We start from the raw sequence: 45,874 nt of genomic DNA, 5'->3' as shown, positions 1-45,874 counted from the left end.
CCTCAAGCCGATTATCTGGATTATAAACAAGACGTGAAGCCATTGTATGAGGATCCGCAGAATCATTATTCCATCCGATAAAAGCCGTATCAAAAGCCCGTGCATTCACTTTTGAAAACAACTGTGTACCTGCTACACGTTCAATTTTAAGACGCACGCCCGCCTGTGCAGCACTATCTTGAAGTGACTGAGCAAGTAACAAAGTATAAGGAGCATTTGAGACAATAAAATTTGCTTCAAATCCGTTCGGATAACCGGCCTCTGCTAAAAGCTGTTTTGCTTTTTGAATATCAAGCTTAAAGGGTTGCCCCTCTTTTTCATCCAAAGCTCCAAGATTACCAAGAGGAATAAAACTGGCCCGTGGAACACCAATCCCTTTAAGAAGCTTCTTGCCAAGACCTTCATAATCTATAAGATAACGCATCGCCAAGCGTACTTTTTCCTTAGCAAAAATGGGATTTGTCATATTGAATCCCCAGTACATCATGGATGGTTCTAACACTTCCTTGATTTTAACATCTGTTGTTTTTTGCAGATCTGCAAGATCTTCAGGTGTCAAATTACGAGCAACATCAATATCATGTTTTTGCAACAACAAGCGTTGTGTTCCGGGCTCTGCAACATGGCGAATTAAAATCTGCTTCAGTTTAGGTGCTTGTCCCCAATAGTGAGAGCTTGCACGCAACAAAAGAGCTTCTCCAGGGCGCCAACTTTTTAACTGATAAGGACCAACACAAGCAGCATGACTCTTCAAATACTGATTTCCCAAATCACCATCTTTTTCGTGTTTCATAATCGTGTTACGATCAAGCAAAGCTGTTGCAGGACTTGCAACAATATTATTAAGAATAAGTTCTGCTGGATAAGGTTTATCAAATTTCATCACAACTGTTTTCTTATCAGGAGCTTGCAAAGCATCATCAACATTTTGTTCTGTAATTCCATATTCATTAAAAATTGCCGCATTACCCATCTTCAATTTGACAACCCGCTTCATACCCCAAACAAGATCATTGGCATTGGCTGATCTGCCATTATTAAACTTCAAACCATCACGCAAATGAAAAGTAATCATCGTACTGTGATCATCACCTGAAACATCCCAATGCGTTGCTAAAGCAGGAACCATTTTAGCAGGATCATCTGTCGCAGTACTCACCAAGTTATCACAAACATTGCGAACAATTTCACTTCCATAAACATCATTGAGCTGCGCAGGATCAAACGTACTGATTGCATCAAGATTCCAAGCCATCACAAGGGTATCAGCCGGTGTTTTTGCTAAAACCTGTTGTCCAACTACCCCCAGTGCAATAAAAGCAGAAACAAGAAAGCTGCTCCCTTTCAATATTTTTTTCTTCAAGTTCATAACTTTTCCTTTTAAATAAAGTTTATTATATAAATTTCCCACGCAACAAGAACATGCTTAATCATAAGGTTAGACGATCCATAGGCCCCTAAAACAAAGTATTAAAACTTTCAAACAGCACCACTTACCAACCTTTTCTCCTGTCCATACTTAACAAGCCCCCAATATGCATCGAAAAGCAATTTAATATATGATGAATGACATAACCCATCACAAATATATTGATAATATTACAACGTCTACCATTGAACGCGATAAGACAAAGACTTCTTCTCTCTTATCAGGCAAGCTTGTCACTTCTTTCTTCTAGCGTTTTTATGCCATCAAAGGGCTCTCTCCTGTTAACTCAAGCGCCTTAATAACGAAGAACCCTAATAATAATTTGATATTTTAACAAAACAGAAAAATTCACCCATCGGCTAACATGAATCACCTCTACCCCTTCTCAAGAGGAATTTTGAATTTTTCCATAATTCCCCACTAAATAACGGCTTCTAATTATATCTTATTTCCAAATAAAAGGAGCACGGGCACCACAAACCTCTGACATTCCCTCACGCGGACATACATAACAAAACTTTTTTCAACATCGTATTTTTAATATCTTTGCTCCTTTAACAACACTCAATTCATTGCTTATCATTGCTTACATTTTTTCAGAAAAAAAGATCTTTTCAATGCACCAAGGTTGAAATATCTAAATATAATACTTATATAAGCACACCCTTATTAGAATAGATAGTCTTTTTTTAAGTAAACTGTCTTGAAATATTATTTCTATACACGACAATAATAAGTTCGTTACAAAATCTTCAATATACTAGAACTCTCACTCTGATGTGAAATATCGAAACGTTATAAAATTTCTCTACAAATTCTCAGAAACGAAAGAATATCCCTTTATTTAATAAAAAAGGGCCATGAAAATATCGCAAAAAATGCAATAAAACATGTGTATATTTCAAAAACCAGCACCGTTAACCAGACTAAGGTGATAAACTCAAAAAGTAAGAAAAAATAAAAAAATGTTTTTCCTTTATGATAATAACATCGCTGTACCATGATAATACAATAAAAAACACGATCTTTGAAAGTATATTAAAATGAAGCGAAAAAAAAAATTATTAGATTCTTTTCATGCGTTTCTTGGAGAAAAATCAAGCCGCGTTAGTCTAAAATTGCTTATCCTTTCATTCTTCATTGGTATCGTAATGAATTTTTTGGGATGGACACCTCGAAACCTCATACAAAAAATAGTCGATTTTTTTCAATCACTATGGGAAGCAGGATTTATAACGCTTACAAATTTCTTCCATATAACTATGACAGGAGCTATTGTTGTTGTGCCTATTTTTCTTATCTTACGAATTTTTCATAAAAAATAAAAGCCTTAACATTTTCCTTGCGTTAATCTTTTCGAAAAATCAAACGACACAAAAATCCTGTAGTAATAGCAATAATCACTGCAACAATACCATATAAAAAATGATACTTGTGCGCTGCATAAAAAATTGTATAGGTGATATGTGCTTTAACAATTTCAAGAGTCGTTGTTGCACTATCAATAAACTGTCCATCACGAAAAAGATAAGCACGAACTTTATAATGTCCAACCGGGATATTTGCTGGCAAACGAAAATGCGCTGTGAAAAGTGTGTCAGAACCAAAACGAACCCCACCCACTTCCTCATAATAAAGGCTTTTAGCTTTTTGCAATTTTATAAGTTCATCGCGAAAGATTTGTATTTTTTTCTGATCTTGTTCATCCGTCTGCAATGGCAAATAGAGTAATCCTAACCCTAAGCGTTTATAATCTTCAATGCTCGTAATATCGTCAATTTCACGTGTTGTGACCATAGAGTAAAAAAGAGGAACCTTTTTAAAAATAAGAGAATCTGTATTGACCCATACACCGGCATTGCGTTTTTTTTCTCGCATCACCATTGTCCGATCTTGTCCCTCCAAGCTTACAACAATATCATAACGGTTCTGTCGAGAATATAACGGATCAATATTTTCCAAAACACCAGCAATATAAAGATCACGACCAGCAAAATTTGCATCCACAGTAATCGTATTCGTTGTTACAATAATTTGGACAGTTTCGTGGTCAACTTGATCAATGAATGTAGCTGGCGTCCCAACATGTGACCATGTAGAAAAAGAAATAAAACAAAAGCAACCTGTAATGATGTATAAAGAAAATAATCTACCCATTTTTATCTCATAAGAATATCCAGAGAGAAAAGATTATCAGGGCGTATAAATAATTGAAAAGCAAGACGCATACACACAATCAACACTAAAAATGCAAGTGCCATACGCAATTGTTCAGCCTTTAACTTCCGTCCAACCCGTGTTCCATATTGCGCACCAATACTTCCTCCAAGCATTAACAAAAAAGCCAAGACAATATCAACGGACTGATTAGTCATACTTTGCAAAACTGTCGTGAAAGAAGACACAAATGTAATCTGAAAAAGTGAAGTCCCAATCACCACACTGGTTGGAACACGCAGAAGATAAATCAATGCTGGTATCATAAAGAACCCCCCACCAATTCCCATAATAGAAGACAACAACCCCACAATGAGACCAATCCCTAAAACTGGAATAATGCTAACATATATCATAGATGTCCGAAAACGCATTTTTAAGGGTAAGCGATGAATCCAATTATGTCGACCAGCAAGACGAATATTGGCTTTTCCTGCCTTACGCTTGCGCATCATATCATACCAACTTTCAACGATCATCAAGCTTCCTACACTTCCAAGAAGAATCACATAAAGAAGCGAAATCATTAAGTCTAATTGACCTAACTTTTTCAAAACAGAGAAAACCTGAATCCCGATTAAAGAACCAATCCCTCCTCCAATCGCCAAAAGAATACCAAGTTTAATATCGAGCGTACGTCTTCTAAAATGTGTAATTGCTCCTGTTACAGATGACGCAATCATCTGGTTAGCACCTGTTCCAACAGCAATAGCAGGAGGAATATTATAAAAAATCAATAACGGCGTGATGAGAAACCCACCACCGATTCCAAAAAGTCCTGAAAAAAAACCAGCAACGACTCCCATACCAATCAAGATCAGCATATTGAGTGACATTTCAGCAATTGGTAAATAAATACTCACTTACAGAACCTTCAAGATAATTTGAGGTTTTTTTACAATTAGAGAATCCTTCTCCAATTATCCTCTTTTCCAATAATCTCTGTTGCGTGTTTAAAAGGATAATTTTAGTTGCTATAGCTTCCGCACAAATACGAATGCGCAATACATTTCACATCTATTAACATCAACATCATAAAAATTAAAAAAAACGAGCTCCTTTTAAAAAGCTATAAAAACATAACGTTATCGCTACCACAAATGCAACGGTTAAAAAACAAAGAACACCTTTTTTTAGCAAATAAGATAAAAACGACACATGTTCCCGAGACTGCGTCCTTAAAGAAGAAAAATCATTCTCAATACAATGATTAGATGCCTGAGCACCCATCATACCTTTTTCTTCTATCACAGCATGCTCCACTACCCCCTCAACCTTTTTAAAAGAAGATTTCAGAGCATCACTGGGCAAAGGGCTTCTATCTTCTTGCTGCACCGTATTTTCAACATTTGTCTGGAGTGAAATTATGCTGTTTTCTTTCGAAAAATTTTGCACCTTTTGAAGTAATAAGCGTTCTTGATTTCCCTCACATTCCATGTGAGCAAGTTTTTGTACAACAGAATCAGGTGATTTTGAACGAGACACCCGTCGTGTTACCGCTGCTTCTTCTAAGCTTTTTTTTTCACTCTGCAAACTTTGAACAATTGTTTTAATCTGCTCTAAAGACTGGAAAAGCTTTTTTTCTCTTTGACGACGTATATAATGTTCAGCCAAAATGGCCCGACTAATATCATCTAAGTAAGATTTAAAATGCTCTTCTACCGAACTCTGCTGCATTAAAGAACGAGGCGAATGCTTCATTTGCATTTGCGCATAAACGGTGCGTAATTTTTGAGCAATATCCGACATCGTTACTTCTACAGAAGTATCCATGCTCTCTTTCTGTTCAACAAAAGAAAAGACTTTATCGTTCCTAACCTGTTTGGTCGCCTGGCCGATCGTATGACCCTTCGTATTCACAAACGCCTACCCCTCATTAACCTTTTTGAAAAGAATCGCAACAAATGATGAGAAAGTGTGCTCTATTTTAGTAAATAGAGCTTTAAGAACTCCCAAAAACTTTTTTGTTAGAAATATTTTCCCCAATCTTTATCTAAAATATTTGAAAGAAAAATCTTTAATTTTTCTGTATTCAAGATTTGAAGAGAAAAATCATTCCCCCATTTTTATCTTTTTTACTTAATTTTTCATTGCATAAAGGACCTATTGCACCATCATAAACAAAGCATAAGAAACTAAAAAAATATTCTCACAAGACAAATTGATTTTTTTACTTTTTATTCAAGCAAATAGGGCAATTATGGCAATGCAAAAATATGAAGATTGAAAATGACGACGAGAAAGTACAAGTAAACGTAAAAAAAGCTTATATGAAAGAGAACACAAGTTATAAATTGAGACTTCATTCTAAACAATTTGGTTTCTTATGAGTATTGCTATAAACTTATGACATACAAACAAAGAGGATCATTATGAAGATAATTGTCGCTGTCAAACGTGTTGTTGATTATAACATCAAGATACGCGTCAAACCCGATAGTACAGGCGTTGATCTGTCTCACGTAAAAATGTCTATGAATCCTTTTGATGAGATAGCCGTGGAGGAGGCCATTCGCCAAAAAGAATCCGGTAAAATTTCAGAAGTTCTTCTTGTTTCAATTGGCCCAGAAGCAGCCAAAGAAACTCTACGAACAGGACTTGCAATGGGAGCTGATCGCGCACTTCTTGTCACAACGGATCAAACACTTGAACCCTTAGCAATTGCTAAGGTTCTCAAAACCATTGTTGATGAAGAAAAACCTAATATGGTCTTTTTAGGAAAACAAGCAATTGATGACGATAGCAACCAAACAGGACAAATGCTCGCTGCTCTTCTTGGGTGGGGACAAGCAACTTTTGCCTCACATCTTAACATAGAAAATGGGCATGCTACAGTTACTCGTGAAGTTGATAATGGAACACAAACCCTTTGTCTTCCCCTTCCCATGGTTATGACCGCCGATCTACGGCTCAATGAACCGCGTTACACCTCTCTCCCCAATATCATGAAAGCAAAAAAGAAAATCATTGAACAAAAATCTCTTACTGATCTTGGCGTCGATACGAAAGCACGCTTAACAATTTTAAGCGTTGAAGAGCCAAAAACCCGTCAATCCGGTATAAAAGTGGCAAATGTAGTAGAACTTGTCAGAGCCTTAAAACAGAAGAACTGCATTTAATATTCTCACCACTAGAGTAAAAGCAACACTCACATAAAAGGGCAAAAACTTATGGCAATTCTTTTATTGGCCGATCATAATACAGAAGAAACAGCAAAAGCACTCACCGCTGCACGCGTACTCAGTAATGATATCGATATTCTGGTTTGCGGAGAAAAAATTCAAACGATAGCGGAAAATAGTGCTAAACTTAATGGTGTGCGGCAAGTTCTTATTGCAAAAGCAGACTATTTAGCCCATCAACTTGCCGAGCCTATGGCAGATACAATTCTCACGTTAGCAAATGATTATGATGTGATCATGGCAGCATCCAGCAGTACTGGGAAAAATGTGATGCCGCGCGTAGCAGCTCTTCTTGATCTTATGCAAATTTCAGATATTACCGCCATTCTTTCACCCAATACCTTCAAACGACCAATTTATGCAGGCAATGCATTTGAAACTGTCCGCACCAATGATTATAAAAAGATTATAACAGTTCGCACCGCTTCTTTCACCCCAACGCCTTCCCAAAATAATTCTGCTCCCATTAAAACAATAACACCAGCTCCCAATCCAAATCTTTCTTCTTTCGTAAAAGCAGAGACAAACAAAAGTGATCGTCCTGAGCTCACCTCAGCACGTGTTATTATATCAGGCGGGCGTGGTCTTGGTTCTCAAGAGAAATTTATGGCCCTGCTTCTTCCTCTTGCAAACAAATTAAATGCTGCTTTAGGTGCCAGCCGCGCAGCAGTGGATGCAGGCTATGCTCCCAATGATTGGCAAATTGGACAAACAGGAAAAGTCGTTGCCCCTGAACTCTATATCGCCGTTGGCATTTCCGGTGCAATCCAGCATGTAGCCGGTATAATGGATGCACAAATTATTGTTGCCATTAATAAAGATGAAGAAGCTCCCATCATGCAAATTGCCGATTACACCCTTGTAGGTGATCTCCACCAAATTATTCCAGAATTGGAGAAAGCTTTATAAGCCATGAAAGCACCTCTGCATGACCAACGTGAAAGTATGGAGTTTGATATAGTCATTGTCGGAGCAGGACCTGCAGGGCTTTCTGCCGCAATTCGTTTTAAACAAATTAATCCTGAGCTTTCTGTCACAATTGTTGAAAAAGGGACCGAAGTTGGTGCACATATTCTCTCTGGCGCAGTTGTTGACCCCATTGGTATCGATACACTCTTACCAGAATGGCGAAATGATAACGACCATCCCTTCACAACCCCTGTCACACAAGACCAATTTTTTTTTCTAAAGCCTCAAAAGTCCACAGTATTTCCCAATATTTTGCACCCTAAAATCTTATCAAATAACGGATGTTATATCGTTTCGCTTGGGAGCGTCTGCCGCTGGCTAAGCAAAAAAGCTGAAGCGTTGGGTGTTGAAATCTATCCTGGTTTTGCAGCAACAGAACCCATCATCCAAAAAGATAACGGAGCTATTATTGGTGTTCTCACCGGAGATATGGGGCTTAACAAAGATGGAACCCCTGGAAAAAATTATATGCCTGGGATGGCTTTATTGGCAAAATATACTCTGATTGCGGAAGGAGCACGCGGCTCAATTGCAAAACAACTGATACAACATTTTAATCTTAGCAAAAATCGAGAACCACAAAAATTTGGTCTTGGTCTCAAGGAGCTCTGGGAAATTGCCCCCAACAAACACCAACGCGGTTTAGTACAACATTTCACTGGTTGGCCCTTAGACAATAATACCGGTGGCGGTGGCTTTATTTATCACCAAGAAAACAATATCATTTCTGTCGGTTTTGTTGTGCACTTAGATTACAAAAATCCTTACCTTTCTCCCTTTGAAGAATTTCAACGTTTTAAAACACATCCAAAACTCTATAAAATCTTTAAAGGCGCAAAACGTCTTTCCTATGGTGCACGTGTTATCAGCGAAGGAGGTTGGCAATCTGTACCAAAACTCACCTTTCCTGGTGGGGCGCTTATTGGCTGCTCTGCTGGATTTGTCAATGTTCCTCGTATCAAAGGATCACACAATGCCATCTTATCTGGCATATTAGCTGCCGATAAAATTGCTACCGCTCTTGCACAAGGGCGTGCCCATGATGAGGTTAAAGAAATCGAAGAACAATGGCGAAAAGGGCTCATTGGAAAAGATCTTTATAAAGTGCGAAATGCCAAACCGCTTTGGGAAAAATATGGGACAAAATATGGAATTAAACTTGCTGGTTTTGATATGTGGTGGCAACAACTGTTCGGATTTTCCTTATTTAAAACACTCTCCCATGGAAAGGAAGATTATGCATGCCTTGAACCAGCAGAAAAATTTCAACCCATTTCTTACCCAAAACCAGATGGCGTTGTAACCTTTGATCGCCTTTCAAGTGTTGCCCTTTCCAATACGCATCATGAAGAAAATCAACCTTGTCATTTAAAAATAGCCTCATTAAAAAAACAAAAAGACTCTGAATATGCGATCTATGGAGGACCCTCTACACGCTATTGTCCCGCCGCTGTCTACGAGTGGCTAGAGGATAATGATCATCTGACTTATATGATCAACGCTTCAAATTGCATACATTGTAAAACATGCGATATCAAAGATCCAAACCAAAATATCACTTGGATCTGTCCGCAAGGCAATGAGGGCCCCTTCTATCCCAATATGTAATTCCCCAATGTATAATCATTGTTCATTTTCCTAAAATTGTAATATATAAAACACATTGAATAAAAATATTTCCCAGATCAGAAATCTATCAATCACCTTCCTTCATACGTTCTTTCACAATGTAAAAAGAACTCTATTCTCATATAAAATACTCTCTTCACCACATGACTTTTTTCAATAGAAAAACATAACATATTTTTATCAAAATTTTTTATCTAAATGACAAAACAATAATGAATATCTTCTTGAAAATTCTGCAATAAAGGAAAAACCGCGGTTCTCGAAAATCTGAAAGAAAATAAGCCCGTTCTACTTTACCCCCTCTCCCACATGATCCAAAATGCTTTTAGCCCTCTCATAAGAAACATCAATCGTTTTAACTAGCCAAGAGCCCCCCTGAAGATGCGCTTCACATTTATTTTTTCTCCTACACTTGGCAAGTAATGCTCACTCAAGAAAACCACAAACAAATGTAGAAAAAACATTGCGAGATAAAGAGATAAAGAGCATGCTTGCTCAAGCCCTTTTTATGTTTCTAATGATAATGACACGAAAAAATCTTACATTAACCTTTTATTTTTGCATTAAAGATAATCGCCTTGCATCTAACCTTTACCAATATACTGCCCTTTACTAATATACTGCAATGAATGTGTACAAATACCGTAAGAATAAGCAGATACCAAGCCATGGAGACTATCGCTATTAGCAAAACATCTGATAAAAACCAAAATAGCTTTCATGACCACTCTATGACGCGTTTTATAGAGTTGTTTGTTTATAAAGCTTGTGCTTTCGCTGTTGCTTGTAAATCAACATCCAAATTGAACATAGTGGTATATTTAAAAGAAAGATTAAGATGAATGAAAGCTCTGCACGCCGTTCCAGATTTTGTAGCTAGAGCAAAAATATTGCATATTCTATTTGAGTAATCTCTGAAACGAAAATACAGTTTCATTTAGCAAGAATATGAAACCTGAAAGGAAAAAACCTGTTTTCCTCTTTACTATCATCTGTCCATTTGGTTTTAAAACTTTCAAAAGCATCACAATATCCTCTAAAAAGAAGAGATAACGTATTGTCCCCGCTTTTATTACTTACGTTTTTTATGGGAGCATATCCTTCAAAAAAATAAGGTATCCAAAATTAAAGCAGACTTGTGTTGTTCAATCATGGGCTTGTTTTTAAGAGATAGCTCTCATATCAAACAATTATTTCGCGACACTATCCGAAAAAGGTATAACACACTCCTGTGAACGAACAGTTCTATATTTACGAAATAAAAAGTACAAGCTAACAGCATCATTTTCTCTGCGATCCCCAATGATGCGATAATCTTTGCTTTGAGAGGGTTTCAAGATGCACGAAAATAATTTTGATTAATGACTATAAGAAGAGCTGAGATAATGTTACGATATTTAAAGCTCCTAATTAATAGGCAAAATAATAAATTTTCCATTACAAATCAAATCTTTAAGATAAAAATTAGCCTTAAACGTTTCTAAGGTACTCATTATACTGTTAAAGCTATAGAGAATATGAAAAAATAAAGTATTTTGCTGATAAGAGCTTATATTTAATCAATAACAATACAGTCAGCTGCCAGTTAACTGTTTGTGCTTCAAAAGAGGCTGTTTATATTTGCTCAGAAAAACAGTTTGGATATCAATAGAATATTTGAAAAATCGGCATTATGAAAATAATCTAAAAAGCTTAGCTTTTAAAAGAGCATAACCAAGCATGAGATGATAACATGGGTAAAATTGTTTTTTGGTTCTCGAAGGAAAAACTTTATAGAAAATCATGGGGCTGATAGAATATTGATTACATTTGGAATTTGTTTTACTGGAAAAAATAATGCGGACCAAAATAGATAATAATGTTAAATTAAGACGTTAAACATGAAATTATCTTATTGTAGTGTAATCGATTATTCGAGTAAGGTAAGCCTTTGTAATGATAAAAAATGTGCTGGTAAAAAATAAGCCAAAATGGCTTATGAGTATGGATAAAAATCTTGTGGTGAGGAGAATTTAATGAAAAGAAAAGAGCATGTGTGAAAAAGCATATTTTATAGGTGCGCATGCTTATTCTGCACCCGTTATAGAATCAGGGCTTTATCTTGTGGCAACACCTATCGGAAATCTTGCAGATATTACGCTTCGTGCTTTGCAAGTGCTTGCAGGAATTGATATTTTAGCGTGTGAGGATACGCGAGTAACACGTGTTTTGTTAGAACGTTACGGTATTCAAAAAAAAACTTTTCTCTATCATGAATATAATGCGCAAAAAGCGGGTCCAAAGCTCTTAGCGGCTTTAGCAGAAAACAAAACAGTAGCACTTGTTTCAGATGCCGGAACACCACTTATTTCTGATCCCGGATTTCGATTGGTGGAAGAGGCCCGTAAAGCTGGTCATAAAATCATTCCTATTCCTGGAGCATCCGCTCTTTTAGCCGCTCTTATACCGACAGGGCTTCCTACTGATAGCTTTTTTTTTGCAGGTTTTTTGAGTGCACGAAAGCTACAACGCCGAAAACGGTTGGAACAATTAAAAGAGATTCCAGCAACTTTGATTTTTTATGAATCACCGCATCGTCTTGTTGAAACTTTACAGGATATGGTCACACTTTTTTCGGCTGATCGACCTGCTGCCATTTGTCGTGAATTAACAAAAAAGTTTGAAACAGTAGATGTTTCCAATTTGGGGAACTTGTTGGAAAATTACAGAAAACAAGCACATATTCGTGGGGAAATTGTTGTAGTTGTAGGAGAATCATCTTCTTCTTTAAATGTGATAAGTGATCAAGAAATTGATGAAATGCTACTAGAACGCGCACGGACATATTCTGCTGCTCAAGCGGCAGCTTTTGTTGCAAAAAAAACCGGTTTAAAAAAGCAGGAACTTTTTCAGCGATTAATCTTTTTAAAAAATGCATAAAATGATGCAAAAAAAACGCAGACAAAAGTCTTTTTATCGAGGGGTACGTGCAGAAAAATTGGCAGCTTGGTGGCTACGTTGCAAAGGGTTTCACATTGCCGAAAGGCGTTTTAAAACAAAATGTGGGGAAATTGATTTAATTGCACGACGCGGAAATCTTGTGTTAATCGTTGAAGTTAAAGCACGTTCAACGTTGGCTGAAGCAATGGAAGCGGTTTCCCGAATGAATGAAAGGCGAATTGAAGCAGCTGCCGATATTTGGCTCGCACGGCAAAAAGATTATGCCCTTTTGTCTGTGCGCTTTGATTTGGTTGCAATTTTACCTTGGCGTTGGCCACAGCATATCCCTGCATTTTTTACATCTGATCAATAAAAGACACCCCCCGTTTTAACCATATTCAATAAAAAACATTTCGTTTTTATGTGCATATGCGTTAAAAAGTGTGTAATAATTGAGCGCTATAAGGAGCAAAATATGGATGATTATGAAAAGTTTGCAACAGGTTTACTCATTATTTTTGGAGCGCTCATTATTGGTGGTTTAATGGCAATGCATATTGTGCTTATGAATAAACCAGGTTTTTTATTTGCATTAGCCGCAGCTGTTGTTGGTTGGTTTTCTGCTTTTGCCGTTCTCTTTGACAAGCCTAAAATCTATTTGGGCTTGATTATTCTTGCTATGTTATGTGTTGCTTCTTCAATTAGCGTTTATGTTAGTTAAAACACCTGAAATGTTGATTGAGATTCCTTTAAAAATATAAAACTGAGAAATAGAAATGAAACTTGGCTTTTTAGGAACGGGTACAATCAGTGCTTCAATGGTGAATGGCTTAATGACAAGCACCTTTGATGTTTCTTCCATTATTGTTTCGCCTCGCAATGCACAAACAGCAGAGCGCCTTTCACGCACCTATGATACGGTTATGATTGCTGAAAATAACCAAGCGTTGCTCGATGTTAGTGATTGTGTTTTTCTTTGCTTGCCCAATCAAATTGCAGAAGACGTTTTGCGCTCTCTTTGTTTTCGTCCAGAACAGCTGGTTATTTCCGTACTTGCTATGGCAAAAGCAGCAGAAATAGAAGAGTGGATTAATCATAAAGTTTATCGTGCTGTTCCATTACCTTTTGTTGCAGAATGCAAAAATTTGACACCAATCTATCCCGATCATCCCTTTTTACGCACTTTATTTGATGCATTGGGGGGCACATTAGTGCTGGATAAGGAAGAGCAGTTTAATCTTTTTATGACAGCAGGTTCACTTATGGGAGTATATTTTAATTTTATAGAAACTGCCCATCAATGGTTTATAACACAAGGGTTAAAAAAACAGCAATCAGCAGAATTCCTTACTATGATGTTTGGAAATCTTACGGATGAAATGCGTAAAATTACAGCAACGGATCATTCTGCATTTCTCGATTTTGCACTGCTTGAAAAAGAGTTTTCAACAAAGGGTGGAACAAATGAATTTTTGTCAGATTACTTTTCTCATCAAGGGGGAAGGAATGCTTTAACAACCGCTCTTGAGGCTACTTTGCAAAAAATGAATACTTCTAAAAAGACTTGACCAATATTTTTATCATCTCAATAAGAAAAAACTAAATGTTGAAGATGTATATCAAGAAAACTCACATCGAAAAATGCTTTTTTACACCTGAAAAATACTATTTTATGAAAAAATTGATTATTAAAATATTTTTTACAACCTTTTACAATTTTTCTAAATTACTTTTATTTTCTGTCTTCTTTTAGCCTCAAGTCCAATATTTTTTTCTACCTCACGGCTCCAACTCTTCAATTTGTGTCCCCTTCAGGTTATCCAAACGCATGAATAATTTTTTATTTATTTAACCTAATATACTCCATTCTCGCATTAAAACTTCTCCTTACAAAGAAGAAACTATTTTTATGTCTTTCATGATTGTGTTTTAATAAACTCTCTTAAAAAAACATTCAAAAGAGTTGATTTTTTATTTGATCAACAATTTTACGATATAGTTTAGCATGCTCTTCACTAGGCTTAGCAACAAAAATAGGGACCCCCTCATCTGAAGAAAATCTTAAAGCCGCATCAAGCGGTATTTCCGCTAAGAAAGGGACTTCTCGACGTTCCGCTTCTGCCCGTGCACCACCATAGCCAAAAATATCATAGCGTTTTCCTGTATCAGGAGCGATAAAATAACTCATATTCTCAATGAGTCCTAAAATAGGAACATTGACTTTCATGAACATTTCTATTGCTTTACGCGCATCCACTAAAGCAAGATCTTGTGGCGTAGAGACAACCAACGCACCTGTTAATTGTACCTGTTGAGCAAGCGTTAATTGTGCATCCCCTGTACCGGGCGGCATATCAACGACTAAAATGTCCAGAGGGCCCCATACAACATCTCGTAACAATTGCGTTACAGCTGCCATAACCATAGGACCACGCCATACTACCGGCTTTTCTTCCTCAACCAAAAATCCCATCGACATCAATTTAAGTCCGAATTTTTCAAGAGGTTGAATCTTTTTTTCTCCAATAAGCTGTGGTTTTTGATTAACAAGTCCTGTCAAACGTGGCAACGAAGGACCATAAATATCAGCATCCATCACCCCCGTCTTGAAACCAGAATCTTGTAAAGCTAAGGCGATATTTACTGCCATCGTAGATTTTCCTACCCCTCCTTTTCCAGAAGCAACAGCAATCACATGCCGCACACCTTCTATGGGCATTTTGATCGGTAAGAGATTTGCTCTCCGTCTAGGTACTGCCTTTGTTGTTTTTTCTGCTGTAAGTGTGACAACAACAGATTTCACTCCTTCCAAGGCACATACCATCTTTTCAGCAGAACGACGCAATGATTCCCATTCTTGCACACCTCCATCAGGAACTGTAATAGAAAAGAAAACCTTACCATCAGCAATCAATATTTCTGAAAGAAGACCCAACGACACAATATCGCTTTCAAGATCTGGTCCTTTGATTGTACGTAATACGTTGCGGACAGCTTCACTTGTGATAGGATCCACGTTCTTTCCTCTCTATAAAAATACCAGCAAATACAAGCATAAGAACAAAAAATACTTACAGGCTTATCACCTGATAATTTTCTACTTTACTCAGCATTATAAAGTATACATTACTTATATCTTATTCTCTTTAAAAATATGAAACCATCCTTAAATAAAGAAGCTCAAACATAGAATCTGATATAAATCCTATTAATCATGTTTGTGCTACAACCACTTTAATGAATATTCTGATAAAAATTTTGTAAAAAAAACTCTTAATATTAAAGGATATTTTAAATTGAGCATACAGTAATCAGTCACACTTTCTTTAATTCTTTAACGCCCTAGCCATTTACGTTCTGTAGATTCAATTGTTATTTTCTAACACTCTTACAGTATTGTAAAAAAGTGTCACAGACAGTTATAAGGTGTTTTGTATTCTTTCAAGAGAGAGAAAAACAATCTAAGATTGACTTTTTTTATATTTTTCCTTATGGGTTAACAGCCGTATGATAGGATAAAATTATCCCTCTCGCGCATAACTGCTCGTAAAACGAAGATTAAGAAGGGCCGCACTCCGCGGTATTTAAATAAATGAAACGTACTTACCAACCCTCTAAACTTGTCCGTAAACGCCGCCATGGGTTTCGTGCACGCATGGCCACAGCTGGAGGACGTAAAGTTATTGCTGCAAGACGTGCTCGTGGACGTAAGCGGCTCTCTGCCTAACCATTTAAATTTTCACAACCGTTGAGGATTGCTCATCATTTCTTCGTTGTGAAACTTTCATTATGAACCTCTAATGCCTGCTTGCAGGCATTTAGTGAAATTGCGAAATGTTCTTTTATGAAGAAAAAACATCCCTGCCGTATTCGCAAAAGAGCAGATTTTTTGGCTGTCCGTACAGGAGAAAAACGACGTGGTCCTTTATTTTTGCTCGAAGTTAAATCTCGTGAACAAACAACAGAAAGAAAAGATTCTCTTTTTGCACGTGTAGGCTTCACTGTTACTCGTAAAAACGGTAATGCTGTGAAACGTAATCGTATTAAAAGGCGCTTGCGTGAAGCCGTGAGAGTTGGTGTAACAAACCACATGGAAGCAGGAACAGATTATGTCATTGTAGCGTACCGTGATGTGTTACATGCGCCTTTTACATCCTTGATTAGTGAATTAAATCGGCGAATAAAACCAAAAATAAAACATCAGCAACAACAACAAGGGTGTACGGATGGAATATAACCGTAATTTCTTTATCGCTATTGGCTTATCTTTCGTAGTGCTCATCGCATGGCAATTTCTTCATGTTGCTCCCAAACAAGCAAAGTTACAAAAACAACATGTCATCACACAGCAATTGTCAAAACAACAATCAGCCCTTTCTACTACCACGACGGATTTTTCTGACGATACCTCAACGCATCAAGCATCATCTATCATCGAACAGCCAATGACACCTGAAATCCGGAAAGCTGTATTGGCCAAAACAGAGCGTATTGCGATCCAAACCAATGAACTGGAAGGCTCTATTAATCTTGTTGGTGCGCAATTTGATGATCTTCACCTCAAAAAATATCGTTTAACAGTCGATAAAAAATCACCGGAAATCGATTTGCTAAACCCTAAAGGTTTCAAAACGACCTACCTTGCTGAATTTGGTTTTGCAAGTGCGTCTTTGCCAGCAAAAGCCTTGCCACAATCGGATACAAAATGGCAAGTAGAGGGAAACAATACAATCCTGACTCCTTCAACACCTATCACTTTAATTTATAATAATGGACAGGGACAAATCTTCCGACGGACCCTTTCTGTTGATGATCATTTCATGTTTACCATTGAGGATTCTATCAGCAATGAAAGTGATCAACCAATACATCTCTCGTCCTATGCCCGCGTTGCACGTGCTGCACCACCAGAACATACAAATGCAACCTATTTACTTCATGAAGGTATGATAGGTATTGCTGGAGATTCGCTCAAAACTGAAAAATATAAAACCTTAGCAGAGCTTGACCCAAATCCTGATAATGGGCAAAAGAGCGTGACTTTTTCCAAAGTAACAGGAGGTTGGATTGGTATTACCGATAAATATTGGGCTGTAGCAGTTATTCCCCCGCAAAATAAAGAATATACAAGCCGTTTTATTTATTTTGATCGTTTGCAAACACATTATCAGTCTGACTTGCTAGGGTCGCTTTTAACGATTGCCCCAAATGAAACAAAAACTGTTACAAATCGTCTTTTTGCTGGTGCAAAACAAGTTGAAATTATTAATAGTTATCAAAATGACCTAAAAATCAAAAAGTTTGCTCTTTTAATTGATTGGGGCTGGTTTGATTTCATCACCAAACCAATGTTTTCCCTCATTGATATTCTTTATAAACAAACAGGGAATTTTGGTATTGCCATCCTTCTTGTCACAGTGCTCTTAAAAACTCTTCTTTTCCCTCTAGCCAATAAATCTTATAAATCTATGGCACGCATGAAGCTTTTACAACCGCGGTTGCTAGAAATAAAAGAAAAGTATCCCGATGACCAAACCAAACAACAAAAGGCAATAATAGAACTATATAAAACCGAAAAAATAAATCCCCTTGCAGGCTGTTGGCCGATGTTGGTTCAATTCCCAATATTCTTTGCTCTTTATAAAGTTCTCTATATCACCATTGAAATGCGCCATGCCCCTTTCTTTGGCTGGATTAAAGATTTAGCGGCACCCGATCCAACTTCTCTTTTTAACTTGTTTGGTCTCTTGCCATATACAACGCCAACATTTCTTATGATTGGTGCATGGCCTTTGATTATGGGAATAACGATGTTTTTACAAATGCGTATGAATCCCGCTCCTCAAGACCAAACCCAAGCGATGATATTCACATGGATGCCTGTTGTCTTTACTTTTATGCTCGCCTCTTTCCCTGTTGGTCTCGTCATCTATTGGGCATGGAACAATATATTATCAATCATTCAGCAAGGTATCATGATGAAGCGCCAAGGAGTTAAAATTGAGCTTTTTGATAATTTAAAAGCCATCTGGAGAAGATCATCCAAAAAAGAAGTGCATGAATGACAAGAGATTCTTCCCTTTCTGGAATTTTTTCTCGCAATTGGATTTTTATTCGTGGTGTACCAGCAATACGCTTTCTCCCCCCCGAAGGACCACCAGAAATTGCATTTGCAGGACGTTCCAATGTTGGAAAATCATCTTTAATCAACGCACTCGTTCAACAAAAAAGCTTAGCACGTACCTCAAATACACCAGGACGGACTCAAGAGCTTAATTATTTTGTCCCCGATGGCTTCAGTGGGCAACTAGGAGACCTTCCCCCTCTAGCATTAGTAGATATGCCTGGTTATGGTTTTGCTGCTGCTCCTAAAAATCTTGTTGATGAGTGGAAAAATTTGATTTTTAGCTATTTACGGGGGCGCACAACGTTAAAACGTGTATATATCTTGATTGATTCACGGCACGGAATCAAAAATAATGATGAAGATGTTCTTGCTCTCCTTGATAAAGCAGCCGTTTCTTATCAAATTGTTTTGACAAAAAGCGATAAAATCAAATCAAATGCCTTGGAAAAATTAATTATGAGCACACAAACAAAGCTTCTTAAACGCCCAGCAGCTTATCCTGAGCTTCTTGTAACCTCTTCAGAAAAAGCTATCGGTTTAGAAGAATTACGTGCTGCCATTTTGCAAACCATCGCATAAGAGAACAATTCCTAGTCATTAACAATTTATTAATTATAATTACTAGCAGCTACTAATGATCTTGTACTTCTAGTCAAGCATCTTTATAAAAATGATTACTTGAAAGAATTCTCTTCAACTCTATTTGATAGTGTAAATTATGCTGACACTTTTTCACTCTCCCCTATCCGCTGCCTCGCGCTTCATACGCCTCATTCTTGGGGAATATGGTGTAACCACTCAACTGATTGAAGAATATGAATGGGCAAGAAGACACGAATTTCTAGCCCTCAATCCCGCTGGTCATGTTCCTGTTTTTCTCGATGAACACGAGGTTCCATTATCAGGTCCTCTTGTTATCTGCGAATATTTAGACGAAACACATGGAAGTTTACGACAAGGAAATAAGCTCTTTCCGGAAAATCCGTTAGATCGTGCGGAAGTACGCCGTCTCAATGACTGGTTCTTAAATAAATTCGAAAATGAAGCAACGCGCCATATCGTACGAGAACGAATCCATAAACGTGAAATGCCACTTGCCATTGGCGGTGGTGCTCCTAATTCACAAATTTTACGCAATGCACGTGCCAATATTTTACCACATATGAACTATCTCAATTGGCTCTGTGCCTCTCGCGATAGCTTAGTCGGTTCTGCCTTGTCCTATGCAGATCTAGCAGCAGCAGCTTCTATTTCTGTACTTGACTTTCTAGGGGAAATTGACTGGGAACAATCTCCTGCTGCCAAAGACTGGTATATGAGAATAAAATCACGCCCTTCTTTTCGTTCTCTTTTAACAGATCGCGTCCGCGGAATTGTTGCAAGTGCTCACTATGCAGATCTTGATTTCTAGCCTTCTCTCACAAACAAAAATAAAAGTGATATTTTATCTAAAGGATATTTATAGGTTTATGAATTTTTATGCATGCGTATAAACGATATAATGATTTATAATCGTATTCAACAGGGAATAAGACCCATTATAATTGAATCAAAAAAAATACTTTCTTATCGTGTCACAAAAAAAGATTAGCACAGGAATAAAAAATATTTAAGAAAGCATTTTAACGACTCTCTTTAAATACAAGAGCTGTAGCATCATTAGAAGCTAGGCAAATAAAATAACAATACTTAACGCATGTTATCCTCAAGTCTCCCCAATATATGAAAAAACGCATTGCATAACATATATACTATTTGCTCTATAATAAAAAAATCCTCATCATGCGTTTTTACAACATAACAATTTTTTAAACTGACTTTCCTAAAAGATGAAGAATCCGACCAACTCTCGTGTGAAAACAATCCAACTTCTTGTTAGCCCCTTGTTTTTATCCCCTTTTTACGTGATTTTATTTATGGGTAACATATTGATATACAATGATAAATAATCGTTTTTTTACTTTAATCATCAATTCCAAATACCTTTTTCTCATTACCTTCATCACATTTAAAACAATCAAAATCGCTTTCTTATGCGTCACAAATGGAATTGGTAAATGAAAGAATATTAAAGAAAAGAATGAAAATGCCTAAGTGCCAAGAATTATTAAAACATTAAAGGCTAACAAAACGTATGATAATGCTAATTTTCTCTATTTATGAAGCATAAAGATAGTGGCGCAGAATAGATGTTATATTATTCATGGATACTCTCTCGTGATACCACTCACGAGCACTATCATAAAATAAGTTTAGAAGAATTGATAAATATTTCTTTAAGAAAAGCTCATGAATTGACAACATAGGTGTATTTTGTTTTGGAGATCTTGTTTTGCATGAAGAACGCTCCCCCCTTAAAGAACGAAAGAAACAAAAGCGTAAAGTAATACACAATCTCCTTTAGGTGACATAAGCAAACCTTACTTAGGAATATTCATCACACACTCTAACGAAAAACATCTCTATTTAAATTTGCAGATCTTATATCACTTGCTCTAAACAACAGTATTTTACAGCACAACAAGATAAATTAAAGCAGGAAAAAAAATTTTCTATAAAGAAAAAGAACCATTGGAAAGAAGGCAAGAATTTGCCTATACTGCACAGTAAAGTATTATAAGGAGATAAAAATGCGCCTTACAGTTGTTGGTGCAAATGGAAGAATGGGACGTGAACTCATTACAGCAATCCAGCAGAGGAGAGATGTAGAACTTTGTGCTGTTCTTGTACGCAAAGGCTCACCGTTTGTAGGAAAAGATGCCAGTGCCTTAATTGGTTCAGATTCTCTTGGGATTGGTATCACTGACGATCCCGAAAATGCCTTTTCTAATACAGAAGGTATTTTAGATTTTTCACAACCAGAAGCCAGTATTCTTTATGCTAACTACGCTGCTCAAAAAAGCCTTGTCCATATTATTGGCACCACAGGATTTAGCAAAACAGAAGAAGAAAAAATTGCAGATTTTGCGAAATATACAACAATTGTCAAATCCGGAAATATGAGCCTTGGAATAAATCTTTTAGCCAACCTTGTAAAGAAAGCCGCTAAAGCATTAGAAGCCGATGATTTTGATATCGAAGTTTATGAAATGCATCACGCTGACAAAGTTGACGCCCCTTCTGGAACAGCCCTTCTTCTTGGCCAAGCAGCAGCTGAAGGGCGCAATGTTATGCTTAAAAATGTGCGTGTCAACGAACGCAATGGTCATATAGGTAAACGCAAAAAAGGCACCATTGGCTTTTCCTGTTCACGTGGTGGGACAGTTGTTGGAGAACACAGTGTCATTTTTGCCGGCTCCAATGAGCGCATTGTTCTTTCACATACAGCGCAAGAACGCTCTATCTTTGCCAATGGCGCATTAAAAGCAGCTTTATGGGCACAAAATCATGAAAGCGGTCTTTATTCAATGTTCGATGTTTTGGGATTGAACAATGAATTTTAAACAATCAATAGAATAGAGGCAATTCATAAATGGGACGCATACTTACACTAATTCGTCATGGACAAAGTGAATGGAATCTCAAAAACCTTTTTACCGGTTGGAAAGATCCTGATTTAACAGAAAAAGGTCATGCCGAAGCGATAGCAGCAGGAAAAAAACTGAAAGAATATGGTTTGAAGTTTGATATCGCTTATACATCAGCCTTACAGCGTGCTCAAAAAACCGCTCAGCACATTTTAGAGCAAATGGGACAATCAGATTTAGAAGTGATAAAAAATCCTGCCTTAAATGAACGTAATTATGGTGATCTTTCTGGTTTAAATAAAGATGAAGTACGCCAACAATGGGGGCAAGAGCAAGTGCAAATGTGGCGCCGCTCCTATACAATTGCACCCCCGAATGGAGAAAGCCTACGCGACACCGGTGCGCGCATCTGGCCTTATTATCTTTACCATATCCAGCCTCATATTTTGCGCTCCCAAACTGTTTTAATCGCAGCGCATGGAAATTCTCTTCGTGCTCTTATTATGGCGCTTGAAGGTCTCTCCGGTGAGGAAATTATATCTCAAGAATTAGCGACCGGTATTCCTATTATTTACACATTTAATCCGGATTCAACAATTTTATCAAAGAAAGTCCTCACACCTTAAACTTCTAAAATCATGATCTCCCCAAAAATTCAATTCAATCGTTTTAAGCTGAAAAAATAAATTCTATAATTTTATTGACAGAATTGCGTCATGCGCTTAGATGAATTTTATGAGCCCAGATGGCGGAATTGGTAGACGCGCAGGTTTCAGGTACCTGTGCCGTAAGGCGTGGAGGTTCGAGTCCTCTTTTGGGCACCACTTTTTGTATTTAAAATATTGAAATATATAGATTTTTTTCTTTAAATAGCCATTTTTAGACCACCTTCTACAGTTTATATAATTTTATCTAATTTGTTTTTATTTGCTCCTTATTTTTCTTTGGAGTGAAGGTTAAGATCTCTTTCTTTTCTCCACCTCACTGCTCTCCCTAGCTTATATGGCTCCGGGAAACACCCCCTTGAAGCACCCAATTGCGAATCGTTGTTGTGGATACACTAAAAAGCTGTACACACTCACGTGTCGTTACATAATAATTATATTCTTAAAATAATATAAGAACTCTATCTTATATTATTTTAAAATTCCCATCTATCTCCATCATCAAATATCATCTCATTACCTTTCTCTTTTTTATATTAATTAAATGGGTGGGGGTGCTTAGGAAAGAGGAGAAGGAGAGAGCACCCCCATAGGTTTAAGCGGCTTTTGTCAAAATCTTTTACATCTCTTGTTCTATTTCCCCTAAAAAGATTTCGACCGCTTTATTAATCTCTTCAATGTGTTTCTCATCACGGAGAATGCGTTCTATTTTCATTCTCAAACCAGTAGATTTGCCTACAAAGTTTGGATTATAGCTCATGAAATCACACCATTTGCGTCCAGTGCATGCCATTTGGAATTGCATTTGTGCGTGATATTCTGGTTTGATTTCGTCATACATAAAAAAACGCAAATGCGTGGTTGATTGTGGATATTTGACTTCGATTAAACCGTCCTCTCCAATCAACCCATCAGGACTAGCCCCCGCCATTTCCATTTTTGGGTGTGGGATAAACCCGCATCTTGTGACTTCTGCGTCATAAATGAATTCATATTCTCTTAAGGCATTCTCTTCATGTTCAATGCCCCATTGCATAGCAGGTGTTGTATAAGATTGACTTATTTCCTCTATTAAGCGTTCTGTCATGAGTTTCGTTTTGTAGTCTTCATATTTGCTTGTAGGCAAACCTTTTGCTGTCTTACTGAGTACGTTGTAGACATTAGATGCGGTGACTTTCCCTAACCTTGCTTGAAAACATTCTGCTGTTCTTTGTCCATCTCACACCGCCGTTTGTTGCTCTTATTGTGCTTGATTCATTTGCGAGCATTGCTTTTTTTTCAAAGAAAACAAAGCGATCTTGGCTTGTTTATAAGACATATCTGTTAGATTTTTTTGCTCCTATGAAGGCATCCTCTAATAAAATCTTTAGGTGTATTAAAATATTCACTTGCATCAAATTTAGTAATTTCCATGTTTTATTTTCTTTACTAATTGAAGAGCTTTTTCGATATCCTTTTGTTGTATAGATTTATCACCAACATTCAGTAATAAGATAATCTCTTTTCTTTATTTGAAAAAATAAACACGATAGCCTGGTTCGTGATTTAGTTTTAATTCTCCAATTTCACGAAAATATTTCATATCACCTAAAAGACCATATTCAAGGCGAAAAATACGTGCAGCAACCTTCTTTTGCGCTTGTCTGTCTTTTAATGAATCTAACCACTTTATAAAATATAGTGTTTTTTTGACAACAAACATCTGTAGTTTATATGCTACATAGATTTTAACAAGCTATCCTTTCGAATGGGAAAAATATCAATTTTTTAATCCAGCTCTGCTTTTTGCGGAGCTTTTTTTATGGAGAAGCATATGCGAAAAATATCATCAGAAGGGCTAGCACTTATCAAACAATGGGAAGGCTTGCGTTTAAACGCCTACAAAGATACCATTGGTGTGTGGACAATAGGTTATGGACATACAAACAATGCTGGAAAGCCTTTTATTTACGAAGGCATGACCATCACGGAAAAGCAAGCAGAAGAACTTCTTTGCCAAGACTTAAGACAATTTGAAAATGTCGTTGAACGCGCTGTTACAGTTTCATTAACAGATGAACAATTCGCGGCGTTAGTGTCCTTTTGCTATAATGTAGGAACAGGAGCCTTTTGTAACTCGACACTGTTAAAAAAGCTCAATCAAGGTGAATATGAAGCTGTCCCTGCAGAGCTACAGAAATGGACCAAAGCAGGCGGGAAGCGTCTTGAAGGTCTCGCTCACCGGCGTGCGGCAGAAACAGGCTTATGGGCGAAAGGGGCTTTTGTTTCCTCCAATTATCAAACAGTAGAAACGCAAGCATCAACGGGGGTTTTCAAAGCCGAAGCCCTTGCACCGATTATTGGTTCTTTTTCTGGGCTTGGAGGCTTATTAGCAGGAAATGGACCAATCCAATGGGCTTTGGCCACCATTATGATTTTAGCCGCATGTGCTGGTATTTTCTTTGTTGCTAAACGCTTTCAGGAGCACCGCCTATGATCTTATGGATGAAAAGAAATCTGATGCTAACAGGCGCGGCTTTAGCTGCTTTTTTTATGATTTTAGCAAGAGCTTTTATTCTTGGGAAAAAAGCAGAGCAACAAAAGCAAACAGAAAAAGCTTTAAAAGCAGCCACAACACGGCTGGAGGTGGAAAGTGAAGTTAATCAAAAAAGTGATGCTGATGTGCGTGCTGCTCTCTCTGACTGGTTGCGCGACAAATAAATATGTTTCTTCTTGTGTTGGCTGGTTGCCAATTTATTTAAGCCAGCAAGATCTGAACGCCTTCAGTTTAAACTTAGCCAGAGAGATCTTAAAGCACAATAATCTAGGTGAACGCTTGTGTAGTTGGAAACATGGTTAGAAAAAAAACACAAGACGATATAGAAATTACAGAAGCAGAAAAAAAATCCTTCAAGAAATCATCATGACCTACAAAAGTGTAAAAGTGATGTCACGTTATACAAAATGGATTGTATTCATCCTCTTTTTGCTTATCCTTGATTTTGCTCGTCTTATGGATGTGATAGACAATGTCTGTGCACGTTTAAAACAGTGACTAACCAAAAACTGAAAGCTTTACCCTTCCCCGCTTTTAACACAAGGAATGAGAGATTATATCGTAATCTATCCGCTAATCGCTTAAGTGTTTCTTAGACACCTGACTTGATAATAGACATATTATCAAGCCTCTCCTGATATAAAAGACGCCCATTGTTCTAAGGGGACACGGCGCTGTTCTAAAAAATCCGTCCGCATGTAAGCCTTTGTCACTGACTTCTCAACTGAATACGCAAGAACAGATTCTGCAATTTCAAATGATGTTGACGTTGTCTCTGCTATCCAGTCCCGCAGAATCGATCTGAAACCATGAAGTCTATAATCAAAACCTTTGTCTTTCATGAAGTTAGAAAGTGCTACATCCGATATAGGCTTTCCAGAACTCTCAGCAAATAAAAAAACATTCTTTTGCTTTTTCAATAACAGCAAGCGCTTCAGCTGTAAGCGGCACATGAAAGTCAGAAACCTTTCCAACAATTCTCTTCATATTTTCTTTTGGGATAATCCATATTGATCTATAAATCTCTTCTGACCGAATATGCCTGATTGGAATAGAACGCCCTCCCCCCGTCAAAATAAGAAGTGTTAAGGCTAGATTTGATACAAGCTCATCATTTTAAGATTGAAAAAACTTAGGCATTTTTTCCATGGCATTGCTGGATATTTTTGGTATTTTGAATAAACTTTTCTAATAAAGCTTTTGCTTTTAATTGCATATCCACATCTATACCAAGTGCCGCCGCATGTTTTATAGCTATATTCAAGTGGGATAGAGTTTTACTTGCTGTTTCGTTTTTTGTCTTCCAAATGGGAGAAATGCATCCTTTTATATCAATTTGCGTCAGTTCAGTAATTGGCGTATCATCAAATTTAGGAAAAACATGTTACTCAAGAGGTATTAGCCACCTTGCTGCTTTTCCTTCATTTTTCAATTCGTTTTTTTGCTTAAAACGCACTGGAGGCAATTTCTCGTAAAGAAATACCACCCCTGCCCGACGCAAATTTTCTTTTTGTTTTCGGCAAATTGGGTCAATTCCTTGATCCAAAAGATCACAACAAGCTGAAGTTTTGAACCATGCTTCTTTTAAAGGTATCTTGCTACAAGAGCCTAATCCCATTTCTCGTCGTCTTTTATTGAGGTAAAATCTAAAAAACTATCATCCTTGATCTGGTGTAGTTTTGATAAGCCATAAACCAGCTTTGTCAGCATATTTGCCTTTAGATAGATACAGATAAGACAGACAGTCTATCACGTGTTCTTGTTCTTCGAACCACCTTTTAAAAACCATCTTTTGAATCGCACTTAGAGCACTTTCATCTGGTACAAAGATTATATATAAAAGGCAATTTAATAAATAAAATAAAAACAATGAGTTATTAAATAGAACAAAGATAAACCGCGCTATCAGATGATATTGTAGAGAGTTCTAAGGGAAGAAAAAATTGGTGCACAAACGTGCACGCCGCCCGCATCGCTCTATGTGAATTTTCTTTATTTTCTCATTACTTAGATAGTAAAAACTCTCTTTAAATTTACTGTTTGCAACTCTATAACGATATTATAAAATGATAACTGTAATAATATGAAAGACGAATTAATCCTTCTTTGCTAACAAATATTTCAACCACACCTCGTGAACTAAAAATTTTTCATTCTTAACAATTAAGAATCTGAGTAACTCTTCCTTACCTCCTCATTCTCACTCAAAGTCAAAGCTCCCTTTTTTCACCATAAAATAGTATTTGCAATGCATAAAATTAAAAAATAAAGGCCCTATCAAAGAAATAGGACCTCTTAAATTTAAGCTCCTTTATCCTACAAAACTAGAATTTGTAAGCTATTCCTGCGCGAAAATCATTCGTCTTATACTTAACTTCAATCTCGTCTTTAAATTTCTTTTTACCAAAATCTGAGTAACGGTATTCCGCACGCACAACAAAATGGTCTGTCATTGCAAAATCAACACCACCACCGAGAGTATAACCCATCATCGTTTTTGTTACATCCGATGTCCTATTAAATGGCTCACTTCCCGTAATTACTGTCGACAAAATATCTTGAAACTGTCCATAAGCAACACCACCAGCAATATAAGGCATCACACGCCCTGCAGAAAACCCAACACGCACCCGTGTAGCACCTGTCCATTTTTGTTTTAACGTATGATTAAAAGTTAAACTGTCTTTCTCTTCTTTAGCCTCTGTAGCAGAACGAGAAAAGCCTCTACCCTGTCTCCTGACAAGTTTTGCCCTTTTTCGACTTTTTTTTTCTGTACTTGCATCAGTATCACTACCCGATTCTTTAGTACCCAATCCTTCAGTGTCCTTTCCATCAGTATCAGTCCCACCAGCACTCGATTCATCAGCCTGAAATTTTGTTTTTGTATCCTTTTTTTCCGTTAAAACGATATCCGTATCAACCCCCATAATAAAATTATTACCGAGATCAAAATTAACACCCGCATAAAAACCACCTATAAACCCAGAAAGATCGGGCAGATACTGTTTCTCGATGGGGATCCATGGTTTACTTTTACTCTCCTCATCAGGATGGAGAGGAATATCAACATGAGGCGTTATTGCAGAAATTTTACTTGAAAATCCCCCAACTTGCCCCCCAAAATAAAAACCTGCCCAAGAAAAAGGTGAAGAAGCAACAACTTCTGAGGCAACATGTACTGGCTCTTCGTGAGCTACCACATCTGCAGCCTGTACTATAGAAGGTGAAATTAACGAAAAAACAGATGCTGTTATAAATTTTGTATTCATAAAATTATACCCCATTGCTAAATTTAAATATAATCAAAAATCACATTTAGAAAAACAAAGTTTTATAAAATCTTATGCCGCAAAATCGCATGTACTCCTTTATAGTTACATTTAAATCTATCACTATACTAATATATCATTACATCAAAATTTAATATTATCAAATAAATTTTAAAATATTATAATAATCAATACTTCATATAATAAATATTTAATAAAAAAACCTATTATATTTTTAAAAGGAAAAAATATAAAACATTTTGTACCAATAATACTGCAAAAAAATCACAAAATAGTACATTTTATGCATTTTTTATGAGAAAAAATTCTAAAAATGATGTAATAATTTTTAGAAAATTGATATCCATTAAAAATATTATAAATACCTCAATAATCTTACATCAAAAATGCATAACTGTAGATTCTACATAGTATAAAAAATCACACCTATTTTATACTAAAATCATACCTTTTTTCTACCATTTTCTAAAGGATGAGATTATTAATTACGCACAATATCATTATCCTTCTAAATCTTGTCCCCAAACAAAAATTCTCAATTATTTTATTTAAAAATTGCTCTTCCCCTATTGATTTCTATATTATCATCTGCCTTTATTGCAAAATGGTCTTTATTAGGAAAAGTTATAAAACATCCCTTCATACAAATTGTAATTGTTTGATGAGTATTTAAAGAAATTTTTGAAGGTATACTTCCTTCAACAACAATGAGAGATTGTATCTTTAAATCAGTATTCTTCACTGTTGCAGCAAAAGCTGTTATGGTAAAAATACTTAACAGAATAACTGTAATCAAAACATAAGTATATTTCAGCATTCTAAGATTCCTTCCTCAGCAAAACGCTTATATAGGCTAAATCGAAGAGCGTTGGTTATATGAGAAGGTGAAGTAATATTAGGCACATAAATAGCTAAATTAAAGGAAAAACTCTTACGATCAAATGCCGTAAAACTCACCTGTGGGATAGGATTTTTTAAAACGCCTTCTGTCGAAGAAGCAATCTCTAACAAAATTTCAACAACATGCTCTGGAGTAACCTTAGATGATACAATAACTGGTATATCAATTCGTCCTACTTTATTGCGTCGTGTCCAATTACTAACATTATTATTAATAAGGCTTGAATTGGGAATAATAATCGTCTTACGCTGAATAGTCTCAAGTTCCGTTGCACGCACACTAATACGCTTAACAATACCAGCTACTGATCCAGATTCTATATAGTCTCCTATTTTAAATGGTCTTCCAACTAAAATAATAAGTCCAGAGACAAAGTTTTGGACAATATTCTGTAAACCAAAACCTATACCCAGTGAAAGTCCTCCAGCAATAAGAGCGAAATTTCTAAGATCCAAACCTGCCATTGATAATCCCGTCAAAGCAGATACAACAATGCCTCCATAACTTATCACTGTTTTGATAGAATTACGTATACCAGAATCGAACTCTCCATGAACCAACACCACACTATCTAACCAACCAATAAATCGGCGAATAAGAAACCAGCAAACACAAAAAGAAATCATTCCTGTTACAAGAGAAATCAAAGAAAGAGTAATATTTCCAATCTGAAAACCGGTCACCGATTGCCACAAAACTGCTTTTAAATCAGAATAGGAAAATCCAAACTGTACAGCAATTGGTATTGCACAAAATATAACAACAAATAAATTGAGAAAAACGCTCACAAAAACTCCCAATTGATTCATCGTTTTTTCTTCTAAATGAAACCTCTGCATCAAAAGATGACCAACCGTTGTTTTCATAAATTGGTCTTTAGTTCCAAGTGCTTGAGCGCTTTGTATTCCTAAATACATGAGAACTAAAAATGCTCCATCAATCATAATTTGCTGCATAATAAAACGCGCAAGACCAACATAACCTAAAAAATTCAATACAAAGAGCAGTAATCCCAAGCCAATAAGAGGAATGCGTATGTAAAATGGACAAAAGTATGGCTCTTTTTTTTCTCCTTGAAAAGGCCTACGTCTAAACCGCAAAGGTACAAATGATATTATAAACAGCAATATTGCTACAAGAAAAACAGCAATAAAACTTTTAGCAATTGTCAAAGATAGAGGCGCTGAAATGATTTCATAAATACTATCAAGAACAGCGTCAAATGCCAAAACACCCCCTAAAGAAGTGAGTAAAATCACTAATTGATAAGCAGATGATGGTGCAATACTGAGAAGACGCACATGGGGCATATTCGATGATAAAAGAACAATCGCTAAGCGATTGATTAAAAATACTAAAATAATTTGACAACCTATCATATCAAAAACTGTTGTAAGCTTACCTAGATCTAAGTTAAAACTACGAAACAAAAACAACACAAGATAAACGCAAAGAATACATACAAGTGAAGGTAAGAGAACTGAAATAAAGGCAATCAATAAGCGTTGTAAATAAGATATTTCCTCATTAGACTTCGTAAAGTGGCAATACACATGAACAAGAACTTTTTGAGAAAAATACGAAAGACCCAAAGTAATAAAAAGTGGAATTAAAAAGCAAAGAAATAGTTGTAAAAACTTGAAATAAAATATAAAATTCCACCAAGAATCTAACAACAAAAGAAAATCTGATGAAGCCTCTTTTGTTTTTTGGGCGAGATTTTTAACCATCGGAATCGAAAACTCAAGCCTATACGTAAGCGTGCGTTTAAAAAGCTCCCGAGATTGAGAAATAGAAAGTTCAGCTATTCTATTTGCTGCTAAGAAAATTGCTTCAAAACGAAGCATGATACTGTTAATTTTAGCTTTTTGCTCTATCAAGTAAGAATATTCCTTCACTGAGCTTTTCAGTTTTTTCACGTCACGATGGAGCTCCGTTAATTGATCAAGAAGTGTATTAATCTCATTAAGAGGAGGACGCAAAACAAATGCTGCCTCAATAGCACGTTCACTGATATCTTGTGCACGTAACCGCAATTCTTCTAAAGCACGCTCATCTTCTGGCTTTCTGTCAAAATCTCTTTTTAAAGTTTCAGTATTTTCTTCAAGAGTCTCAATAATCAACAGTTGTTGTTGAATAATTTCATCAACTGAATAAGAAGCTATCGTTTGTTCGACAATTGTACTTTGTGCCCCCCGATTCCCCCATGCACCAGAATTAAATACAAAGATAATCCCCAAAAGAAGGAAAAGTATGTGGATGTTTTTTCTACAAAATGAATACATATCTACCTTACAAGCACAAAAAGGATTTTATTCCTCTCTTTTAAATATGGTATAAAGCAGCTATTTTCAACTTTTATAGAATAATCTTATAAAAGCTTTCCCTTATCCTATAATACTGATAATAAGATAAAAGAATGATAAATAATATGAACTCAATAAGATTAACGAAGGCACTCTAGCATGTTTTTTTTGCACCTTTATTGCAAAAAAGAAGATTTTCTTCCTTTGACAACCTGGATTTTTCTATCCAGTTTAGGTGTATTCTTGACGAGTACCTTAGGAACGCGTGCTTACTTAATCAAACAATCACACACCAATAATATCATTAAAACGAATAGATTTGATTTACAAAATAAGTGTGATCAGTTGAATGCTACCACAACTGAAAACAAAAAACTTGTAACACCCCATGCAGAATCTATTTTTATGAGAACCGTTCAAAGAATCCTAACATTGGATTTCTTTTTAATAAAGGTTCCAGCTGTTGACACACGATTTCGTAACGTTAAAACGCAATATTTCTCAAATAAACGCGCTCCTCCCAATGAACATACTTAATTCTCTTCCTTGAATTATAAAAACGATCATCTTATTTTACTTGTGCTTTTAACTTTGAATAACTGTTAGATTGCCTATTAGCGGAATATATCATGCGTACACCTGGTTGGTTAACTACCCTTTATTGTTTTATTCTTTTAAGCAGCATTTATGTTGCTTTACCCAATTTATTTTCACACGAACAAGTTAAAAACTCGAAATTCTTACCCGACACCCGTGTAGCACTTGGTCTTGACCTTCAAGGAGGCTCTTCTCTCCTGCTCGAGGTTGATAGCAAAACGTTAAAACGCGATCAGTTACATATAGTTTTAAGCAATGTGCGCAATGTATTGCGTGAAAAACAAATCCGCACCTCAAGTGTGCGTATCGTTGAAGATAGCGTTATTGCCCTTATTTCTGACCCATCGCAAACTGAAAAAGCACTCTCTGCTTTGAAAACATTAATAACCCCCATACACAGTAGCTTTGGCACAACAGAACATAACATCACGATCAGTGCTCAAAATGAAACTCTCCGCGTCACATTAACGGAAGCTGGTATAAAAGACCGTGTAAGCAATGCTATTGAACAAAGCTTAGAAATCATCCGTCGTCGTATAGATCAAGTTGGTGTTTCAGAACCAGCCATCCAAAAGGTTGGAAATGATCGTATTATGGTCCAATTGCCTGGCCTACAAGATCCAAAACAACTGCGTGATCTTTTAGGAACAACCGCTAAGATGAGTTTTCATCTTGTTCCTTCTAATGTGGATCCCAATAATCCCCCTATAGGTGTTTCTATTCTCCCTGGATACACTGATGCAACACAACATTATGCAATTTATGATCAAATTGCTTTAGATGGAAATGTCCTGAAAGATGCCCGTGCAGGTTTTGACCCCCAAATACCAGGACGTTCCATTATTTCATTTACTCTAGATTCCGCTGGCGCAAAAATATTTGCCGATATAACACGACAAAATATTAACCGTCCTTTTGCCATTGTTCTGGATAATAAGGTTTTAACCGCTCCGACCATCAATAGTGTCATTCCCAATGGACAAGGTCAAATTACAGGAAACTTTGACCCCAAAGAAGCCTCAACTCTGGCTGCTCTGCTTCGTGCTGGTTCCCTCCCCGCACCACTCACGGTCATTGAAGAGAGAACCGTAGGTCCAAATCTTGGTGCTGATGCCATCCAAATGGGACTTTACACCGGCATAATTGGCTTTATTCTTGTTGCAATTTTTATTTTTCTTCTCTACCGTATTTGGGGATTAATTGCCAATATAGCACTAGCTCTGCACACGATTTTAACATTTGCTGCACTGAGTCTTTTGGGAGCTACGCTTACGCTGCCTGGTATTGCTGGTATTATTTTAGGCATCGGTATTGCCGTTGATGCTAATATCCTTATCAATGAACGTATCCGTGAAGAAAGTCGAAAAGGTGTGGGTGCTTTTGCAGCCCTAGATCGTGGATTTAAACACGCTTTTGCAACCATTGTTGATGCAAATGTTACGGCAATTATAGCGACTGTCTTACTATTTTGGTTCGGCACCGGTCCCGTTCGTGGTTTTGCCGTAACAATGTTGCTTGGTATTATCATCTCCATGTTTACAAATATCACCATTGTACGCATCATCATGATTTGGATCGTTCGTAAATGGAAAATTAAAAAGTTGCATATTCACTCTGCTTTCAACATCATGCCACAAAACACAACTTTCCACTTTATGAAAGCACGCTTCATTGGTATTGGCGTCTCAATTGTTTTATCAATGGCTTCAGTTTTTCTCTTTTTTAAGCCTGGATTGAATTTTGGTATTGATTTCATTGGCGGAAGCCAAATGAGTATTACCACGAAAGCACCAGCAGATCTAGCAACTCTGCGTTCCAAGCTTTCTACTCTTAATGTTGGTGAAGTTTCCTTGCAAAATATTGATAACGAAAACACCGTATTAATTCGCATGCAGAAACAAAGCGGTAGCGAAGCACAACAAACCATCGCCATTGATAAGGTTAAAACAGCTGTACAAAATATCTATCCCGATACCACATTCGATCAAATAGAAGTTGTGGGTCCCAAAATTTCAGGCGAGCTTGCCACAGCTGCTTTTACTGCTGTTATTCTTGCGGCTATTGCCATGTCTCTCTATATATGGTTACGCTTCGAGTGGTTCTTTGCCGTTGGAGCAATTATCACTCTCATTCTAGACACCACAAAAATGATTGGCTTTTTTGCTTTATTTCAATTTGATTTTAATTTAACGGCTATCGCTGCGCTCTTAACAATTGTTGGATATTCTATAAATGATAAAGTTGTCGTCTATGATAGGATGCGCGAAAATATGCGTCTTTATAAAAAAATGCCGTTGCGCGAGCTGATTGATCTGTCAATTAATCAGGTTCTTGTACGTTGTTTTTTTACATCAGCTACAACAATTCTTGCGATGCTCCCCATGGCGATATGGGGTGGAAGTGCTGTTCATAATTTTGCATTACCCATGGTCTTTGGGATTATTATTGCAACATCATCCTCAATCTTTATTGCTGCTCCTATTTTACTTCTGCTAGGAAATTGGTGGCGTGAGCGAAATAATCGTGCAAATATCAAAGTGAAATAAAAATGCCCTTTAATGCGTATGGTACATCTCGCCTCTCTTCTCATAGAAATATAGTCGTTTTCATTCATTCGCTTTTTGATCAAGAATAGTAAATAATCCATGCTCCACGACACACCACTTATCACAACTATTGTTGCAGGCTTATGTTTAGCATTTCTCTTGGGAATGATTGCGAGCCGTTTACGTATTTCACCACTTGTAGGCTATTTATTAGCTGGTGTTATTGTGGGACCCAATACAGGCGGATTTAAAATAGATTCCGTCATCATTAATCAACTTGCTGAAATTGGTATTATTTTGCTGATGTTTGGTGTTGGGCTCCACTTTTCATTAAAAGACCTTTTATCTGTCAAAGCTATTGCTGTCCCTGCTGCTATTGCACAAATGGCATTTTCTACTTTTCTAGGTTTGTGCCTTGGTCTGATTATGGGATGGGGCTTCAGTGGTAGTTTGATCTTCGGTCTTGCTTTATCCATAGCAAGTACTGTTATCCTGCTACGTGCTTTGCAAGAGCGTCATCTTATTGAAACAGAAAAAGGACGCATTGCCGTTGGATGGTTGATTATTGAGGATTTAGCAATGGTCCTTATACTTGTCCTCATCCCTTCCTTGGCAAGTGCTCTCAGCAATACCAAAAAAGAAGCGTTGGATCCTCTTGTTCAATGGTTGGATTTAAGTATTTGGGGTATTTTTGGTCTCACCATCCTGAAAGTAATTGTATTTATTGCACTTATGCTCGTCATTGGGCGACGCGTTATCCCATGGCTTTTAAAAATGAGCGCACAATCGGGATCACGTGAATTATTTCGTCTTAGCGTCTTTGCTATTGCATTAGGAGTAGCTTTCGGAGCCGCTCATTTATTTGGTGTTTCCCTTTCTCTTGGTGCTTTTTTTGCTGGTATGGTCATGAGCGAATCAGAATTAAGCCACCGTGCCGCGGAAGAATCTTTACCACTGCGCGATGCTTTTTCTGTTCTCTTTTTTGTTTCTGTAGGCATGTTATTTGACCCCGAGAAACTCTTAACTCATTTTTTTCCTCTCTTAGCAACCTTATTCATTATCGTAATCGGAAAATCTGCTGTTGCCTTTTTCATCGTTAAGGCTTTTCGCTATTCTAATGCAACAGCTTTGACTATTTCTGCAAGCCTTGCCCAAATCGGAGAATTTTCCTTTATCCTCGCTGGTTTAAGTTTAAGCTTAGGACTTTTAAACAATGACGCTCATGATTTAATTCTTGGAGGAGCAATTTTTTCTATTTTGCTTAATCCTCTTGTTTTCATTGCCTGTAATAAAATTAAAAAACGTTTAGAAAAAAATTCTGCATCTTCACAAAATACCCAAACAATTATTGATATTGATCCACAAGATCCTGACCAAGATTTTTTACCGATGACCTTAAAAAATAACCATATCGTAATTATTGGCTATGGTCGTATCGGTAAGTGTGTTGCATTATCTTTAATAAATAGAGGTGAACCTATAGTGATCGTAGAAGAATCAAAACGCCTCTCTGATAAAGCGATTGCAGATGGCTTTGAGGCTATTTGCGGCAATATCATTCAACAAGAAATAATGAACGCAGCAAATATAAATAATGCACATAAAGTTGTTATTACAATGCGAAGTACCATTGAAGTAGGAGAATGTATCGTGAATATCCGTGATATGAAGAAAGATATCCAAATAATCACACATGCATTATCCGACACAGAAACAACATATCTCATTGATTTAGGTGCTGATGTTGTAGTAACAGATGATGAAGAAATTGCCAATGGCATTATAGAGTATATAACAGAACGAAGATCTGTAAGGAATATGCTCAATCATGAAAATTTACAGAAAACATAAAATGGATACAGAATCGTGAAAATAAAGCAATTTATATGGCCATTGATTGGTATCTTAGCAATGCTGGTATCTATTCGAATTCTTTACATGAAGCTCTCTGCCATTTCATTTGGGGATGTATTGGAGCGCTTGAGCAATTTAAATGCACAGCACTGGTTATTAGCCTGTTTATGTTCTCTCCTAGCTTATGCTGCTCTTGCTGGATATGATCGAATTGCATTGCAACATCTAGGCCATAAAATTTCTTGGATTTTTATCGCTATATGTTCATTTACAACCTATGCTCTTTCACACAATATCGGTGCTTCAGTTTTTTCTGGTGCCGTTGTACGCTATCGCGCCTATAAAATGAAAGGGTTAAACGGAACAGAAATCGCAATATTAGTAGGTTTTTGCTCTTTTACTTTTGTAATCGGTACAATCTTACTTTTGGGAATCGTTTTGGTGCTGCAACCCGAAATTATCACCCTCATTCATAAAGAACTTCCTGAATGGCTAGGAACAGCAGCTGGAGCAATTTTACTCAGCTGTATAGCACTTTATACGTTTGGCAGCTGGCTTCAGTTAAAACCCTTACGCTTGGGTAAGAAAATTCAACTTTCCTATCCACGGCTGAAAATTGTTATTCAACAGCTTCTCATTAGCCCTCTAGAACTTTTAGGAGCAGCAGGAATTATATATGCTGTTCTCCCACACAACGCAGATATTCATTTTATCTCTGTTCTTGGTGTTTTCCTAGCATCTTTTACGATAACTCTTCTCTCTAATGCTCCAGCAGGAGGAGTAGGAGTTCTTGAAGCTCTCTTCATCACAGGCATGCCCAATATAAATCCAACCGATGTTATTGCAGCACTTATTGTCTTTAGAATGTTTTATTTGATTATACCGCTCATCATTTCATTATTTGTGGTCGCCATTTTTGAAGCGCAACAATATTGGAAAAGAGCCCCCAAGACACCACCTGAATAAATAAAAGGTTATCAATTACTTCTTTTTGTGTGCCTATATAAGAACAGGACACCATCGTGTTACCAATTTACATATTTTTTTTAAGAAAACTCTCTCAGTGCTCTTCCCCATTACACAACAATACCCGTGAATGGTATAATAATAAAGTCATTGTTGCAACATCATCTTTATACTTAATAAAAGAGTAAGCCTGCACCATTATACTATTTTCCCAATGTTGTGATAATTTTTGGCGCCTAAGAACGTTAATAAGAATCATTTTTATGCTTTTCTTCAATAGTCTTTATCCGCACGTTAATCCCATTTATAATGCAAAAATAATAATTTTAATTGATTCATTATAAGAGGGATTGAAACAAAAGAAGTTTATGATAGTAAAGTTTAAAAAAAGAATAATAAATCAATATATTATAATGATTCTGAGCGGCTTTCTTAATATTTATATTTTTAGAGGTTAAGCTAACGGAAAGACAGCATAGCATAACTTCATAGTTTAATATTTTTAAACTTGAAGCCTCATTAAAGCCTATTGTCTTTCGTTTAACAGGTACTAGTTTTAAACAATTAAACTGATCTAATTTTATTCCTGTTATGTCCGCTCAATACTTTATTTTATCTTGATTTACCCTCTTGGAATACTGATGATTATTACAGAAGTTTTTTGTTTAAGCGGGAGAGTTATCAAAAAATATCCACGCTGCTAATACAACTAAAGTGCAAAGTTTCTTCTGTCTTTAAACAATATGCTAAAAATCCAAAAAAAATTTAATCAATTTATATTAAAAGAAGTGAAAACTGTTGATTTTTATACCCCTTTAAATAAGATAATTGTCGGTAAGAAGCTTCTCCTTACCAATTGCGACTTTAAAAAAAGAAACAATACGCATTAAAAGATCTTTAAATGTCCTTTGGAAGTTTTTTGAGTCCCCTAAAAAGTACAAAAACCGATGACTAAGCTATATCAACAATCTTCACTTTTAAACAAACAGATATGGGGAAATCCTACTGCCCAATTTTATTTAGAAACTCGTATCTTAAAAAAAATTTACGCAATCAATGAGTTATTTACGGTATAAAATAGAATGGTGGGTGATGAGGGGATCGAACCCACGACCCGCTGATTAAGAGTCAGCTGCTCTACCGACTGAGCTAATCACCCATAAGCTTCTCAAAAGACGAGAATGAGCGTTTCTATAACGCTCCTAAGGATGGATGTCCAGATATTTTGTTGTTTGTTATATAAACTCATTGTCTGTAAGGTTAAAAATATGATATTCACCACTTGATCTTATATAAAAATAAACCCATTATAAGAAGCTTTATAAATAAATGTTCTGATTGTTACACAGAACCTATAGTTAGAGGATTATCGAGCATAATGCCCGAGCAAAATTTAGAGGGACCTTCTTGTGGTTGTAAGCGGGATGGGGCATCATTTTGTTTTATCAGCAATCACATGCATTCAAGCAATATTGTGTTGTTTTTTTCTTTGAATATAAGTTTTCTTACATACAATGTTCATGATCCAATATACGAATAAAAGCCTATGAATTTTTTTTGTCAATCGCGCGCTTTTAAGCTTATAAAAGGTAAGGAATGATGGAATGGATCACTGATCCCCATGCGTGGTTTGGTTTGATCACGCTGGTTTTTCTCGAAATTGTTTTAGGAATAGATAACCTTATCTTTATTGCAATTTTAGCTGAAAAATTGCCACTGCATTTGCGTGACCGCGCACGCTTTATAGGTCTTACTTTAGCATTAATTATGCGGCTTTTCCTTCTTACAGTTATTGGATGGGTTATGAGACTCGATAGGGTCATTCTTTCACTTTCATCTTTTGTATTTAGTTGGCATAGCTTTATTTTAATCGGTGGTGGAGCCTTTTTGCTAGCAAAGGGAACGCTAGAATTACATGAAAGGTTAGAAGGGGTATCACATGAAAGAAAAACAGGCCTTGGTTATGCTGTTTTTTGGCAAGTAATCGTCCAAGTCGTGGTGCTGGATGCCGTTTTTTCACTAGACAGTATTATTACCGCAACAGGTATGATTGCAAAAGAGCAGGCAGCAGTTATGTATATCGCAGTCATAGCTGCTATGGGAGTAATGATGTGCGGATCTGGTGCTCTTATGCGTTTTATTAATCGTCATCCCACTATTGTAATCCTTTGTCTTGGTTTTTTGATGATGATTGGTTTTACTCTCATTGTTGAAGGGTTTGGTTTTCATATTCCAAAAGGGTATTTGTATGCTGCTATTGGTTTTTCTGTTCTCATCGAAGTTTTTAATCAAATTGGACGTCGTAACCGTGAAAAAATGATTAAAACGAATGATCTACGCAGTAGAACAGCTGATGCTGTTTTGAGGCTCTTAGGAGGAGGAAGCAAAGATAGTCACCTTGCTGAGACTGTAGATGTTATTGCTGAACAGGCCGCAGCATCTGAGTTGTTTAGACCAGAAGAAAAGGAGATGATTCGTGGTGTTCTCGATTTAGCTGATCGCCCTGTTCGCTCTATCATGTCGCCGCGTAATGAAATTGAGTGGTTAGATTTAAATGCTGATGAAAATGAAATGCGTGAAGAATTACAAAAGGTTAAACATAGCCGCTTAATTCTTGCGCGTGAAAAAGTGGATGAATTTGTTGGCGTTGCGTTGACAAAAGATCTTCTTTTGAATTTGGCTGAGGGAAAAAAGATTAATTGGAAAAAAGCTATGCGAGAACCCCTCGTTGTTCATGAAAACACAAGTGTTTTACGATTGATGGAGCAATTACGTCATTCTTCGATTCAGCTTGCAATTATTGTTGATGAGCATGGATCTTTTGAAGGAATTGCAACACCAACCGATATTCTTGAAGCTATTGCAGGAGACTTTCCTGATGACGATGAAGAACTCATGATCGCAGAACAACTTGAAAATGGCAGTCTTCTTGTTGAGGGATATGCTGATATCCGCCGTTTAAGTGGTTATCTTGGGCGTAACCTTGTGGATGAAGCAGATCGTTATACGACTCTGGCAGGCTTTATGCTTTGGCAGTTTGGTCATTTACCAAATGAGGGAGAAAGCTTTGAAACTGATGGTTTACACTTTAAAGTGATTGAAATGGAACGCCGAAACATATCTAAAATCCTTATTTCTCCACTTGTATCACCAGAAAAAAACTAATTCTTTTTATAAGCAAAACGAATAAAAAGATTTTTTTATGATTAAAAATTGAAAAAAATAAGAAGTTGATAACTCAATTGCATTTCATTATTTTTATATTTTTTTAAGCGTAAAATAATGAACATACAAAAGTTATGTTATCAATGAACTTTCCATTACAAAAAATTTTCATTGATGATTGACAAAAAGCTGGAAGAGAGAAAATGATGCAAAATTATTTGTCAATGGTCATTAATCTAAAAAACAATGAATATATACAACATATTGATTTATAATAATTATTTATTACAATATTACCTTTATATCAAGAAAGCCTCTTTCAAACATCAGATTTCCGCCAATGGATAAAACTCCACCATTGTTGAGTTCACTCAACTGATGATGGCAACTTTAAACCAGACTCTGGCTCCTATAATCTTTTTAGATCTTCTTGATATTTCTTAAGGAGCTATTCCTTATCTTTTGTTTCGATAAATTTAGCTATTTTTTTCCTTCCAAGAATGAGACTCAACCTCTCTGGAAAGGCCCTTATTAAGAACTTTGTTTTTCTTCTAGATAGCTCATATTTTTGCTACTTTTTAATTAAAGCGTAGCTGAGCTGCTTAGATTTCACCACTTCTTTGACTAAAGCCAATGCACGTTCAGATGAATCTGTTGGGTATTTTCATCAAAGCCTAAATGATCCTCTGCACTGAAACTTTGATAATAAGATTGTAAGGTTGCAACATCACCCAATAAAGACAGTGCACAAATATGAAGTAAGCTATAATCTGCATCATATACCTTGATAACCTTTATGTGCCTCCAACTTCACTCTATCGCCAAGGTGGTGCTCCATATCTGGAATAAAAGCATTTATGAAGATCAATTTTTTCTATCGCCTATTTCAAAACATAATCAAGCTTAATTCCAACCAATCTGCATTATATTTCTTCTTCACAAACTCTCCACCCCTTTTTATCAAAATCAAGCTGTAGATCTTGTAAGTGCTGAGAATTGATAGGGATCAATTACCACGCAGGCAGCAGCTAAAATACCAGTCGTAATCGAAACTCCAAAATCAAATTGCGGATAACCTTTGATAATTGCGTCATTATAAAGAATTTGTACTTCACAATCTGGTAGTTGGTAACGTGCTGAATAATTATCTACCTCTTTAATTTTTCAACAGACCAATCAAGATTTTTGAAGAGCACTGTTGTACTCTCCATGATGAAAAATTTCTTTGCTCTACCTCAAAAGAGGTTGTATCCATATCAAAAGTCAAAAGCGAAGCAGATTTTTGCAAACAAAAGTGATAACGCCGTGTAAGAGAAGAATCTTATCAATAAGGTCTTTGGTGATTTCTTTTGCAACGTCTAAACGAGATGGAATCTTATTCATAAAAAAACACAACAAAGTCAATAGGTTTTGTGCAATTATTTTATATAAATCCCATTTAAAATCTACACTTTTATACGTGATTTAATTGACCATTTTTTATAAACAATTACCATGTATGAATAGACCACAAAAAGCAAATCATGATGCAAATGTTATAACGCATGTAAACATTCAAATGAAGTGAAAAGCAGCTATCATTCATAACAGTTCATAAATTTTATGATACGTTTTTATCACACACAAATCGTATTGTTAAAAACGTAATCGTTTGAAATTATCGATAAACATAAATTGCATGCGTTTAAAGAATGGTATGGGGTTTACTCTTTTTTTGAGCTAAACCTTAAAAAAATAATCATTTGAAACTATCATAAGATAGGTTTTAATTCATTAAGGGCACATAAAAGGATTTAAAGACAAGTCAATTTTAAAGCACCACTTACTAAAAAGTTAGTAAATGATAGGCAGACATTATGTAGATACTATCATCACAACAAGTCTTGCATTGCCATATACATTACCTCTAATCACGATATAATCAGGAGATCTTGGCATTGCCATAAACAGAGCCGTAGACCTTAGTATGACACCCCACACTAGCATTGCCCTAAACCTTGCCTAAACAACCGCATGATCATAAACCGCGGCATTGCTATAAATACGTACAATACCGGATAATTTTTCATTCCCATAAACCCACGCATAATGATAAACTCAACCGTTATAAAAAAGATGAGCATTGTCATAAACATGAGCACCAAAATACACATAGGTTTTATCACATATAAGGGTATTGCCATAGACATAGCCCCCAATGGCAGTATTGCCATAGCCCCTTGTATTTTCATAAACACGACCAGATTTTACAACACAGGCATTATCAGCAACCCAGCAATTGCCATCATGAGAGAGGTTGCTTTCAATTTCAATAAAAGCATCTAGATTGCCTTTTTTACATCACCAAAATCTCTTAAAGTACGAATGCGATATAATGCCAGTCACGAAATCCTTTTGATTGGTCAATTCATATTTTGGATGGTTTTTCTTATTAACAGGAGCGGTTTCATTTGTAATGGAAGAAATAACGGAGGTGTTTCTTAATATAGTTGTTATAATTAAGCCTATATGTTTTTAAAAGTTTTGAACAGACATTAAGCCAACTCCAAACCAAATGTTTGTTGAATCAAGTGCTCTGTTCAAACTAATAATAACATATTCATTACCTAGTAGTAGAATACCAACTCCTACACCTGCATAAAGCGAAGCAATAACCCAGCCCATATGGCTATGCTGTATGACTATAATAGAACCCAAAACCATCATTGCTACACTCGCAACACCAGCAGCAAAACGGATCAAAAGAACTAAGTATTAACGCCATGGAAATAATTAAGTGCACTCATTACTATACTGTATAAGATAGCATACGAGGAGCAAGGAATATATTCCAAATTCTGCCAAACGTAAAGAACATACTCCCAACTAAATAACCATCATAATTAGCGCTTGGTATATAAGAACGTTGATTAAAGGTAAACAATCCCTCATCCAACATAACTGGCAATATTGGTGTATAGAGAAATCACCAAATACCCATATCAAAACCATACCGAATACAGCATTTTGAAACAATTCAAATCTTGAAGGTTGTTTTTCCTCCTTATTGTTCCTTTAACTGGTGATATTTCTCATCTGCGTTCCATCTCACCATAACAGCCTTTAGCTCCAAAAATAGAATAAAAGAAAATTTAGCTATCTATTTTAATGCTCAAAACAATATATTTAGCGATCTACTATCAACATCGCCAAATCAGTTGTACAATAACATATTGAATTAATATGTATTTTTATGTTATAAATGTTTATAGTTAAATTGAAAGCATATTTAGATAATCTTGTTTTTTATCTCGATATTCAAAATGACTAACCGAAGAATTTATATACGCAGCCGTAAATTTTGCTTCTCTTAAAATCATTTGCTTATTCGCTAAAAAACTTAATAAACAACTCAAATAACCATTTTCATAAAAGAGGAAATTGGCTTCTTTTTAGGTAATATTGTTATTTAGGATAATATGAAGTTGAAAAATTTGGTGCACCCGACAGAATTCGAATCTGTGACCTCTGCCTTCGGAGGGCAGCGCTCTATCCAGCTGAGCTACGGGTGCTTCACACTGATTATTAAAATCAGTTATGGTCTTTTAACTAATCATACTCTTAGCTTCAATGCTAAATTATCATTCTAATAAAAAAATTACTTGTTTGTGATTTATCTAACGACGCACTCCTTTTACTTTTTAATGATACTTTACCTTGAAATAACTTCTCTTTATTCAATGCTCTTTTTATTATAAAAAGAGCTTTTATTACAACTTCAAAACTCTCATAAATAAGTTACAACATAAATTATAAGTATCAGGATAATTTTTAAATGGCTACATTACCAAGTCGCTTTCATTTTATTTCCGCAGAAACTGAGGAGGCTATCAAAGCTACCCATAAATTAATTTCCGTTTATGGTCATTCTTCTCTGGAAGAAACTGATATTGTTGTTGCAATCGGTGGTGATGGGACAATGTTACAAACCGTACGAGACGTCATGAACACAGGCAAACCTATTTATGGCATGAATCAAGGTTCTGTAGGATTTCTTATGAATGAATTTCATGAAAAAAAATTGCCCAATCGTATTGCTGCCGCACATAAAAAAGAAATCCATCCCCTGCGCATGATTGCAAAATCTGAATGTCAAGATTCTATCGAGGCGCTTGCAATTAATGAAGTATCCCTCTTTCGGCAATCTTATCAAGCCGCAAAAATTCGCATCACCATTGATAACAACGTACGCATGGAACAATTAAGTTGTGATGGTGTCCTCGTCGCTACACCAGCTGGATCAACCGCCTATAATTTATCAGCACAAGGACCTATCTTACCTCTTATGGCTCCCCTTATGGCCCTCACTCCTGTTAGCCCTTTTCGCCCTCGGCGTTGGCATGGAGCTTTGCTTCCCAATACAGTAACAGTGCGCTTTGATATGCTTGAACCTGACAAACGCCCTGTAAATGCTGCTGCAGATAATATTGAAGTTAAATCTGTCCATTCAGTTACTATTTCAATGGCAACAGAAGTAACAGCTTCAATCCTTTTTGACTCAAATCATTCATGGGATGAGCGCATTTTATCAGAACAATTTCGCTATTAATGATTGTATTATGCGTTTTATGTGTATATGATTGTTATAGTTAATTTTTTGTAAAAACATCTTAACACTTTTAAAGAGTGTAGAATATTGGTTATAATTATCATTTAGATAACGCAGTTAAAATCACAGAGCAGTTGATAAAAAAATGATACCATCTTTAAACAGTTTTGATGATTTAGGTCTTTCCGCAAAGGTTATTAATGCGGTGAAATCAGCGGGGTATACAGCTCCAACACCTATTCAAAGCGAAACAATTCCGCATGTCCTTCAAAGAAAAGACGTTTTAGGAATCGCCCAAACGGGAACAGGTAAAACTGCCTCTTTCGTATTGCCTATGCTCACTCTCCTTGAAAAAGGTCGTGCAAGAGCACGAATGCCCCGTACGCTCATCTTAGAACCAACAAGAGAAATTGCAGCTCAAGTTGAAGAAAATTTCGATAAATACGGAATAAATCATCGTTTAAATGTTGCTCTTTTGATTGGTGGAGTTTCTTTTGAACTCCAAGATCGCAAACTTGAAC

General features: G+C 36.3%; 39 protein-coding genes, 3 tRNA genes and 3 pseudogenes (1 of these 45 running past the window's edge). 26 read left to right on the top strand and 19 right to left on the bottom strand.

Going from position 1 to position 45,874, the window contains the following annotated elements; translation table 11 throughout:
* Positions 1–1,369 (bottom strand): ABC transporter substrate-binding protein (locus ACFIKN_RS07235; protein ID WP_375658145.1); only part of this gene is annotated, 1,369 nt, incomplete at its 3' end.
* Positions 1,370–2,472: 1,103 nt separating this feature from the next.
* Here ACFIKN_RS07235 and ACFIKN_RS07230 point away from each other — a divergent pair.
* Entirely contained in the window at positions 2,473–2,754 is a 282-nt protein-coding gene (locus tag ACFIKN_RS07230) for a DUF6460 domain-containing protein (protein WP_273790723.1), read from the top strand.
* Between the two features lie 22 nt (positions 2,755–2,776).
* Here ACFIKN_RS07230 and ACFIKN_RS07225 read toward each other — a convergent pair whose 3' ends face one another.
* From ACFIKN_RS07225 to ACFIKN_RS07215, 3 genes are all read right to left on the bottom strand, one after another.
* Positions 2,777–3,586: a TIGR02186 family protein gene (locus tag ACFIKN_RS07225; RefSeq protein ID WP_375637830.1), complete on the bottom strand. Its 810-nt coding sequence runs from the start codon at positions 3,584–3,586 to the stop codon at positions 2,777–2,779.
* A gap of 2 nt (positions 3,587–3,588) precedes the next feature.
* On the bottom strand, positions 3,589–4,509 hold the full coding sequence (locus tag ACFIKN_RS07220) for a sulfite exporter TauE/SafE family protein (protein WP_375613503.1): 921 nt from the start codon (positions 4,507–4,509) through the stop codon (positions 3,589–3,591).
* Positions 4,510–4,687: 178 nt separating this feature from the next.
* Complete coding sequence (locus ACFIKN_RS07215; protein WP_375631209.1) at positions 4,688–5,506, bottom strand: hypothetical protein; 819 nt, start codon at positions 5,504–5,506, stop codon at positions 4,688–4,690.
* Positions 5,507–6,018: 512 nt separating this feature from the next.
* Here ACFIKN_RS07215 and ACFIKN_RS07210 point away from each other — a divergent pair.
* The 7 genes from ACFIKN_RS07210 (at position 6,019) to ACFIKN_RS07180 (ending at position 13,913) form a co-directional block, all read left to right on the top strand.
* Entirely contained in the window at positions 6,019–6,765 is a 747-nt protein-coding gene (locus ACFIKN_RS07210) for an electron transfer flavoprotein subunit beta/FixA family protein (protein ID WP_375658144.1), read from the top strand.
* A gap of 51 nt (positions 6,766–6,816) precedes the next feature.
* The gene (locus tag ACFIKN_RS07205) at positions 6,817–7,737 is read left to right on the top strand and encodes an electron transfer flavoprotein subunit alpha/FixB family protein (protein ID WP_273790718.1); all 921 of its coding nucleotides are present in this window, start codon (positions 6,817–6,819) and stop codon (positions 7,735–7,737) included.
* Between the two features lie 3 nt (positions 7,738–7,740).
* On the top strand, positions 7,741–9,405 hold the full coding sequence (locus tag ACFIKN_RS07200) for a 4Fe-4S dicluster domain-containing protein (protein WP_375658143.1): 1,665 nt from the start codon (positions 7,741–7,743) through the stop codon (positions 9,403–9,405).
* 2,052 nt (positions 9,406–11,457) lie between these two features.
* On the top strand, positions 11,458–12,345 hold the full coding sequence (gene rsmI / locus ACFIKN_RS07195; protein ID WP_273790716.1) for a 16S rRNA (cytidine(1402)-2'-O)-methyltransferase: 888 nt from the start codon (positions 11,458–11,460) through the stop codon (positions 12,343–12,345).
* Positions 12,346–12,349: 4 nt separating this feature from the next.
* A complete protein-coding gene (locus tag ACFIKN_RS07190) occupies positions 12,350–12,718 on the top strand; it encodes a YraN family protein (protein WP_273790744.1) in 369 nt (122 codons plus the stop codon).
* 102 nt (positions 12,719–12,820) lie between these two features.
* On the top strand, positions 12,821–13,066 hold the full coding sequence (locus tag ACFIKN_RS07185; RefSeq protein ID WP_273790715.1) for a hypothetical protein: 246 nt from the start codon (positions 12,821–12,823) through the stop codon (positions 13,064–13,066).
* Between the two features lie 55 nt (positions 13,067–13,121).
* Positions 13,122–13,913: a pyrroline-5-carboxylate reductase gene (locus ACFIKN_RS07180; RefSeq protein ID WP_375658142.1), complete on the top strand. Its 792-nt coding sequence runs from the start codon at positions 13,122–13,124 to the stop codon at positions 13,911–13,913.
* Between the two features lie 386 nt (positions 13,914–14,299).
* Here ACFIKN_RS07180 and ACFIKN_RS07175 read toward each other — a convergent pair whose 3' ends face one another.
* Positions 14,300–15,361 carry an Mrp/NBP35 family ATP-binding protein gene (locus ACFIKN_RS07175; protein WP_375637833.1) on the bottom strand — a complete coding sequence of 354 codons (1,062 nt, stop codon included), beginning with the start codon at positions 15,359–15,361 and terminating at the stop codon, positions 14,300–14,302.
* A 576-nt stretch (positions 15,362–15,937) separates the two neighbouring features.
* Between ACFIKN_RS07175 and rpmH the strand changes: the two genes are divergently transcribed.
* The 8 genes from rpmH to ACFIKN_RS07135 all read left to right on the top strand — a co-directional run bounded on the left by rpmH (position 15,938) and on the right by ACFIKN_RS07135 (position 22,763).
* Positions 15,938–16,072 carry a 50S ribosomal protein L34 gene (gene rpmH / locus ACFIKN_RS07170; protein ID WP_005864709.1) on the top strand — a complete coding sequence of 45 codons (135 nt, stop codon included), beginning with the start codon at positions 15,938–15,940 and terminating at the stop codon, positions 16,070–16,072.
* A 117-nt stretch (positions 16,073–16,189) separates the two neighbouring features.
* The gene (gene rnpA / locus ACFIKN_RS07165) at positions 16,190–16,582 is read left to right on the top strand and encodes a ribonuclease P protein component (protein WP_375612257.1); all 393 of its coding nucleotides are present in this window, start codon (positions 16,190–16,192) and stop codon (positions 16,580–16,582) included.
* The gene (yidC, locus tag ACFIKN_RS07160) at positions 16,572–18,410 is read left to right on the top strand and encodes a membrane protein insertase YidC (protein ID WP_375658141.1); all 1,839 of its coding nucleotides are present in this window, start codon (positions 16,572–16,574) and stop codon (positions 18,408–18,410) included. The genes rnpA and yidC overlap by 11 nt, the downstream gene beginning before the upstream one ends.
* A complete protein-coding gene (gene yihA, locus ACFIKN_RS07155; protein ID WP_273790710.1) occupies positions 18,407–19,051 on the top strand; it encodes a ribosome biogenesis GTP-binding protein YihA/YsxC in 645 nt (214 codons plus the stop codon). The genes yidC and yihA overlap by 4 nt, the downstream gene beginning before the upstream one ends.
* A gap of 139 nt (positions 19,052–19,190) precedes the next feature.
* Complete coding sequence (locus ACFIKN_RS07150) at positions 19,191–19,883, top strand: glutathione S-transferase family protein (RefSeq protein ID WP_375658140.1); 693 nt, start codon at positions 19,191–19,193, stop codon at positions 19,881–19,883.
* A 1,219-nt stretch (positions 19,884–21,102) separates the two neighbouring features.
* Positions 21,103–21,915 (top strand): 4-hydroxy-tetrahydrodipicolinate reductase, encoded by an 813-nt coding sequence (dapB, locus tag ACFIKN_RS07145; protein ID WP_375658139.1) that lies wholly within the window; start codon positions 21,103–21,105, stop codon positions 21,913–21,915.
* Between the two features lie 29 nt (positions 21,916–21,944).
* Entirely contained in the window at positions 21,945–22,565 is a 621-nt protein-coding gene (locus ACFIKN_RS07140; RefSeq protein ID WP_273790707.1) for a 2,3-bisphosphoglycerate-dependent phosphoglycerate mutase, read from the top strand.
* Positions 22,566–22,678: 113 nt separating this feature from the next.
* Positions 22,679–22,763: transfer RNA gene (locus ACFIKN_RS07135), tRNA-Leu, on the top strand.
* 88 nt (positions 22,764–22,851) lie between these two features.
* On the opposite strand, the pseudogene ACFIKN_RS07130 reads toward ACFIKN_RS07135, so the two are convergent.
* From ACFIKN_RS07130 to ACFIKN_RS07120, 3 genes and pseudogenes are all read right to left on the bottom strand, one after another.
* Positions 22,852–23,034: pseudogene (locus tag ACFIKN_RS07130) on the bottom strand (helix-turn-helix transcriptional regulator); the annotation flags it as partial.
* Between the two features lie 189 nt (positions 23,035–23,223).
* A pseudogene (locus ACFIKN_RS07125) lies at positions 23,224–23,817 on the bottom strand (lambda exonuclease family protein); the annotation flags it as partial.
* Between the two features lie 294 nt (positions 23,818–24,111).
* Entirely contained in the window at positions 24,112–24,306 is a 195-nt protein-coding gene (locus tag ACFIKN_RS07120) for a hypothetical protein (protein ID WP_342753368.1), read from the bottom strand.
* A 111-nt stretch (positions 24,307–24,417) separates the two neighbouring features.
* On the opposite strand from ACFIKN_RS07120, the gene ACFIKN_RS07115 reads away from it, so the two are divergent.
* From ACFIKN_RS07115 to ACFIKN_RS07105, 3 genes and pseudogenes are all read left to right on the top strand, one after another.
* The gene (locus ACFIKN_RS07115; protein WP_375658138.1) at positions 24,418–25,080 is read left to right on the top strand and encodes a lysozyme; all 663 of its coding nucleotides are present in this window, start codon (positions 24,418–24,420) and stop codon (positions 25,078–25,080) included.
* Entirely contained in the window at positions 25,077–25,304 is a 228-nt protein-coding gene (locus tag ACFIKN_RS07110) for a hypothetical protein (protein ID WP_375658137.1), read from the top strand. The genes ACFIKN_RS07115 and ACFIKN_RS07110 overlap by 4 nt, the downstream gene beginning before the upstream one ends.
* Positions 25,305–25,435: 131 nt before the next feature.
* Positions 25,436–25,638 (top strand): annotated as a pseudogene (locus ACFIKN_RS07105) (hypothetical protein).
* A 125-nt stretch (positions 25,639–25,763) separates the two neighbouring features.
* On the opposite strand, the gene ACFIKN_RS07100 reads toward ACFIKN_RS07105, so the two are convergent.
* From ACFIKN_RS07100 to ACFIKN_RS07075, 6 genes are all read right to left on the bottom strand, one after another.
* Positions 25,764–26,093: a hypothetical protein gene (locus ACFIKN_RS07100; RefSeq protein ID WP_342753367.1), complete on the bottom strand. Its 330-nt coding sequence runs from the start codon at positions 26,091–26,093 to the stop codon at positions 25,764–25,766.
* A 179-nt stretch (positions 26,094–26,272) separates the two neighbouring features.
* Positions 26,273–26,470, bottom strand: a complete 198-nt coding sequence (locus tag ACFIKN_RS07095) for a hypothetical protein (RefSeq protein ID WP_375654517.1) — start codon at positions 26,468–26,470, stop codon at positions 26,273–26,275.
* A gap of 54 nt (positions 26,471–26,524) precedes the next feature.
* On the bottom strand, positions 26,525–26,758 hold the full coding sequence (locus tag ACFIKN_RS07090) for a hypothetical protein (RefSeq protein ID WP_375658136.1): 234 nt from the start codon (positions 26,756–26,758) through the stop codon (positions 26,525–26,527).
* A 706-nt stretch (positions 26,759–27,464) separates the two neighbouring features.
* Positions 27,465–28,409, bottom strand: a complete 945-nt coding sequence (locus ACFIKN_RS07085) for an outer membrane protein (protein ID WP_375658135.1) — start codon at positions 28,407–28,409, stop codon at positions 27,465–27,467.
* Positions 28,410–28,974: 565 nt separating this feature from the next.
* Positions 28,975–29,247 (bottom strand): hypothetical protein, encoded by a 273-nt coding sequence (locus ACFIKN_RS07080; protein ID WP_375654515.1) that lies wholly within the window; start codon positions 29,245–29,247, stop codon positions 28,975–28,977.
* Positions 29,241–31,616 carry a mechanosensitive ion channel domain-containing protein gene (locus tag ACFIKN_RS07075; RefSeq protein WP_375658134.1) on the bottom strand — a complete coding sequence of 792 codons (2,376 nt, stop codon included), beginning with the start codon at positions 31,614–31,616 and terminating at the stop codon, positions 29,241–29,243. The genes ACFIKN_RS07080 and ACFIKN_RS07075 overlap by 7 nt, the downstream gene beginning before the upstream one ends.
* 180 nt (positions 31,617–31,796) lie before the next feature.
* Here ACFIKN_RS07075 and ACFIKN_RS07070 point away from each other — a divergent pair, with 180 nt between their 5' ends.
* The 4 genes from ACFIKN_RS07070 to ACFIKN_RS07055 all read left to right on the top strand — a co-directional run bounded on the left by ACFIKN_RS07070 (position 31,797) and on the right by ACFIKN_RS07055 (position 37,600).
* Positions 31,797–32,174: a hypothetical protein gene (locus ACFIKN_RS07070; RefSeq protein ID WP_273790698.1), complete on the top strand. Its 378-nt coding sequence runs from the start codon at positions 31,797–31,799 to the stop codon at positions 32,172–32,174.
* Positions 32,175–32,266: 92 nt separating this feature from the next.
* Positions 32,267–34,780, top strand: a complete 2,514-nt coding sequence (secD, locus tag ACFIKN_RS07065) for a protein translocase subunit SecD (RefSeq protein WP_273790697.1) — start codon at positions 32,267–32,269, stop codon at positions 34,778–34,780.
* Positions 34,781–34,879: 99 nt separating this feature from the next.
* Positions 34,880–36,631: a YbaL family putative K(+) efflux transporter gene (ybaL, locus tag ACFIKN_RS07060; RefSeq protein WP_375631222.1), complete on the top strand. Its 1,752-nt coding sequence runs from the start codon at positions 34,880–34,882 to the stop codon at positions 36,629–36,631.
* Positions 36,632–36,646: 15 nt separating this feature from the next.
* The gene (locus ACFIKN_RS07055; protein WP_273790695.1) at positions 36,647–37,600 is read left to right on the top strand and encodes a YbhN family protein; all 954 of its coding nucleotides are present in this window, start codon (positions 36,647–36,649) and stop codon (positions 37,598–37,600) included.
* Between the two features lie 1,083 nt (positions 37,601–38,683).
* On the opposite strand, the gene ACFIKN_RS07050 is transcribed toward ACFIKN_RS07055, so the two are convergent.
* A tRNA-Lys gene (locus tag ACFIKN_RS07050) sits at positions 38,684–38,759 on the bottom strand.
* A gap of 437 nt (positions 38,760–39,196) precedes the next feature.
* On the opposite strand from ACFIKN_RS07050, the gene ACFIKN_RS07045 reads away from it, so the two are divergent.
* A complete protein-coding gene (locus tag ACFIKN_RS07045; protein ID WP_273790694.1) occupies positions 39,197–40,765 on the top strand; it encodes a TerC family protein in 1,569 nt (522 codons plus the stop codon).
* A gap of 624 nt (positions 40,766–41,389) precedes the next feature.
* Here ACFIKN_RS07045 and ACFIKN_RS07040 read toward each other — a convergent pair.
* The 4 genes from ACFIKN_RS07040 to ACFIKN_RS07025 all read right to left on the bottom strand — a co-directional run bounded on the left by ACFIKN_RS07040 (position 41,390) and on the right by ACFIKN_RS07025 (position 44,316).
* Positions 41,390–41,518 (bottom strand): hypothetical protein, encoded by a 129-nt coding sequence (locus tag ACFIKN_RS07040; RefSeq protein WP_375645321.1) that lies wholly within the window; start codon positions 41,516–41,518, stop codon positions 41,390–41,392.
* A gap of 1,761 nt (positions 41,519–43,279) precedes the next feature.
* A complete protein-coding gene (locus tag ACFIKN_RS07035; RefSeq protein WP_375654512.1) occupies positions 43,280–43,507 on the bottom strand; it encodes a YbfB/YjiJ family MFS transporter in 228 nt (75 codons plus the stop codon).
* A 46-nt stretch (positions 43,508–43,553) separates the two neighbouring features.
* Complete coding sequence (locus ACFIKN_RS07030) at positions 43,554–43,703, bottom strand: YbfB/YjiJ family MFS transporter (protein ID WP_375654511.1); 150 nt, start codon at positions 43,701–43,703, stop codon at positions 43,554–43,556.
* A gap of 536 nt (positions 43,704–44,239) precedes the next feature.
* Positions 44,240–44,316 (bottom strand) — tRNA-Arg (locus ACFIKN_RS07025).
* 263 nt (positions 44,317–44,579) lie between these two features.
* On the opposite strand from ACFIKN_RS07025, the gene ACFIKN_RS07020 reads away from it, so the two are divergent.
* Together ACFIKN_RS07020 and ACFIKN_RS07015 are read left to right on the top strand one after the other, a co-directional pair.
* Positions 44,580–45,353, top strand: a complete 774-nt coding sequence (locus ACFIKN_RS07020) for an NAD kinase (RefSeq protein ID WP_273790691.1) — start codon at positions 44,580–44,582, stop codon at positions 45,351–45,353.
* 145 nt (positions 45,354–45,498) lie between these two features.
* Positions 45,499–45,874, top strand: partial view of a DEAD/DEAH box helicase gene (locus ACFIKN_RS07015; RefSeq protein ID WP_375631225.1) — the 5' end (the start) only. The gene runs 1,028 nt beyond the window's last position; 376 of the gene's 1,404 nt are visible here — the first part of the coding sequence; its start codon is at positions 45,499–45,501; its stop codon lies beyond the right edge, outside the window.

This window comes from Bartonella sp. CL436QHHD, from assembly GCF_042195105.1.
In the GTDB taxonomy this organism is placed as follows: Bacteria; Pseudomonadota; Alphaproteobacteria; order Rhizobiales; family Rhizobiaceae; genus Bartonella.
The sequence above is the reverse complement of the archived record's forward strand: the minus strand, read 5'-3'. Positions and strand labels throughout refer to the sequence as shown.

Bases quoted from the DNA above. Each gene is read 5' to 3' on its own strand.
- ACFIKN_RS07090 (WP_375658136.1), bottom strand. From the start codon at position 26,758: ATGGGATTAGGCTCTTGTAGCAAGATACCTTTAAAAGAAGCATGGTTC.
- yihA (WP_273790710.1), top strand. From the start codon at position 18,407: ATGACAAGAGATTCTTCCCTTTCTGGAATTTTTTCTCGCAATTGGATT.
- ACFIKN_RS07110 (WP_375658137.1), top strand. From the start codon at position 25,077: ATGATCTTATGGATGAAAAGAAATCTGATGCTAACAGGCGCGGCTTTA.
- rnpA (WP_375612257.1), top strand. From the start codon at position 16,190: ATGAAGAAAAAACATCCCTGCCGTATTCGCAAAAGAGCAGATTTTTTG.
- yidC (WP_375658141.1), top strand. From the start codon at position 16,572: ATGGAATATAACCGTAATTTCTTTATCGCTATTGGCTTATCTTTCGTA.
- ybaL (WP_375631222.1), top strand. From the start codon at position 34,880: ATGCTCCACGACACACCACTTATCACAACTATTGTTGCAGGCTTATGT.
- ACFIKN_RS07080 (WP_375654515.1), bottom strand. From the start codon at position 29,247: ATGCTGAAATATACTTATGTTTTGATTACAGTTATTCTGTTAAGTATT.
- ACFIKN_RS07045 (WP_273790694.1), top strand. From the start codon at position 39,197: ATGATGGAATGGATCACTGATCCCCATGCGTGGTTTGGTTTGATCACG.
- dapB (WP_375658139.1), top strand. From the start codon at position 21,103: ATGCGCCTTACAGTTGTTGGTGCAAATGGAAGAATGGGACGTGAACTC.
- ACFIKN_RS07185 (WP_273790715.1), top strand. From the start codon at position 12,821: ATGGATGATTATGAAAAGTTTGCAACAGGTTTACTCATTATTTTTGGA.
- ACFIKN_RS07020 (WP_273790691.1), top strand. From the start codon at position 44,580: ATGGCTACATTACCAAGTCGCTTTCATTTTATTTCCGCAGAAACTGAG.
- ACFIKN_RS07140 (WP_273790707.1), top strand. From the start codon at position 21,945: ATGGGACGCATACTTACACTAATTCGTCATGGACAAAGTGAATGGAAT.
- ACFIKN_RS07190 (WP_273790744.1), top strand. From the start codon at position 12,350: ATGCAAAAAAAACGCAGACAAAAGTCTTTTTATCGAGGGGTACGTGCA.
- ACFIKN_RS07150 (WP_375658140.1), top strand. From the start codon at position 19,191: ATGCTGACACTTTTTCACTCTCCCCTATCCGCTGCCTCGCGCTTCATA.
- ACFIKN_RS07100 (WP_342753367.1), bottom strand. From the start codon at position 26,093: ATGTGCCGCTTACAGCTGAAGCGCTTGCTGTTATTGAAAAAGCAAAAG.
- ACFIKN_RS07180 (WP_375658142.1), top strand. From the start codon at position 13,122: ATGAAACTTGGCTTTTTAGGAACGGGTACAATCAGTGCTTCAATGGTG.
- ACFIKN_RS07030 (WP_375654511.1), bottom strand. From the start codon at position 43,703: ATGTTGGATGAGGGATTGTTTACCTTTAATCAACGTTCTTATATACCA.
- secD (WP_273790697.1), top strand. From the start codon at position 32,267: ATGCGTACACCTGGTTGGTTAACTACCCTTTATTGTTTTATTCTTTTA.
- ACFIKN_RS07205 (WP_273790718.1), top strand. From the start codon at position 6,817: ATGGCAATTCTTTTATTGGCCGATCATAATACAGAAGAAACAGCAAAA.
- ACFIKN_RS07230 (WP_273790723.1), top strand. From the start codon at position 2,473: ATGAAGCGAAAAAAAAAATTATTAGATTCTTTTCATGCGTTTCTTGGA.
- ACFIKN_RS07200 (WP_375658143.1), top strand. From the start codon at position 7,741: ATGAAAGCACCTCTGCATGACCAACGTGAAAGTATGGAGTTTGATATA.
- ACFIKN_RS07070 (WP_273790698.1), top strand. From the start codon at position 31,797: ATGTTTTTTTTGCACCTTTATTGCAAAAAAGAAGATTTTCTTCCTTTG.
- ACFIKN_RS07085 (WP_375658135.1), bottom strand. From the start codon at position 28,409: ATGAATACAAAATTTATAACAGCATCTGTTTTTTCGTTAATTTCACCT.
- ACFIKN_RS07225 (WP_375637830.1), bottom strand. From the start codon at position 3,586: ATGGGTAGATTATTTTCTTTATACATCATTACAGGTTGCTTTTGTTTT.
- ACFIKN_RS07120 (WP_342753368.1), bottom strand. From the start codon at position 24,306: ATGTTTGTTGTCAAAAAAACACTATATTTTATAAAGTGGTTAGATTCA.
- ACFIKN_RS07115 (WP_375658138.1), top strand. From the start codon at position 24,418: ATGCGAAAAATATCATCAGAAGGGCTAGCACTTATCAAACAATGGGAA.
- rsmI (WP_273790716.1), top strand. From the start codon at position 11,458: ATGTGTGAAAAAGCATATTTTATAGGTGCGCATGCTTATTCTGCACCC.
- ACFIKN_RS07210 (WP_375658144.1), top strand. From the start codon at position 6,019: ATGAAGATAATTGTCGCTGTCAAACGTGTTGTTGATTATAACATCAAG.
- rpmH (WP_005864709.1), top strand. From the start codon at position 15,938: ATGAAACGTACTTACCAACCCTCTAAACTTGTCCGTAAACGCCGCCAT.
- ACFIKN_RS07075 (WP_375658134.1), bottom strand. From the start codon at position 31,616: ATGTATTCATTTTGTAGAAAAAACATCCACATACTTTTCCTTCTTTTG.